Raw genomic sequence first — 55,264 nt, 5'->3', positions numbered from 1 at the left:
GCGCCGCACGCCCGAGGACATGCTGCGCATCCGCGACGCCATCGATGCGCTGCAGGCGGCGGTGTCGATGGGCGGCAACGGGGCCGACGAGGACGTGCGCTTTCACCGCGCCATCGCCGAGGCCGCGCGCAACCCGTTCCTCATCGGCACGCTGCAGTACCTGCGGCAGTTCCTGCATGGCGCCACCCGCGTCACGCGCGCCAACGAGGCGCGCCGTGCCGACTTCGTGCGCGAAGTGGCGCAGGAGCACGCGCGCATCGTCGAGGCGATCGACGCCGGCGACCCGCTGGCCGCGCGCGAAGCCGCCAAGGCGCACATGGACAACGCCATCCGCCGCATCGAGCAGGCCGACCCTGCCTTCTGGCAGCAGGAAGGCGCCCAGCTCGCCCGACCCCTGGTCGAAGGCTGGCCAGCGGGCAAGTAAGCCCACGCTCACAACTTTCTGAAGGGGTCGCGGTGTGCGGGTTATCCCGTATCCGAGAGCTTGTCTTAAATTTGTATGATGACCTGACAAGTAAGGGGCGACCGCGCCGCAGGGTGACGGGACGACCCCGTTTTTTCATCCAGCGGACTCCCTCCCAATGACTTCCACCCTCCAGGCCGGCGCGCCTTCGGCCATGGCCGACCTGCCCGTCGACGCCGCGCTCGAGAAACGCGCCTACGCCAAGGTGTTCTGGCGCCTCGTGCCCTTCCTGATGCTCTGCTACGTGGTCGCGTACCTCGACCGGGTGAACGTCGGCTTTGCCAAGCTGCAGATGGGCGCGGACCTCGGCTTCAGCGAAACCGTGTTCGGCCTGGGCGCCGGCATCTTCTTCCTGGGCTACTTCCTGTTCGAAGTGCCGAGCAACCTGCTGCTCAACCGCGTGGGCGCCCGCGTGTGGATCGCGCGGATCATGATCACCTGGGGCCTGCTGTCGGCCTGCTTCGTGTTCGTGGAAACGCCGACCAGCTTCTACATCCTGCGCTTCCTGCTCGGCGTGGCCGAGGCGGGTTTCTATCCCGGCGTGATCCTGTACCTGACGCACTGGTACCCGTCGCACCGGCGCGCGCGGATCATCGCGGTGTTCATGTCGGCGATTCCCGTGGCGGGCATCTTCGGCAACCCGCTGTCGGGCTGGATCATGGACGCCTTCCACGGCGTGTCGTCGATGCACGGCTGGCAGTGGATGTTCATCATCGAAGCCATTCCCGCCGTGCTGGTGGGTGTGATGGTGCTGCTCTACCTGGACAACGGCATCCAGCACGCCCGCTGGCTCTCGCCCGAAGAAAAGCAGCTGCTGCAACGTGAAGTCGCGCGCGACCAGGCGCACGGCGCCAAGGGCCCGCACTCGGTGGGCGCGATGTTCCGCGACGCGCGCGTGTGGTGGATGGCGCTCATCTATTTCGCCTTCGTGATGGGCCAGTACGCGCTGACCTTCTGGCTGCCGACGCTGGTCAAGGCCACGGGCGTGCAGGGCAACTTCAACATCGGCCTGCTGAGCGCCATTCCGTTCCTGTGCGCGATCGTCGCGATGAACCTGTTCGGCCGCAGCGCCGACGCGCGCCGCGAGCGCCGCTGGCACCTGATCATTCCCGCGATGATGGGCGCCGTGGGCTTCACGGTCGCGGCTTCGTACACGCAGAACACCGTCGTGTCGCTGACCTTCCTGTCGCTCGCGGCCGCCGGCGTGCTCACCTGCGCACCGCTGTTCTGGTCGCTGCCCACCGCCTTCCTCTCGGGCACGGCGGCGGCGGCGGGCATCGCGGTCATCAACTCGGTGGGCAACCTCGCGGGCTTCGTGAGCCCCTACCTCATCGGCTACCTGAAGGACCTCACGGGCAGCACGCAGATCGGCATGTACGTGCTGGCCGGCGCGCTGGTGCTCGGCGCCATCGGCGTGTGGCTCACGCCCAAGCAACTCGTCAACCGTTGATCCAAGGACGCACGACATGACTTCTTCTTCCACCACCCCCGTCGTCGGCCTCGTGGGCCTGGGCGCCATGGGCAGCGGCATGGCGCAATCGCTGCGCCGCGCGGGCCATGCGCCGCATGTGTTCGACGTGCGCCCCGGCGTCGCCGAAGCCTTCGCGCGCGAAGGCGGCACGGCCTGCGACACGCTGGCTGCGCTCGGTGCGCAGTGCGACATCGTGGTCAGCGTGGTCGTCAACGCGGCGCAGACCGAATCGGTGCTGTTCGGCGACGGCACCACGCCCGGTTGCGCGGCGTCGATGAAGCCCGGCAGCCTGTTCGTGATGTGCTCCACCGTCGACCCGAACTGGTCGGTGGCGCTCGAAGCGCGCCTCGCGCAGCAGGGCATCCTGTACCTCGACGCGCCGATTTCCGGCGGCGCCGCCAAGGCCGCGAGCGGCCAGATGACGATGATGACCGCCGGCACGCCCGCGGCGTATGAAAAGGCCGGCGCGATGCTCGACGCGATGGCCGCCAAGGTCTACCGCCTGGGCGATTCGGCCGGCGCGGGCAGCAAGGTGAAGGTCATCAACCAGCTGCTGGCCGGCGTGCACATCGCCGCCGCGGCCGAAGCCATGGCGCTGGGCCTGCGCGAGGGCGTGAACCCCGACGCGCTGTACGAGGTCATCACCCACAGCGCCGGCAACAGCTGGATGTTCGAGAACCGCATGGCCCACGTGCTCGCGGGCGACTACACGCCGCTGTCGGCCGTCGACATCTTCGTGAAGGACCTGGGCCTGGTGCTCGACGTGGCGCGCGCCAGCAAGTTTCCGCTGCCGCTGTCGTCCACCGCGCACCAGATGTTCATGCAGGCCTCCACCGCCGGCTTCGCGCGCGAAGACGACAGCGCGGTCATCAAGATCTTCCCGGGCATCGAATTGCCCGCCGCGAAAAAATAACATGGGGCCTCTGCGCTCCACCGACCCAGGAAAGACACACACCATGAACGTTCTCATCACCGGCGGCTGCGGCTTCCTCGGCGCCCGCCTCGCCCGCACCCTGCTCGCAGGCGGCCCGCTCGCACTGGCCGGCGGCCAGCCCCAGGACATCGCACGCATCACGCTCGCCGACCGCGTGCCGCCGCCCGCCGACCTCGCCGCCGACGCGCGCATCCAGTTCGTGCAGGGCGACCTCTACGAACAGGCCGCCAACGGCGCGCTGCCGCTGGCCGACACCGACGCCGTGTTCCACCTCGCCGCCGCCGTGAGCGGCGAGTGCGAGGCCGACTTCGACCTCGGCATGCGCAGCAACCTCGACACCACGCGCGCCCTGCTCGACGCCTGCCGCAGCGCGGGCCATGCGCCCGTGTTCGTGTTCTCCAGCTCCGTCGCCGTGTTCGGCGATTCGCCCGAGCAGCGCCTGCCCGCGGTGATCGAAGACACCACGCTGCCCACGCCGCAGAACAGCTACGGCATCCAGAAGTTCATCGGCGAACAGCTCGTGGCCGACTACACGCGCAAGGGCTTCGTGCAGGGCCGCAACGTGCGGCTCATGACGGTGTCGGTGCGCCCGGGCCGCCCGAACGGCGCGGCGTCCAGCTTCCTCAGCGGCATGCTGCGCGAGCCGCTGGCCGGCGTGCGCGCACGCTGCCCCGTGGCGCCCGAAACGCCGGTCGCGCTGGCCTCGCCCGGCAACACCGTCGCCGGCATCGTGCGCGCGGCCACCGCTGGCGCCACCGAATGGGGCGCGCGCACCGCCATCAACCTGCCCGCGCTGACCACCACCGTGCGCGAGATGGCGCAGGCGCTCGAGCGCATCGCCGGCACCGAGGCCACCGCCCTCATCGACTGGGAGCCCGACGCCGCCATCGCGAAGATCGTCACCAGCTGGCCCAGCCGCATCCACGCCGCGCGCGCCGAGGCGCTGGGCCTGAAGGCCGACGCCAGCTTCGACGCCATCCTGCGCGACTACGTGCGCGAGAACGCACAGGCGGTCACGCTGCCGCTGAAGGGCTGAGCGATGGCGAAGCTTGTGCTCGGCTGCATCGCCGACGACTTCACCGGCGCCACCGATCTGGCCAACAACCTCGTGCGCGCCGGCATGCGCGTGGTGCAGACCATCGGCGTGCCCGCCGGCCCGCTCGATGCCGACGTGGATGCGGTCGTGGTCGCGCTCAAGTCGCGCACCATCGCACCGGCCGAGGCCATCGCGCAGTCGCTCGACGCGCTGCGCTGGCTGCAGGCGCAGGGCGCGCAGCAGATCTACTTCAAGTACTGCTCCACCTTCGACAGCACGGCCCAAGGCAACATCGGCCCCGTGACCGAGGCCTTGATGGACGCGCTGCAATGCGACTTCACCATCGCCACGCCGGCCTTCCCCGACAACAAGCGCACCGTGTTCAAGGGCTACCTGTTCGCGGGCGACGTGCTGCTCAACGAGAGCGGCATGCAGAACCATCCGCTCACGCCGATGACCGACCCGAACCTCGTGCGCGTGCTGCAGGCGCAGTGCACGCGCAAGGTCGGGCTCATCGACCACGCGGTGGTCGCACGCGGTGCAGCGGCCATCGACGAACGCATCGCGCAATTGAAGGCCGAGGGCGTCAGCATCGCCATCGTCGATGCGGTCTCGAACGACGACCTGCTGCGCATGGGCCCGGCGCTCGCGAAGCTGCCGCTGCTCACGGCGGGCTCGGGCGTGGCCATCGGCCTGCCGGCCAACTTCGGCCTCGCGCCGTCGTCGCAGGCCAGCGCCTTGCCGAAGGCCGGCGGCAAAACCGCGGTGGTGTCGGGCAGTTGCTCGCTGGCCACCAACCGGCAGGTGCTCGACTTCATCCAGCGCGGTGGCGCGGCCATGGCCATCGACCCGCTGCGCATCGCGGCGGGCGTGGACGTGGCCGCCGAGGTGCTGGCCTGGGCCGCACCGCTGATCGACAAGGGCTCGGTGCTCGTCTACTCGACCGCCGAAGCCGGCGCCGTGAAGTCGGTGCAGGGGCGGCTCGGCGTGGAAGAAGCCGGCGCGATGGTCGAACACACCATCGCCGCCATTGCACGCGGCTTGGTCGAGCGCGGCGTGCTCCAGTTGGTGGTCGCTGGCGGCGAAACCTCGGGCGCCTGCGTGCAGGCGCTGGGCATCGCGCAGATGCAGATCGGTCCGCAGATCGACCCCGGCGTGCCGTGGTGCCATGCGCGCTCCGATGCGGCGCCCGAAGCGGGGCTGCACATCACGCTGAAGTCGGGCAACTTCGGCAGCGACGATTTCTTCACCAAAGCTTTTACAGTGCTCGCATGACCGAGAACGAAGCCCGCGACGAAATCTGCCGCGTCGGCCGCAGCCTGTTCGAGCGCGGCTACGTGCATGCCACGGCCGGCAACATCAGCGTGCGGCTGGACGACGGCTTTCTCATCACGCCGACCGACGCCTGCCTGGGTTTTCTCGACCCCGCGCGGCTCGCCCGGCTCGATGCACAAGGCCAGCAGACCGGCGGCGACCGCGCCAGCAAGACCATCGCGTTGCACACGCGCATCTACGCCGCCGCGCGCGCGTTCGATGCGGGCACGGCCTGCGTGATCCACACACACAGCACGCACTGCGTCGCCCTGACCTTGGGCAACCCGCAAGCCGAACTGCTGCCCGCGCTCACGCCCTACTTCGTGATGAAGGTCGGCCATGTGCCGGTCATTCCGTACCACCGCCCCGGCGCGCCCGAGGCGGCCGAGCAGGTGGCAGAAACCATCGCGCGCTACGGCGCGGCCGGCACGCCGATCCGCGCGGCGATGCTCGCGCGCCTGGGCCCCAACGTCTGGCACGAGACGCCGGCCGCCGCGATGGCCGTGCTCGAAGAGCTGGAAGAAACCGCACGCCTGCAGATGCTCACGCAGGCCACCCGGCCCGCACCGCTCGCCCCCGATCAGGTCGATGAACTGCGCCGCACTTTCGGTGCGCGCTGGTAGTACAAACACCCCATGCCTCAATTCGCCGCCAACCTCTCGATGCTCTACCCGGAGCTCGCATTTCTCGACCGCTTCGACGCCGCCGCGAAAGACGGCTTCCAGGCCGTCGAGTACCTCTTCCCCTACGACTTCAGCAAAGAAGAGATCGTCGCGCGCCTGAAGCACAACGGCCTGCAGCAGGTGCTGTTCAACGGCCCGCCCGGCGACTGGGCCGGCGGTGAACGCGGCCTGGCCTGCCTGCCGGGGCGCGAGGGCGAGTTCCGCGAGGGCATTGCCAAGGCCATCGACTACGCCGTGGCGCTCGACTGCCCGCGCATCCACGTCATGGCCGGCCTGGTGCCCGAAGGCCTCGCACGCGAGGCGGCGGAAGCCGTCTATGTCGAGAACCTGCGCTGGGCCGCGGCCGAGGCTGCGAAGGCCGGGCGCGACGTGCTGATCGAGCCGATCAACACGCGCGACATTCCGCGTTTCTTTCTCAACCGGCAGGACCACGCGCACCAGATCGTCGAGACCATCGGTGCCGCCAACCTCAAGGTGCAGATGGACCTGTACCACTGCCAGATCGTCGAGGGCGACGTGGCGATGAAGCTGCGCCAGTACCTGCCGACCGGCCGCGTCGGCCACCTGCAGATCGCGGGCGTGCCCGAGCGCCACGAGCCCGATGTCGGCGAGCAGAACTACGACTACCTCTTCGGCGTGATCGACGAGGTTTCGGCGCAATGCGGCTGGCAAGGCTGGGTCGGTTGCGAATACCGCCCGCGCCGCGGCATGGAACCCGGCGGCACCTCGGCCGGCCTGGGCTGGCTGCGCGACTGGCGCCAGCGCGCATGACGATGCTCGAAGCGCTGCGCATCCCGATGCCGCTGCGAGGTTTTGCAGCGGGCGATGCGCAGGTCTTCGACGTCACAATCGATGGCGACACGGTCGTGGCCATCGTGCCCAGCGCGTCGCAGACACAAGCACGCGGCACGCTGCTGAGCGCCCTCGTCGAAGCGCACGCGCACATCGACAAGAACTTCACCGTGCAGGACGTCGGCGCCGCGCAGGGCGACCTGTTCACCGCCATCGAGCGCATGGGCCGCCACCGCGCGAGCTGGACCGGCGCATCGCTGCGCCTGCGCATGGAGCGCGCGCTGCACGAGGCCTGGCGTGCCGGCACGCGCGCGCTGCGCACGCACCTCGACTGGGTCGAGCCCGAGCCGCCGGCTGCGCTGGCCGTGTTCGAGGCGCTGCGCGAAGAGTGGGCTGGGCGCATCGAATTGCAGTTCGTCGCGCTCGTGCCGCTCGACGTGTTCGCCGACCTCGCGGCCGGCGAACGCATCGCGCGCGACGTGAAGCGCGCGGGCGGGGCGCTGGGCGCTTTCATCTACCGCAACGACGGCCTCGTCCACAAGCTGGGCCTCGTGTTCGACCTCGCGCAGCAGCACGGGCTGGGGCTCGACTTCCACGTCGACGAAGGCCTGGACACCGACGCCAGCGGCCTGCGCAGCATTGCGCAACTGGTGCGCGCGCGCGACTTCAAGGGCCGCGTGGTCTGCGGTCACGCCTGCTCGCTCTCGGTGCAGGACGATGCCGTGGCCGCCGAAACGCTCACCTTGTGCGCTGGCGCCGGACTGCACCTCGTCGCGCTGCCGACCACCAACCTCTACCTGCAGGGCGCGTGGGACCGCACGCCCGTGGCGCGCGGCATCACGCGCATCCGCGAGGCCGCCGCGCACGGCCTGCGCGCCAGCCTGGCCACCGACAACGTGCAGGACGCCTTCTATCCCTACGGCAGCTACGACCTGCTCGAGACCTTCGGCCTCGGCGTGCAGATGGCGCACCTCGCGCCCGCCGCCGACTGGCTCGACACCATCACCGTGAACCCCGCGAATGCGCTGGGGCTCGCGTGGGACGGCCGCATCGCGCCGGGCTGCCCGGCCGACCTGGTGGTGCTGGCCGCCACCGACGAACACGAACTCATCGGCCCGCGCGGCCGCCTGCGCAGCGTCTACCGCGCGGGTCAACTTCTGGAGCCGACAACACCATGAGCATGGGCAAGCCGATGGCCAACTATGCCGCCGCCAAGCGCGTCGGCGATTTCGTCTTCATGAGCGGCGTGGTCGCCGTCGACCCGGCCACGCGCCGCGCGGTGGCTGGCTACGACGCCATTCCCGAAGAAGCTCGCACCGCGCTGCAGGGCGTGGGCTACGCCACGGGCCAGATGTCGGTCGACATCTTCGAGGCGCCCATCGTGGCGCAGAGCTGGTTCGTGCTGGAGCGCATCCGCCAGATCGCGGCCGAGCACGGCGGCACCATGGAAGACGTGGTGAAGCTGGTGCAGTACTTCCGCCACCTGCCGCACTACGCCTTCTACAACCGCGTGCGCGGCCTGTTCTATCCGGGCGAGCCGCCGGTGAGCACGGTGGTCGAGGTGTCGCGTTTCCTGCCGGGCGACGAGGTGCTCGTCGAAGTGGAAGCGACGATGTTCCTGCCTCTGCGCAGCGCTACTTGACGCCCGCGCCCTTGAGCAGGAACTCCGTCACCTGCTCGATCAGGTAGCGGCGGTCCTTGTCGTCGCCCTGTTGCGCGGCGCTGCGGTAGTAGGCCGCCTGCGTGGCGTGGTCGGCGTAGAACTGCGTCACGGCCCAGATGTGGAACAGCACCAGCATCGGGTCGGATTTGTCCATGAGGCCCTGGTTCATCCAGTTCTGGATCACCGCGGCGGCCTGGTCGGTGCGCTGCTTGCTCGTGTCCATCATGCTGTCGATGACGGGTGCGCCGCGCATCATCTCGGCGGTGAAGATGCGCGAGCGCAGCGGGTGCTCGAACGAGAACATCATCTTGCGCTGGATCAGGTCGCCCAGCACCTTGCGCGGGCCGAAGGCTTCGTCGCTGAAGCCGAACACCACGATCCAGTCGGTGAGGATGTCTTGCAGCACCTGCCGGTACAACGCTTCCTTGCTCTCGATGTAGTAGTGCAGTTGCGCCTTCGACAGCCCCGCCTTGTCGGCGATGGCCTGCGTCGACGCGCCGGCCAGGCCTTCGCTGGCGAACACCTCGATGGCGGCCTGGTTGATGAGGCCCAGCACCTGCGTGTACTTGCGCGAACGCCCGCGCGTGGCGGGTGCTTCGCTGTCGGTGTCGCTCACGCTCACAGCTGCAACACCAGGTCGGGGCCCTTGGCGCGCGAGCAGCACAGTGCCACCTTGGTGCGCCGCTCGGTGCCCGTGAGGCAGAAGTCGCGGTGCTCGGCGCCTTCGCCGTCGCCCTCGACCACGCAGGTGCCGCACAGGCCCTGCTGGCACGACACGGGAATGTCGATGCCCACTTCGTGCAATGCGTCGACCGCGGTCTGGTCGGCCGCCACCGGCACCTCGATGCCGCGCCGCGCCAGCTTCAGCGTGAAGGGCAGGCCCGTGGTGGCGGCGGCCGTGCCGGTGGGCGCGGCGAAGTACTCGGTGTGCAGCGCGTCTTCGGGCCAGTGCGCGGCGGCCTCGCGCACCGCCTGCATGAAGCCGCCGGGGCCGCAGACGTACAGGTGCGTGTCGGGCGCGCGCTCGGCCAGCAGCGCGTGCAGGTCGATGCGCTGTGACGCGTCGCCCTGGTCCAGGTGCAGCTTCAGGTGCGGCGCCAGCGCGGGCGCGTGCAGCGCCTCGGCGAAAGCCAGGTGCTCCTCGCTGCGTGCGAACACGCACAGCGTGAAGTCGGCGCCGCGCGCGGCCAGCGCCTGCGCCATGGCCAGCAGCGGCGTCATGCCGATGCCACCGGCCAGCAGCAGGTGGCGGCGGGCTTCGGCGCGCAGCGGGAAGGTGTTGCGCGGCGCGCTGATCGCAATGAGGTCGCCCTCGCGCACGCGCTCGTGCATCGAGGCCGAGCCGCCGCGGCTCGCGTGCTCGCGCTTCACGCCGATCATGTAAGAGCCGGCGCCCGACGGCGCGCGCGCCAGCGAGTACTGGCGCGAGAAGCCGCCGGGCATGTGCACGTCGATGTGCGCGCCGGCCTCGTAGCCGGGCAGCGCGCGGCCCCACGGATGCGTCAGCTCGAAGGCCAGGATTTCCGGCGTCTGGCGCGAGATGCGTTCGACGCGGACGGTCAGGGTGCGTTCGAGGCTCATGGTGTCTGTCTCCCTGCTTGCTTGTTTGTTGGCTAGATGTTGTGCAGCGTGCGCGCCACGCGCGCGATGAAATGGCTGCGGTCGCGGTCGGTGACGGCGTTCATGTCGTGCAGCTGCAGCCACGTCACCTTGCAGCGCCATGCGAACAGCGCCCGCAGCGCGCGCGTGAACAGCCGCCGCCCCGGATCACCGATCACCATCACGAACCAGCGCGGCGAGCCGCCCGTGGTCACAACCGTCAGCCGGCGGATGTGCCGCATGCCCGACTTGGCGAGTTGTCCCTTGCGCTCCGCGGGCAGGAAGGCCACGCCCGGCAGCCACACGCGCTCGAGCCAGCCCTTGAGCATGGACGGCGGTCCATGGAACCAGGTGGGGTAGACGAACACCAGGTGCTCGGCCCACAGCAGCGCTTCGACGTGGGGTTTCACGCGTTCGCGGATCAGATCGGGGTTGTCGAGGTAGGCGATGCGCTCTTCGCGTGTCAGCGTCGGGTCGAAGCCCTCGGCGTACAGGTCGATGGCCCGCACGGGGTGGCGAGGCTGCAGCGCTTCGAGGGCGGTGCGGTAGAGCGCGTGGTTGAAGCTGTCAGGATTCGGATGGCAATGGACGACGAGCGTTTTCATGGTTCGGGCCGGTTCGCCTGTTCGGCGAGACGGGGTCAGAGCCCAGGGATAAGAGGCCGCGCGTGCCTTATGGCAAACCCAGGCGCCGGCATCTGACCCCGGCGCAAGCCCCGCGCGACCCACGGGAAAAACAACGAAGCGAATTACTTGCCGGCGAGCTTCTTGCGGATGTCGACACCCACGCCCTTGTTGACGAACTGCGTGCTCACGACCTTCGACAGGTCGATCTCGCCCGGCTTGTACAGCCCGGCCTTGACCATCTTCTCGTAGAAGTCCTTCACGCGCGCTTCGTCCATGGCGCCGATGCCCTTGGTGAGCGAGTCGCCGCTGTCCACGATGCCCATCTTCTTGATGAGATCGATGGAGCCCTGCAGCGCGGCCGGCGTGGCGTCGGGGTTGGTCTTGGCCATGAGCTCGTTGGCGGCCTTGTTGTCGCCGTAGAGGTAGTTGTTCCAGCCGATGATCGAGGCCTCGATGAACTTGCGCACGGTCTCGGGCTTGGTCTTGATGAGGTCGGCGCGGGTCTCGATGGTGGTGGCGTAGGTCGAGAAGCCGTGGTCGGCCAGGAGGTGCACCACGGGGTCGAAGCCGGCCTGGGCCTTGATCGACAGCGGCTCGGAGATGGCGTAGCCCTGCTGGATCGACTTCTTGTCGGCGAGGAACGGGCCGACGTTGAAGGTGTAGGGCTTGAGCTGCGAATCCTTGAAGCCGTGCTCCGACTTCATCCACTGCCAGAAGCTGAACTGGCCGTCCTTGCCGATGAAGGCCACGGGCGCCTTGGTCAGGTCCTTGAAGGTGTCGTAGCCCTGGCCCGGATGGGCGAACATGGCCTGCGGGTCTTTCTGGAAGATGGCCGCAACCACCACGGTGGGCACGCCGTTCTTCACGTTGTCGAACGACTGCAGCAGGTTGCCGGTCATCAGGAAGTCGACCTTGCCGGCCGGCAGCATGGGCCGGTTGTTGACCATGGGGCCGCCCTGCATGATTTCCACGTCGAGGCCGTACTTCTTGTAGGTGCCGTCCACCAGCGCCTGGTAGAAGCCGCCGTGGCCGGCCTGCGCCTTCCAGTTGGTGGCGAACACCACTTTTTCCTGGGCGTGTGCGGCGAAGGCAGCACCTGCGAGGGCCAGGCCGAAGGCCAGCGGCCGGAGAGAGAGAGCGGGGATGCGCATGGGGACGGACTCCTGTGGAGGTTGGGGTGGGGACGGGATGCGAAGACTAATGTTTTTTCAGCGCTCGACGGCCATGTCGGGCGTCCATCCGCGCGTTTTTCCGGGGTTCATCAGCCCCATCGGGTCGCTGCGCTTCTTGAACTCGATCTGCTGCGTGTCGATGGTCTTCATGCCGCCGTCCTCGATGGTGAAGACGTGCGGGTTGAAGATCTGCGCGCCGCCCTGCGACTCGATCTCGCGCATCACCTCGTACTGGTGGGCCTCGCCCTTCCAGCGCACGAGCAGGATGCCGAAGGTGCCGCACTCGCCGTTGGCGCGCGCGAAGTCCTGGTGCTGGAGCACGTCGTCGCCGAAGATGGCGAGGTGACGCTCGACCACGGCCGGATCGAAGGGCTGGGCGTAGGCCACCTGCAGGTACGTCCAGCTGCGGTCGGCCTTCAGCGCCTGCAGCGTCGTGTGGTTGAAGGCGCACTCGTAGGCCGGCGGCAGGCCGGCGGCCTGCAGCTCATCTTCGGTGCCGGCCACCGAGATGGTGCCGCCGTGCGCCGCGGCCAACGCGCGAAAGCCCGCCAGCGTGTCGGGCGAGACCATGGTGAACACCGCGTGCCGGTCGGGCGGAAAGTGCTCGCCCATGGCCGTGTAGTAGGGCGAGAAGCGCGCCTCCACGGTCGAGAGCAGAAACAGATCGTACGCGGGCGCCTGCGCGGCAATGCCGAAGTCGAGCGCACCGCGGTACGTTTCGAACAGCACCGTGCAGTGCACCCAGTCGACCGCCGGGCTCAGCGCCACTTCGACGTCGAGGATCACGCCGTTGGTGCCGTAGGCGTGGTGCACCTGCTGGATCTCGTCGCCCACCAGCTCGATGACGCGCGGCTCGCGCTCCACCGTCATCACGCGCGCGCGCAGCAGGTTGCCGGGGTCGCGCAGGATGCCGTGGCGGAACGAGCCGATGCCGCCGAAGCCGCCCGCGATGAAACCGCCGATGCTGGCCACATGCCAGGTCGAGGGCCACATGCGCAGCGCCTGGCCGGTTTCGCGCGCGGCGAGGTCGATGTCGTGCATGCGCGCACCGGCTTCGACGCGGATGCGTCCGTCGGCCAGGTCGAGCACGCGGCACATCTGCGTCACGTCGAGCACGAGTCCGCCTTCGAGCGGCACGCACTGGCCGTAGTTGCCGGTGCCGCCGGCACGCACGGTGAGCGGCAGCTTCCACTTGGCGGCCACGGCCGCGACCTGGCGCACGTCGTCCTCGGTGCTGACCTTGACCACGAGGTCGGCCACGCAGCCCGCGAGCTGCGCCGTGAGGATGGGGCTGTACCAGTAGAAGTCCTTGGACAGCTGCTTGCGCTGGCTGGGCGTGGCGATCACGTTCAGGCCGCGCAGGTCCTCGCGCACGGCGTCCCAGTCGACCGCGGACAGCGGGGTTCTAGCGTTCACGGCGCATCTCGCTCTCGTGCCAGTGGCCGAGCACCAACCGCGACAGCGCGGCGAACACGATGAAGATCACGATGCCCAGCAGAGACACGAGCAGCAGCGCCGCGAACATCATCGGGATCTCGGTGCGGAAGCTCGACTCGAGGATGCGCGAGGCCAGCCCCGTTTCCTTGCCCGCCGTGCCGGCCGTGAACTCGGCCACCACCGCGCCGATGAGGCTCAGGCCGCCGGCGATCTTCAGGCCCGCCATGAAGTACGGCAGTGCGCTGGGCGCGAGCAGGTAGCGGAAGGTCTGCCAGGGCGAGGCCTTGTACAGCTGGAACAGGTCGCGCAGGTTGCTGTCGGCGCTCTTCAGGCCGATGACGGTGTTCGACAGGATGGGGAAGAAGGCCACGATCCACGCGCACAGCAAGAGCGCCGCGGTGGTGCTCGACACGTAGATCAAGATGAGCGGCGCGATCGCGATGATCGGCGTCACCTGCAGGATCACGGCGATCGGGAACAGGCCGATCTCCACCCACTTGAACAGCGCGAACGCAATCGCCAGCAGCACGCCGCCGACGATGGCGGCGCCCAGCGCGAGCAGCGTGAGCTTCACCGTGAACCACAGCGCGCCCGAGAGCGAACCCCAGTTGTCGAACAGCGTGCGCAGGATGAGCGAGGGCGCGGGCAGGATGTAGTGCGGGATGTCGTTGGCACGCACCATCCACTCCCACACCAGCAGCAGCGCCGCGACGATGACGACCGGCACGACGACGCGCAGCGTTGCCTCGCGCCGGCGCAGCTTGTCTTCGTGCGCGCGCAGCGTCTCGGCGGACGGCGTGGCTTCGTGGGCGGTGGTGGTGTCGAGGGGCATCACGGTTTCAATGGTCGATGTCGAGGCCATGGAGTGCTCCGTGCAGAGAGTGTGAAACGGCGGTGCAGTGCGCGTTGTAGCGGCTGGAGGTGCGGAAGGCTTCGCCGCGCGGGTAGGGCTCGTCGATGGCGATCTCGTCGATCACGCGGCCCGGGCGCGCCGCCATCACGACGATGCGGTTCGACAGATACACCGACTCGTACACGCTGTGCGTGACGAACACGATCGAGAAGCGGTGCTCGCGCCAGATGGCCAGCAGGTCGTTGTTGAGCTTGATGCGCGTCATTTCGTCGAGCGCGGCAAAGGGCTCGTCCATGAGCAGCAGGCGCGGGTGCGTGACCAGTGCGCGCGCAATCGACACGCGCATCTTCATGCCGCCCGAGAGCTCGCGCGGGTACACGTCGGCAAAGCGCGAAAGGCCGACCAGCTCCAGCACCTGCTGCACCACCGGCGCGGCCTCGTCGCGGCCCATGCCCGCGAGCTTGAGCGGCAGCCAGACGTTGTCGAACACCTTGGTCCAGGGCATGAGCGTGGGCTCCTGGAACACGAAGCCCAGGTCGCGGTCGCTCTTGCTGTCCTTCGCGGTGCCGGTGTTGGCGCCCGACCATTGCATGTCGCCCGAGCTGATGCGGGTGAGTCCGGCGATCAGCCGCAGCGCGGTGCTCTTGCCGCAGCCCGAGGGGCCGAGGAAGCTGACGAAGTCGTGCTCGCCGATGTCGAGCGTCATGCCTTGAAGGGCGAGCGTGCCGTTGGCGAATCGCTTGCCGACATTGCGAAGGCGGACCAGCGGCGGCGTGGATGGCGTGGTGCTTTCCATGGAACTCCTTGTGCAGCCGGGGCTCAGCGCCAGGCGGGAACGTTGGCCAGCCGCTCCAGCGGGAAGCGGTCGATCTCGTGCAGCAGCTCGACGAAGCGCTGGCCCACGTGGTCGAGCACCGCGGCGCCCTTCTCGGCGCTGGCGCGGGTGGCGTCGCCGGCGGCGCCGGCCGGGTTGATGTCGTGCATCTGCCAGCCGAGTTTGCCGCTGGGCGTGATCGACAGGAACTTGTTTTCGGCCGCCATCTGCTCGGTCAGGGAGCTGAAGTTCTGGAACTGGTCGCGGCGCACGTAGTCGGGCGTGAGGTGCAGCATCACCGAGCTTTCGAGGTCGCCCGCGTGGATGCCGTGCTTGCCTTCGTGCGCGGTGAACAGGCCTTCGGGCAGGCCCAGCGTGTACCAGTTGGCGGCGACGACCATCATGTCGTGCTCTTCGCGCAGGTCGCGCGCCACGATGTCCATCACGCTCATCTGCCCGCCGTGGCTGTTGTAGAGCACCAGCTTGCGCACGCCGGCCTTGGCGACGCAGGCGCCGACGTCCTTCCACAGCGAGATCAGCGTGTTCGCCGACACCGTGAGCGTGCCCGGGTAGCGCGAATGCTCGTTGCTCTTGCCGTAGGGCACGGTGGGCAGGAACAGCGCCGGCAGGTCGTCGGGCAGGTAGGGCAGGCAGGCCTGCACCATGCCGTCGATGGTGGCGGTGTCGGTCGACATCGGCAGGTGGGGGCCGTGCTGTTCGGTCGCGCCCACCGGCAGCACGGCGATGAGCCGTTCGCGGTCGAGGCGGGAGAACTCTTCACTGGTCAGGTCGGACCAGAAGCGGCTGCGCAAGGGGGGGTGATTCATCGGGATGTTCCTCGGGGCGGGCGGACGGGATGATGGTCTAAATTATCCATGTGGTCAAAAAAGACTGGCTATCCGTGGATACCCGTTGATCTTTATCAAGCAAACTGCATGCCATCAAATTTGCCCGGACGGTCAAAACTTGACCCGTCCGGTGTCCGGCGCCCCGGGGGTCACCACCGCATGCGCAGCCCCAGTTGCCCTTGCACGCCGGTCTGCTCGGTGATGCCGATGGCGCTGGTGTAGGCCAGGCCGCCGTAGACCGACAGCGTCTGGTTCAGCTGCCCGACGATGCCGCCGCCGACCTCGAGCGCGCTCGCGTTGCGGCGGTTGACGACTTGGTCGGTCGGCCCGAAGTAGATCGCGTTGCTGCCGCTGAAGGTGTGCCACAGGTTGACCTTCAGGTAGGGCTTCCAGACGCCGCCGGCCGCGTCGAAGCGGCCTTCGAGCCGCGCGCCGAGCCGGCCGGTGACGGCGTTGTCGCGCTGGAAGCGCACGGTCGAAAGGCCGTCGTCGAAGTCGTCGAGCGAACTGCGCTGCCAGATGAGTTGTACCTGCGGCTGCAGCGTCACGGTGTCGCTCAGCGCGAGCGGGTAGCCGGCCTCGAGCGATGCGGTCACGTGGGTGCCGTGCGGGCGGCCGCCGCGCCCCAAGGTGGAGCGCGCATCGGCCTTGTAGCGCGTGGCCAGGAGCACGGCGTCGCTGTACCAGCCGCTGCTGGCCACACGGGTCCAGTAGGCACCCAGGCTGTAGCCCTCGACGGTGAGCCGGCCGGCCGCCGCGTTGGTGGCGCCGCCGGCGACGCCGCTCGCGTTCCCGCTGGCCCGTGTGTAGCCGCCCAGCACGCCGACGCGGTGGCGCCCGCCCGCGCTGTCGGTGGCCGCCAGGAAGTCGTGGCCCAGCTGCAGGCCACTCACGCTGCCGTCGAATTGCGGGTTGGCATCGCCCCGCAGCCGCTGCCGCGTGCTTTCGCCGAACACGCGGCCCCACGAGGCCTGTCGACCTCCACCTTCACCGTCCGCGAGCAGTTGCGGGTCGCCCTGCCGGTCGTGGAAGGTGCCCAGCTGCGCGAGTCCGAGGCGGCGCACGGCGATCGGCAGGGCGCTGTACAGCGGCACCTCGGGCCGGTAGAGCTTCACCGGCTCCACCGTTGCCGGGGCGCCCGACTCGGCGATCACCTCGGCAGCTTCTTCCAGCGAGCCGACCACGGTGCCGCCGACCAGGTAGCCGTTGTTGCGCAGGTACCAGTTGTCGGGGTTGCTGCCCGTCGCGCCGCCGCGGAACAGCCGGTAGTTGTACGCGCCGGCCTCCACCGCCTGGGTCAGCGAGAACGCCTTGTCGGCCGTGGTGCCGCCGTTCACGGCCTGCACCACCAGGATGCCGTCGGCCAGCGTGGGCGCGCCCAGGCCGCCGCGGTTGACCACGCGCAGGCCGGTGGAACCCGTGGCCGCGCCGCCGTCGATCACGAGCTTGTCCGACGGCGCGTTGTCGCCCGCCAGCACGGTGTTGACCTGCACCAGCGCGCCCGTGCCGCCAACGTAGTTGCCGCGCACCGTGAAGGAGCCGAAGCCGACGCCGTCGTTCGGGCCGGGCAGCAGCGTGCCCTGGTTCGTCACGTTGCCCGCGAAGGTGCCGGTGCCGGCCACGGTGGTGCCGGGGAGCACGGTGATGACCGGGCTCGTCAGCGTGGCGGGCAGGTTGAAGCGGCCGGACTCGATGCGGATCGAATCCGAAAAACTCGCGTCGGTCTGCCACGACCACGCGGTGCCGCGCATCGTCAGGTGCTGGAAGTTGCGGAAGGCGTTGTCGACCGTGCCGCTGCCTTCGAGAAAGGTGCTGGCCGTCTTGCCGACGCCGCCGTCGGCGCCGCCTTTGATGACCGAGCCGGTCTGCAGGATCAGCGTGCCGTTGCCGAGCGCGCCCATGTAAATCGCGTCGGTGTTGGCGGCGCCGCCGTGGCCTTCGATGGTGCCGGCGTTGACCAGCACGTCGTTGCCGTTCTGGCCGCGATAGCCGTAGCCGTTGGCGCTCGAGAACGAGGCGCCGGCGCGGTTTTCCACGCGCGAGAAGAAGGTGCCGCCGAGCGTGTTCGCATGCACCGCGTCGGCGCCGCCCGCCGGCGAGTTGGCGCCGGTGGTGGCGATGCTGCCGGTGTTCACCAGCAGGTTGGTCACGAGGTTGCCGCCCTGCAGGTACACGCCCTTGGCCGAGGTGCCGCTGGCCGAGATGCTGCCGTTGTTGATCACCGTGTTGCCCGGGCCCAGCGAGGAGATGCCGTGCGAGCTGCCGCCCGTGGTGCCGATGCTGCCGTTGTTGGTGATGAGCGTGCGCGTGCTGCTGTTCGACGTGACGAGGATGCCCGAGGTGCCGCTGCTCGTGGTGCGCAGGGTGCCGTTGTTGGTCAGCGTGTTGTCGTTGCCCGTGGCGACCATCGCCGCGCGCGCCGAGCCCGAACCGCCCGAGACGGTGATCGTGCCGTTGTTGGTGATGGTGCTGGCATCGCGCACCAGCAGCACCTGCGTGGCGTTGGTGGTCAGCGTGGCGCCGCTGTTCACGGTGATGGTGACGCCGGTGCTGCCCGGCGTGGCGATCACGCTGGGTGAGCCGGTCGTGGCGCCGTCGCAGACCACCGTGTCGCCGGTGCCCGGCGTGGCGGTGGGACCGCAGGCCGCGTGCGCGGCGCCGCCCGCGAGCCCTGCGAGGGCGGTCACGAGCCAGGGGAGGCGGGAAGAACGGGAAAACCGGGGGCCTTGCTTCATGCGCATGTTGTCTGCTCCTTCTTGTTTTTCATAAGGCCGTGGGGGCCTGGCGCGACGGATTATTCAGTGCAAATTCCCATCTGGAAACCGACGAGCTTCCGTATTCACCGGGTCGATCCCGATTGAGCGGCGACTTGAATGCAGCCCCTCTTGAGCCTATAAATCACCCATGGACTCTTGCTCGTCGCAAGACGGAAAGGAGGCGCCATGAAAAGACGCATCTATTGGCTGTTGCCCGACCTGGCGAGTGCCAGGCAGGCCATGAACGATCTGCTGCTGGCGCGTGTCGACATCGCGCACCTGCATTTCGCCGCACGCGAAGGCCAGGACATGGCCGGGCTCCATGCGGCCAACATCTGGCAGACCTCCGACCTCGTTCACGCCGCCAAGACCGGCTGGGTGCTCGGCACCGCCTGCGGTGTCGTCGTCGGCCTGCTGGCCGCGCTGCTGTTCCCGGTGTTCGGTGACGAGTCCGAATGGGCCGTGGCCGTGGGCCTGGCGCTGCTGGGCGGCGTGGTGGGCGCGTGGTCGGCCAGCATGGTCGGCGTGTCGATCCCGAGCCCGCGGCTGGAACGCTTCGAGAGCGCCATCGCGCAGGGCCAGGTCTTGCTGATGGTCGACCTGCCGCCGTCGCGCGTGCGCGAGGTCGAGGCGATGCTGGAAGCCACGCACCCCGAAGCCCGTTTCGAGGGCGATGAGCCGCACATTCCGGCGATCCGCTGACGCCCCCGCGCATGCGATCCCCGGAACCCACGATGGCCACCCCAGGGAGCGCAGCACATGACCATCGCCGTCGTCCTGTTGCTCATCGTGGTGGCCTCGGTGGCGTTCCACGTCGTCAACCCGTGGTGGACGACGCCGCTGGCCTCCAACTGGCAGCCCATGGACGACACGCTGACCATCACGCTGGTCATCACGGGCCTGTTCTTCGTCGTCATCAACGTGTTCCTCGCCTACACCGTGGTGCGCTTTCGCCACCGCGAGGGGCGCCGCGTGGCGCCGCATGCGCCTGAGGGCCGCGCGCTCGAGCGCTGGTTGATCGGCGGCACCACCGTCGGCATCATGGCGCTGCTGGCGCCCGGCCTCGTGGTGTACGCGAACTACGTGCGCACGCCGCATGACGCGCTCGTGCTCGAGGTGCTGGGCCAGCAGTGGCAGTGGCGCTTTCGCCTGCCGGGCGCGGACGGCAAGCTGGGCGCGACCGATGCGCGCTTCGTCAGTGCCGCCAATCCGTTCGGGCTCGACCCGGCCGACCCGGCGGGGCAGGACGACCTGCTGGCGCCCGGCGACGAGGTGCACCTGCCGATCGGCCAGCCGGTGCTGGTGCTGATGCGCTCCCACGACGTGCTGCACGATTTCTTCGTGCCCCCCATCCGCGCGCGCATGAACATCGTGCCGGGGCAGGTCAGCCGCTTCTGGTTCACGCCGACCGTTGCGGGCCGCTACGAGGCGCTGTGCGCGCAGCTGTGCGGCGTGGGCCATCCGAACATGCGCGGCTTCGTGGTGGTGGAAGACGCGGCGGCCTACGGCGCGTGGCGCACTGCGTTGCCGACCTTCGCCGTGATGCAGCAGGCGCGGGCGGCCCAGGCGGCGCAAGCGGCCCAGACGCCGGCCGCTGGCGGCGGTGGCGCACGCGTCGACCAGGGCCGCGCGCTGGCCGATGCCAAGGGCTGCGTGGCCTGCCACACCATCGACGGCAGCGCGCGCGTCGGACCGACCTGGAAGGGCCTGTACGGCAAGAACGAGTCGATGGCCGACGGCAGCACGGCGCTGGTCGACGAGGCGTATCTGCGCAGCTTCATCCGCGACCCGCAGGCGCGCCATGTGAAGGGCTTCCCGCCGGTGATGCCGAAGATCGACCTGAGCGACGAGGAACTGGCCGCGCTGGTGGCCTACATCCAGAGTCTGGGCAGCCCGCCGGCGCAGGCTGCCACCGAACAGAAGGCCGCGCGATGACTGACGCTGCTGTGCTCACCCCCGACGACGAACACGACGCACACGATGACGACGCCGGCCACCCGGCGCCGCAGAGCTTCCTGCGCCGCTACGTCTGGAGCCAGGACCACAAGGTGATCGCCGTGCAGTACGCCTGCACCGCCATCGCGGTGGGCGTGGTCGGCCTGGTTCTGTCCAACCTCATGCGGCTGCAGCTCGGCTTTCCGGGCCAGTTCGAGTTCATCAACGCCGAGCGCTACTACCAGTTCGTGACCATGCACGGGATGATCATGGTGATCTACCTGCTCACGGCGCTGTTCCTCGGCGGCTTCGGCAACTACCTGATCCCGCTCATGGTGGGCGCGCGCGACATGGTGTTCCCCTACCTCAACATGCTGAGCTTCTGGGTCTACCTGCTGTCGGTGGTGGTGCTGATGGCCAGCTTCTTCGTCGCGGGCGGCCCCACGGGCGCGGGCTGGACGCTGTACCCGCCGCAGTCGATCCTGCCCGGCACGCCGGGCCACGGCGGCGGCATCGTGCTGATGCTGGTGTCGCTGCTGATCTTCATCGTGGCCACCACGATGGGTGGCCTGAACTACGCGACCACCGTGCTGCAGGCGCGCTGCAAGGGCATGACGCTGCTGCGCATGCCGCTCACGGTGTGGGGCATCTTCGTGGCCACGGTGCTGGCGCTGCTGGGTTTTCCGGCGCTGTTCGTCAGCGGCGTGATGCTGCTGCTCGACCGCACGATGGGCACCAGCTTCTTCATGCCGGCGCTGGTGTCGATGGGCCAGGTCACGGGCTACAAGGGCGGCAGCCCGCTGCTGTTCCAGCACCTGTTCTGGTTCTTCGGCCATCCCGAGGTCTACATCGTGGCGCTGCCGGCCTTCGGCATCGTGTCGGACCTGATCAGCGTGCACGCGCGCAAGCGCATCTTCGGCTACCGCACGATGGTGTGGGCCATCGTGGCCATCGGCGGGCTCAGCGTGGTGGTCTGGGCGCACCACATGTTCGTGAGCGGCATGAACCCGTACTTCGGCTTCTTCTTCGCGACCACCACGCTGGTCATCGCGGTGCCCACCGCGATCAAGGTCTACAACTGGCTGCTGACGCTGTGGCGCGGCGACATCCACCTGTCGGTGCCGATGCTGTTCGCGCTGGCCTTCATGTGCACCTTCGTGATAGGCGGGCTCACCGGGCTGTTCCTGGGCAACGTGAGCGTGGACATCCCGCTGTCGGGCACCTACTTCGTGGTGGCGCACTTCCACATGGTGATGGGCGTGGCGCCGCTGCTGGTGGTGTTCGGCGGCATCTACCACTGGTTTCCCAAGATCACCGGGCGCATGCTCGACGACCGGCTCGGCCGGCTGCACTTCTGGATCACCTTCCTCGGCACCTACGCGATCTATTTCCCGATGCACTACCTCGGTGTGCTGGGCATGCCGCGGCGCTACTACAACTTCGACGGCTACAAGTTCATTCCGCCCTCGGCCTTCAGCCTGAATGAATTCATCACCGTGGTCGCGCTGATCGTCGGCGTGGGGCAGGTGCTGTTCATCGTCAACCTGGCCTGGAGTGCCTGGCGCGGCCGACCGGCCGGCGCGAACCCGTGGCGCGCCGCTTCGCTCGAATGGCAGACACCCGAAACGCCGCCCGGCCACGGCAACTGGGGGCCGCGGCTGCCCGTGGCCTACCGCTGGGCCTACGCCTATGGCGTGCCGGGCGCGGCGGAAGACTTCATTGCGCAGAACGCGCCGCCGCAGGCGAGCGACGACAAGGACGACGTGCCGGTGAGCGGCGCACGGGGGGCACCGGCATGAACGCGGACACTGCCCTGCGCATGCGCGGCCTGCCGCGTGACGTGCGGCTGCGCGACGCGCACGCGAACGCCGCCGGCATCGGCCTGTGGGTCTTCATGGGCGTGGTCACCGCGCTGTTCTCCCTCTTCACCGTGGCCTACGTGATGCGCATGAGCAGCGGCGACGCGATCGCGCTCGCGCTGCCGTGGCAGCTGTGGCTCAGCTCGGCGCTGCTGGTGGCGGGCAGCGTGGCGTTGGAAGGTGCCGCGCGCAGCGCGGACCTGGCGCGCATGCGCCGTCTGCTGCTGGCCGGCGGCCTGTGCGCCGTGGGTTTCCTCGGCGTGCAGCTGTGGGCCTGGGGCGCGATGGCGCACGCGCAGGTCATGCCGGCCGGCAACCCGTCGGGCAGCTTCTTCTACCTGCTGACCGCCATGCACGGGCTGCACCTGGCGGGCGGGCTGGTCGGGTGGGCGATGGCGGCGCGCGTCGCGTGGGCCGATCCCGCCCGCGCCGGATGGCGCATCGCGCTGTGCGCGCGCTACTGGCACTTCATGTTGGCCGTGTGGCTGGCGCTGTTCGCACTGCTGGGATGGGTGACGCCGGAGGTGGCGCGCGTCATCTGCGGCACTTCGTGAGGAGGCTTCGCATGAACCACTCCGCTGCAACCCTCACCGGCTCTGCCGTCGCCGCGAGCGGCTGGCGCGGGCTGGTGGCCGACTGGTCGTCCGATCGCCAGGCGTTCCACGTCTCGTGGGGCAAGGCGATGATCTGGATCTTCCTGCTGAGCGACATCTTCATCTTCAGCTGCTTCCTCACGGGGTACATGACGGTGCGCGTGTCGACCACCGCGGCGTGGCCGAATCCGAGCGAGGTGTTCGCGCTGCACGTGGGCGGGGCGGACGTGCCGTTGTTGCTGATCGCGATCATGACCTTCGTGCTCATCAGCAGCAGCGGCACGATGGCGATGGCGGTCAACTTCGCCTACCGCGGCGACCGCGTGAACGCCGCCACGCTGATGCTCGTGACCGCCACCTTCGGCGAGCTCTTCGTCGGCATGCAGGCCTTCGAGTGGTCCAAGCTGATCCTCGAGGAGGGCGTGCGGCCCTGGGGCAATCCGATGGGCGCGGCGCAGTTCGGCGCGGCCTTCTTCATGATCACGGGCTTCCACGGGCTGCACGTGTCGGCCGGCGTGGTGCTGCTGTTTGCGGTGGCCTTCAAGCTCATTCGCGGCGACTACGACAAGGCCGGCAACTACCAGGTGGTCGAGATCGTGGGCCTGTACTGGCACTTCGTGGACCTGGTGTGGGTCTTCATCTTCGCGCTGTTCTATCTCTGGTGAGGAGGAGGACCACCATGAACACCCATATCACCACCACCGGCCAGCAGCACCCCATCGGCCTGTACCTGAAGATCTGGGGGCTTTTGTTCGTGCTCAGCGCGATGTCGTACATGGTCGACTACTTCCACGTGCAGAGCTATTTGCGCTGGGGCCTGATCCTCGTCTTCATGCTGCTCAAGGCCGGGCTCATCGTCGCGGTCTTCATGCACATGGCGTGGGAGCGGCTGGCGCTGGTCTACGCCATCCTGCTGCCGCCGCTGTGCCTGCTGGTGCTGGTCGGGCTGATGGCCGCGGAGGCCGATCACACCTTCCTCACGCGGCTGCTGTTCTTCCGCTGACGGACTCGCTCAGCGGCGCACCACGAAGCGCGTGATCACCGGCGCCGTTTCGCCGAGGTGAAACGCCAGCCGGCGTTCGCGCAGCGCCATGTCGGCGGCGGTGGCGCGGTTGAAGCGGCGCAGGTGGTCTGTCCACGACTCGTCGACGATCTGCTCCACGTAGCGCTCGGGCTGCGCGATGTCGTGCAGCAGCTCCCAGCCGATGGCGCCCTGGCCCAGGCGCGCGCGCCGGGTCTGCTGCATCACGAGGTGGAAGGCCGCGGCGCGCGACGGATCGATCAGGTACTCGACCGTGATCACCACGCGGCCGTCTTCCTGCGGCGCCTCGGCGGGCGGCCCGGTGGCCCAGCCGGCCTGGGCGGGGCGCACGTCGTCCTCGCCGCTCACGTCGGTCACCCAGCGCATGGCCGCCAGCATCAGCAGCGTGCCGCTCACGGCGGCGATGGCCAGGCTCAGCTTGAGCGACGTGACGGTGGCCACCTGGCCCCACAGCGCCGCGCCGATCGCGCTCGCGCCCATGATCGCCATCTGGTAGGTCGACATGCCGCGCGCGCGCACCCAATCGGGCAGCGCGAGCTGGGCCGACACCGACAGCGAGTTGGCCACCGTGATCCACGCCATGCCGCCGAAGAACATCGCCGGCACCGCGACCCAGGCGTTGGGCGCGACGGCCATCACGGCGGTGGCGGCCGACTGCAGCATGGCGCCGCGCAGCACCAGCTGGTCGCGCCCGAGCGCCTGGCGCAGCCGCGGCAGAAAGAGCACCGCGATGATCGCGCCCGTGCCCATGGCGGCCAGCAGCAGCGTGAAGGTGCCGGCACCGCCGCCCTCGAGGTTGCGTGCCAGCAGCGGCAGCAGCGCCAGCAGCGCGGTCGAGTGGAAGAAGAAGAGCGAGACGCGCGTGAGCACCGCCCGCATGCGCTGCGACTGGCGCACGAACTGCACGCCCACGCGCATCGCGCTGATGAGTTTTTCGCGGCCCAGCGGGTTGGGCGTGTGCTCGCGGCGCCAGCGCAGCACCACGAAGCCCGAGGCCACCGACAGCACCGCGTTGAGCGCAAACACCCACACGCTGCCCGCGCTCGCGATCAGCATGCCGGCTGTGAGCGGGCCGACGATGCGCGAGGCGTTCATGGCGATGCCGTTCAGGCCCAGCGCCGCCGGCAGTTGTTGGCGCGGCACCAGCTCGGGCACGATGGCCGAGAACACCGGCCAGCGCAGCGCCAGCCCGATGCCGTTGGCGAAGGTGAGTGCCAGCAGGAGCGGCGCGGTCATCACGTCGAGCGCGATGGCGGCGCACAGCACCACGGCCGTGCCGGCCAGCCAGAACTGCGTGGCCACCAGCCAGCGCCGGCGATCGAGGATGTCGGCCAGCGCGCCGCTCGGAAGCCCGAGCAGGAACACCGGCAAGGTGGAGGCCGACTGCACCAGCGCCACCCAGATCGGCGAGGAGGTGAGCGAGGTCATCATCCACGCCGCCGCCACATCGTTCATCCACATGCAGATGTTGGCGATGAGCCAGGTGCTCCACAGCATGCGGAACACGGGGAGCTTCAGCGGCTCGAGCGCCGCGAGGTTCGAGGGCTGCGGCTTGGCCGGCGGGAGGGGTGTCTCTTCGGGGGATATGGGCGGCATGTCGCGCTATTGTGGCGCGACGTGGCGCGCCTAGCCCCGGTCGCTGCGGGCGAGACGGTGTTCCAGTCGGCGCAGCAGCGTCGTGAGCACCAGCGTCATCACCCAGTACACCACCGAGATCGCCAGGTACGGCTCCCAGTAGCGCGCATAGGCGCCTGCCACGGTGCGCGCGGCGTAGGCCAGCTCGGCCAGGCCGATGGCCGACACCAGCGAGGTGTCCTTGAGCAGCGCGATCGCGTTGTTGCCCAGCGGCGGCAGCATGCGGCGAAACGCCTGCGGCAGCACCACGTAGCGCATCACCTGCGCGGGGCTCAGGCCCAGCGAGCGGCCGGCGTCGAACTGCCCGCGCGAGATCGACTGGATGCCGGCGCGGAACACTTCCGAGATGTAGGCCGCCGAGTTCAGCGTGAGCGCGACCACGCCGGAGATCAGTGCGCCGTGCTCCTGCTTGAGTGTGCGCGCGAGTTCGCCGTCGATGAGCAGGCCGGTGCTCGGGTGGATGAACACCGGCATCACCGCGAAGTGGATCAACAGGATCTGCACGAACAGCGGCGTGCCCCGGAAGAAGCTCACGTACACCGTGGCCGGCCAGCGCAGCAGCACGCGCGTGACCCAGGTCCACGGCGCATGGCGCGCCTGCGCCAGCCGCGCGAGCGCCAGGCACAGGCCCCAGCTCGACCCGAGCAGCACGCAGACCACGGTCATGCGCAGCGTCATCCAGGCGCCCTGCCAGAACAGGTCCTTGTATTCCACGAGGATGTCCCAGCGGAACCATCCGAAAAGCAGGATCGGTTGTTCCATCCTTAGCTCCTCCAACTTTCTCAATCAACAAACGAAAAACGAAACGGCCGCTGGAAGGCGGCCGTGTTCAATGCAATGCCGTGCGGCTCAGCGCACGTTCGGGTCCTTGTTGAACCACTTCTTGTAGATCGTCACGTAGCTGCCGTCGGCGCGGATGGCCGCCAGGCCGGCGCTGAGCTTGTCGAGCAGCGCCTTGTCGCCCTTCTTCACGACGATGCCGAAGCCTTCTTCGGGGAAGGACTTGTCGTCCAGCGTCTTCAGCTCGGCGTGCTGCGCCACGCGGTAGGCGATCACGCCGTTGTCGCCCATGGCGGCATCGACGCCGCCGCCGGCCAGCTCGGAAATGATGAGCGGCGTGCTCTCGAAGCGGCGGATGTTGGGGCTGGTCTTGCCGAACTCGCGCGAGGCGATGTCGTCGGCGGTCGAGGCGCTGACCACGGCGATCTTCTTGCCGGTGAGGTCCTTCAGCGAGGCCACGGTGCTGTTCTTCGGCAGCGCGATGAGTTGGCGGGCCGCGAAGTACGGCGGCGTGAAGTCGTAGCTCTGCTTGCGCTTCTCGTTGATGGTGACACCCGAGATCACGAGGTCGACGTCGCCGTTGTTCAGCGCACCGAAGATGCCGGTGAAGGGCGTGTTGACGACCTTGATCTTCAGGCCCTGCTGCTTGGCGATGGCGTTGATGATGTCGATGTCGAAGCCGACGATCTGCTTGTCCTTGTTCTCGAAGGCAAACGGCGCATAGGTGGCGCTGGAGGCCACGGTGAGTTCGCGGTTCTGGGCCTGGGCACCGAAGGCGAGCGTGGCGGCTGCGAGGCCGAGGGCCAAGGCGCGGCGGAGGGAGTTCATTCGGGGTCCTTGTGTCTTGCCGCCCGGCGGGAAGCGGTGGGCGAGCATTTTAGGCGGTCGCTATCGGGACCCCTTGCCGCCTATCGGGCGAACAGGAAGTAGAGCGCGACCGCCACCAGCGCCACGATGGCGATCACCTTGCCCGCACGGGGCGACGCGGAGGCGCCCGTGGAATGCCACGTCACGCTGCGGGTGTGCACGGTTTTCGTGTGGCCGCCGCTGCTGCGCTCCGTGCGGGCGAGCGCGTCGGCCGCGACCTGCCGGCCTTCCGGCGAGCCCGCGGACGTCGGCGATGCGAGGGTCTGCAGTTGCGCGGGCGTCAGCACGCCGGTGCGCACGGCCCAGGCCAGCGTGGCGGCTGGCGACGCGGGCGCCGCCCACTCGGGTTCCGGTGCGGGCAGCAGGCTCAGGGCCTGTGCGTGCTGCGCGGGGTCGACCAGCTGCAGCGCCTGCAACTGGTCGAGCGCGCTGTCGGTCACGCCGTCTTCCAGGCGGTTCGCCATGAGGCTGATCTCGAGCAGCACCCAGGCCGGCGCCTGCCCGCTGACCATGGCCACCGCGTTCGCCACGGTGCGGTGCGCCTCGTCTTCCGCGCCGGGGGCGGCGCGGGCGTGCAGGCCGGGCAGTGCCTCCGGCGCGACGATGTCCTTGGCGGCCGCCCAGCCCAGCGCTTCGCTCGGGGTGCGCAGCGCGGCGGTCGGCAGGTCGGGGTGCGCGAGCGCCTGTGCGTGTTCCGCGTCGGTCAGCAGGCCCAGGGTGTGCAGGTGCGACAGGGCCCGCAGGCCGGTTGCTTCGGGGTTCATGGGGCCAAGTGTCCCAGAGGTCTTGCGAAGGGCGGCCACGCCCGTTCGGCGCTCCCATCGTGTGCGTTACTTCTCGGTGCGCACCCATATTTGGGCATCGATTCGATACACGGCGCATCAATTAGTTAACACATATAACAATAAGGAACTATTAAAAACAATTGGTCAGGGAAGAAGGTTATGCCATTGGTTTTGGGCGTCATGGGGCTCCCTCAGGTCGAGGTCGAGCTCTTGAGGATCATCGTTCGCCTCAGCTCCAATCTCCGGTCCCTCTGGACCGTCAGCGAATCGCAGCCGTGCGACCTGTTGCTGGTGGACGGCGACACGCCGGCCGCCGAGCGGCAGACGCCGGCGGCACGCTTCGTGGTGCCGATGGTGGCGCGCGGCGATGCAGCGCCAGTAGCCCCCGCGCGCCGCACGCTGGCGCGTCCCATCTACGCGGAAGAGCTGGTCGCGCTGCTCAACCAGATCACGCCGAGCGGGGCTTCGGGCGACGCGGCGCGCGCCATGGTGCGCTCGATCCGCGCACGCGCCTCGCTGATCCGCTGGCCCTCGCAGGTGACCCTGCAGCGCCATCCGATCTACGTGCGGCTCGCGGCCGCGCTGTCGAAAAGCGCTCAATCGGCCGAAAGCCTGAGCGTGCTGGGCCGCATCGACGTGCAGGAGTGCAGCACCTTCCTCGGCTTGCTGGAGGAAGAAGGCGCGCTGACCTGGTCGGAGGAAACCCGCGGGCCGCGCCCCTCGGGTGCGAGCGCTGGCGGCGAGGCCGCGCAGCACAAGCGCGGCCTGCTCTCGCGCATCCGCCGACGCCTCGGGCTGGCCTGAAGAGGGCACCGACATGAGGGACTTCAAGCTCGTCTTCACGGGCCCCATGGGCGTGGGCAAGACCACGGCCATCGCGGCCATCAGCGACACCGCGCCGATCGCCACCGAGGTCGCCAACGCCGACACCTCGGTCGCCAAGGCCACCACCACGGTGGGGCTCGACTTCGGCCAGGTGACGCTCGACAACGGCGACCGGCTGCGCCTGTACGGCACGCCGGGCCAGAGCCGCTTTGACTTCATGTGGAAGATCCTGGTGCGCGATGCGCTGGGCCTGGCGATCCTGCTGGACAACAGCCGGCCCGACCCGATGGCCGACCTGGCCCAGTACCTGGACGGCTTTGCCGGCGCGCTCGAGCGCATGCCCTGCGCCGTGGGCGTGAGCCGCCTGCCGTCGCACCCCACACCCACGCTCGACGACTACGCGCAGGCGCTGGCCGCGCGCGGGCTGGTGCTGCCGCTGCTGGCGGTCGATCCGCGCCGCAAGGACGACGTCGTCGCGCTGATTGAAACGCTGCTGATGCAGATCGAAGTGCTCGACGAGGAGGCCGCGTCATGAAGATTCCCCACGCCCTGAAGTTGCGCGCCGCGGTCGAAGCCCGCCGCGTGCTCGACGAAGTGAGCGGCGTCGCCTCGGTGGTGGTGGCCACGCCCGACGGCTTCGAGATCGCCAGCGTCGCCCGGCGCGACGTCGAGCCCGCGCGCATCGCCGCCATGGCCAGCTCGATCGCCGCCATCGGCGCCGTGGTGTCGCAGGAGGCCGGCCTGGGCCGCTGCACCTGCATCACGGTCGCGACCGACAACGGCTTTGCGCTGGTCAGCCCGGTGCACAACGGCGAGACCGCGCTGATCGTGAACGTCATCGCCGACGCCGACGCAGTGCTCGCGCAGGCGATGTACCGCACGGCGGCCTGCGTGCGGGCGCTCGAGGCGCCGCAGCCTTAGGCCTTCCCTACGAATTCACGGGCGGGGACGAATTGGCATGCGACGTCTCCACCCTCTTCTTTCATTCGCATGAATTTCAATACCAGGACTCACTGACATGGCCTCGATCCAGACCAGCCTCGACAACCTTCTGACCGCCGACGGCGCCCTGTGCGCCGCCGTGGTCGATTCCGCCAGCGGCATGATGCTGGGCGCCGCCGGCTCCGGCGTGGACCTCGAAGTGGCTGCCGCCGGCAACACCGAAGTGATGCGTGCCAAGCTCAAGACGATGCGCGCGCTGGGCCTGAGCGACACCATCGAAGACATCCTGATCACGCTGGGCAAGCAGTACCACCTGCTGCGCCCGATGGCGCAGAAGGAAGGCGTGTTCATCTACTTCGTGCTCGACAAGGCGAAGTCGAACCTGGCGCTGGCCCGTCGCAAGCTGCAGGACGTCGAGAAGGAAATCACCTTCTAACTAGATAGAGAGAAGGTGCGCCGCCCTCGGGCGGATGAATGGGCCGGCTCCCTCGCGGGAGGCGGCCTTTTTCTTTTTTTTTGTGGGGCCGGCTATTTCGCCAGGTGCCCCAGCGGCAGCGCGCTGTTCGCCTTCACCTCGCCCAGCGAGAAGCTGGTGTGCAGGTCTTTCACGTTCGGCAGGTTCATGAGGTTCTGCCGCGCGAAGGCCGAGAAACCGTTCAGGTCTTGGGCCACCACCTGCAGCTCGAAGGTGCCGGTGCCGCTGATGTAGTGGCAGGCCACGACCTCGGGCATCTTGCGGATCGCGTCTTCGAGCTTGCGCGTGGCTTCGTGGGTGACGCGCTCGGTGTCCACGCGCACGAAAGCGAGCACGCCCAGCCCGATCTTGTGGCGGTCGATCTCGGCGCGGTAGCCCTTGATGAAGCCGGCGTCTTCCAGCGCGCGCACGCGGCGCCAGCAGGGCGCCGCCGACAGGCCCACGCGCTGCGCAAGCTCGGCGTTCGTGAGGCGGCCATCGGTCTGCAGTTCTTGCAGGATAGCGAGGTCGAACTTGTCAATGCTTTCCATAGGCGTGGATGTTAAGCAAGATTCTTTCTAAAAGCCGCTTTTTGGGGACGAAAAACGCAAACACCTGTCGCGGACCCCGGCATACACTTTGCGTGACCATGGGCTCGCGCCCTACCGGGCACAGACCCACACCCCATCAGCCAGGCCCACAAAGCCCTGCCAATACGGAGACAGAACACATGAACGCCCCGCTGCCCGAGCACATTCGCCGCGCGCTAGAAACCGTCACGCTCGACGACAAATACTCCCTCGACTACGGCCGCGCCTTCATGAGCGGTGTGCAGGCCCTGGTCAAGCTGCCGATGCTGCAGCGCCTGCGCGACAAGCAGGTCGGCAAGAACACCGCCGGCTTCATCAGCGGCTACCGCGGCTCCCCGCTCGGCGGCTACGACCAGGCGCTGTGGAAGGCCAGCAAGTTCCTCAAGGAACAGAACATCGTCTTCCAGCCCGGCGTGAACGAAGAGCTCGCGGCCACGGCGCTGTGGGGCACGCAGCAGCTGGGCTTCTCGCCGCAAGGCACCAACAAGTTCGACGGCGTCTTCGGCATCTGGTACGGCAAGGGCCCGGGCGTGGACCGCTGCTCCGACGTCTTCAAGCACGCCAACATGGCGGGCACCACCGAATTCGGCGGCGTGATCGCGGTGGCCGGCGACGACCACATCTCCAAGAGCAGCACGGCCGCACACCAGAGCGACCACATCTTCAAGGCCTGCGGCACGCCGGTGTTCTTTCCGGCCAACGTGCAGGAAATTCTCGACCTGGGCATTCACGCCTTTGCGCTGAGCCGCTTTTCGGGCGTGTGGTCGGGCATGAAGACGATCCAGGAGATCGTCGAGTCGAGCGCCACGGCCATGATCGACCCCGAGCGCGTCGACATCGTCATTCCCACCGACTTCGAGATGCCGCCCGGCGGCCTGCACATCCGCTGGCCCGACCATGCGCTGGAGCAGGAAGCCCGGCTCATGCACTACAAGTGGTACGCCGCGCTGGCCTACATCCGCGCGAACCGCCTGAACCACAACGTGATCGAAGGCCCGAACGACCGCTTCGGCATCATGGCCAGCGGCAAGGCCTTCAACGACACGCGCCAGGCGCTCATCGACCTGGGCCTGGACGACGCGGCCTGCCGCCAGCTGGGCATCCGCCTGCACAAGGTGGGCGTGGTGTGGCCGCTCGAGGCACAGCTCACGCGTGACTTCGCCACCGGCCTGCAAGAGATTCTGGTGGTCGAGGAGAAGCGCCAGGTCATCGAATACCAGCTCAAGGAAGAGCTCTACAACTGGCGCTCCGACGTGCGCCCCAACGTGGTCGGCAAGTTCGACGAAGGCGCCAGCTCCACGGACGACGGCTACTCCGGTGGCGAATGGTCGATGCCCAACCCGACCTCGCACACGCTGCTGCGCGCCAACGCCGACCTGAACCCGGCGCTCATCGCCAAGGCCATCGCCGCGCGTCTGAAGAAGACCGGCCTGCTGGCCGCCGCCGGCGCCGACATGGCCGCCCGCATCGACGCACAGCTCGCCATCCTCGAGGCCAAGGAGCGCGCGATGGTGGTGCAGCAGGCGTCCACCAGCGTGGCCGACGCCACGCGCCAGCCCTGGTTCTGCTCGGGCTGCCCGCACAACACCAGCACCGTCGTGCCCGAAGGCTCGCGTGCGATGGGCGGCATCGGCTGCCACTTCATGGCGACCTGGATGGACCGCTCCACCATCGGCTTCACGCAGATGGGCGGCGAGGGCGTGCCATGGGTGGGCCAGCAGCCCTTCACGACCGATCAGCACATCTTTGCCAACCTGGGCGACGGCACGTACTTCCACAGCGGCCTGCTGGCGATTCGCCAGAGCATCGCGGCGGGCGTGAACATCACCTACAAGATCCTCTACAACGACGCGGTCGCCATGACCGGCGGCCAGCAGGTCGGCGAGCGCCCCGAGGGCCACTCGGTGCTGCAGATTGCCGAGAGCCTGCACGCCGAAGGCGCCAAGAAGGTCGTCATCGTCACCGACGAGCCCGAGAAGTACGAGGGCGTGACCATTCCGGGCGACCACGTGCAGGTGAAGCACCGCGACCTGCTGGACGACATCCAGCGCGAGTTCCGCGCCATGGCCGGCACCACGGCCATCATCTATGACCAGACCTGCGCCACCGAGAAGCGCCGCCGCCGCAAGCGGGGCACGGCCGTCGATCCGGCCAAGCGCGTGGTCATCAACGAACTGGTCTGCGAAGGCTGCGGCGACTGCAGCGTGCAGAGCAATTGCTTGAGCGTGGAGCCGCTGGAAACCGAATTCGGCCGCAAGCGCACCATCAACCAGAGCAGCTGCAACAAGGACATGAGCTGCCTGAAGGGCTTCTGCCCGAGCTTCGTGACCGTCGAGGGCGGCCAGCTCAAGAAGAAGGGCAAGAACAAGGCGGCCACGCCGGCCGAGTTCGGCCTGCTGACCGAGCCCGCCATTCCGTCGCTCGTGGGCGGCAAGGTCTGGGGCGTGGTGGTGGCCGGCGTCGGCGGCACCGGCGTGATCACCATTGGCCAGCTGCTGGGCATGGCCGCGCACATCGAGGCCAAGGGCATCGTCACGCAGGACGCGGCGGGCCTGGCGCAAAAGGGCGGCGCCACCTGGAGCCACGTGCTCATCGGCGACACGCAGGACGACATCCGCACCACCCGCGTGGGCACCGCGGCGGCCGACCTGATCCTGGCCTGCGACCCGCTCGTCACGATCAATGCCGAGACCATGGCGCGCATGCGCGAAGGGCGCACGCACGTGGCGCTCAACAGCCACAGCGCGCCCACGGCCGCCTTCGTGCGCAACGCGAACTGGCAGAACCCCGAAGACGCCTGTGCCGCTGAAATTGCACGCGCCGTGGGCATCGACGGCCTGGGCGCCTTCGACGCCGATGCCGCCGCCACCGCGCTGATGGGCGACACCATCTACGTCAACCCGATGATCCTGGGCTACGCCTGGCAAAAGGGCTGGGTGCCGCTGGCGCACGAGTCGCTGATGCGCGCCATCGAGCTGAACGCCGTGGCCATCGAGAACAACAAGACCGCCTTCGAATGGGGCCGCCAGGCCGCCGTGCGTCCCGACGAGCTGCAAAAGCGCGTGCGCCCGGGGCAGATCATCGAGTTCAAGAAGCGCGAAACGGTCGAAGCCCTCGTCGCTCGCCGCGTCGAGTTCCTGACCGGCTACCAGAACGCCGCCTATGCCGAGGAATACAAGGCCTTCGTCGGCCGCGTGCAGCAGGCCGAGGCCGCCGTCGGCAAGAGCACGGCCCTGAGCGAAACGGTGGCGCGCTACCTGTTCAAGCTCATGGCCTACAAGGACGAGTACGAAGTCGCCCGCCTGCACACCGACCGCACCTTCCTGGACCGCGTCGAGGGCATGTTCGAGGGTGACTACAAGCTCAACTACCACCTGGCGCCGCCGCTCATGGCCAAGAAGAACACCAAGGGCCAGCTGCAAAAGCAGAAGTTCGGCCCCTGGATGCTCACGGGCTTCCGCTTCCTGGCAAAGCTCAAGGGCCTGCGCGGCACGGCGCTCGACGTCTTCGGCCGCACCGAAGAGCGCAAGACCGAGCGCGCCCTCATCGGCGAGTACCGCGCCAGCATCGAGGAAGTGCTCAAGGGCCTGCGCGCCGACAACCACGCGCTGGCGCTGGAGATCGCGGCGCTGCCCGAGCAGATCCGCGGCTACGGCCACGTGAAGGAGCGCAACCTGGCGGCGGCCCGCACCCGCTGGAACGAACTGCTGGGCAAGTGGCGCCACCCCGAGGCGCAGCGCGCAGCGGCCTGATCCACGGGCCCCGTTTCCCCTGACAAAGAGCGCCCTTGCGGCGCTCTTTGCTATTTAAACAATAGCGAAAAGCCCTCCCCACCGCGCCGGATAAGGGCGCGAAACGGCCATCTGCGACGAATACAATGCCCGACTGCGCGCGGCCTCCCCCGCCGAGCCTCTGACTTGCGGCCCGCATCCTTCGTGGGCGCGGAACCGCGGGCCCGGCCTGCGCATCTGAAGTCTTTTTCTTCTCTCTTCCCTCTGCTGGAGACTCTCTTGTTCATTTCCTCTGCTTTCGCACAAACCGCGCCCGCAGCCGCCGGTGGTGGCGACATGTTGTCTTCGCTGGGCAGCATGCTGCCGCTGGTGCTGATGTTCGTGGTGCTGTATTTCGTCATGATCCGCCCGCAAATGAAGCGCCAGAAAGAAGCCCGCGCCATGATCGAAGCCCTGGCCAAGGGTGACGAAGTCGCCACGGCCGGCGGCGTGCTCGGCAAGATCACGTCCATCAGCGACCAGTACCTCGGCCTCGAGATCGCCAACGGCATCGAGATCAAGATCCAGCGCAGCGCGGTGGTCCAGGTGCTGCCCAAGGGCGCCGTCAAGCAATAAAAGCGTGAGCTGAACCTTGCGCTTCGCGGCGCAGGGCCCCAAGTCACGCCGTGTTCCCTTTCTGAAACGCTTGTGAAAAGCGCCTTCTCATGAACCGTTACCCGGTCTGGAAGTACGCGATCATCGTGATCGTGCTACTCGTGGGGCTCATCTACGCCCTGCCCAATTTCTTCGGCGAAGCACCCGCGGTGCAGGTGTCCGCGGCCAAGACGAGCGTCAAGGTCGATGCCGCCACCCAGACCCGGGTCGAGGAGGCGCTGAAGGCGGCCGGCCTGACGCCCGACCTGGTGACGCTCGACGCCGGCTCGCTGCGCGCCCGCTTCACCACCACCGACGACCAGCTCAAGGCGCGGGACGTCGTGCAGCGCGCCCTGGTGCCCGACGCCAGCGACCCGCCCTACACGGTGGCGCTGAACCTGCTGTCGCGTTCGCCGAAGTGGCTCACGTCGCTGCATGCGTTCCCGATGTACCTGGGCCTGGACCTGCGCGGCGGGGTCGACTTCCTGCTGCAGGTCGACATGAAGGGCGCCATCGACAAGAAGGCCGAGTCGTTCGCGAGCGACCTGCGCACCACCTTCCGCGACAAGAACATCCGCGGCACCCAGGTCAGCCGCAACGGCCAGACCGTCGAGGTGACCTTCCGCGATGCAGCCTCGCTCGAGACCGCCAAGCGCCTGATCGTGGACCAGTTCCCCGACCTCAGCACCACCGACACGCAAGACGGCACCAACTGGCGCCTGACCGCCACCATCAAGCCCGAGGCGGCCCGCCGCCTGCAGGACGCCGCGCTCAAGCAGAACATCACGACCCTGCACAACCGGATCAACGAACTCGGCGTGGCCGAGCCGGTGATCCAGCAGCAGGGCCTGGACCGCATCGTCGTGCAGCTCCCGGGCGTGCAGGACACGGCCAAGGCCAAGGAAATCCTGGGCCGCACCGCCACGCTCGAAATGCGCATGGTCGACGAAAGCTCCGAGGGCCGCGCGGCCGAACTGAGCGGCGCGCCCGTGCCCTTCGGCTCCGAGAAATTCCTCGACCGCAGCGGCCGTCCGGTGATCGTGAAGAAGCAGGTGCTCGTCACCGGCGAGAACCTCACCGACGCCCAGCCCGGCTTCGACCAGCAGAGCAACCAGCCCAAGGTCGACCTGACCATGGACGCCAAGGGCGGCCGCATCATGCGCGACGTCAGCCGCGAGAACTACAAGAAGCGCATGGCCATGCTGATCTTCGAGAAGGGCAAGGGCGAAGTGCTCACGGCCCCGTCGATCAACGGCGAGCTGGGCAACCGCTTCCAGGTCTCGGGCTCGATGACGGTGGCCGAGGCCAGCGACCTCGCCCTGCTGCTGCGCGCCGGCTCGCTGGCCGCGCCCATGGAGATCATCCAGGAGCGCACCATCGGCCCGACGCTTGGCGCCGACAACATCGAAAAAGGCTTCAAGAGCGTGATGTACGGCTTCCTGGCCATCATGGTCTTCATGTGCCTGTACTACGCACTGTTCGGCCTGTTCTCGTCGATCGCGCTGGCCGTCAACCTGATGCTGCTGGTCGCCATCCTGTCGATGCTGCAGGCCACGCTCACGCTGCCCGGCATCGCGGCCATGGCGCTCGCCATCGGCGTGGCCATCGACTCCAACGTGCTGATCAACGAGCGCGTGCGCGAAGAGCTGCGCAACGGCGCCTCACCGCAGGCCGCCATCCACGCGGGCTACGAACGCGCCTGGGGCACGATTCTCGATTCGAACGTGACCACGCTCATCGCGGGTATCGCGCTGCTGGCTTTCGGCTCGGGCCCGGTGCGCGGCTTTGCGGTGGTGCACTGCATCGGCATCGTCACCTCGATGTTCTCGGCCGTGTTCTTCTCGCGCGGCCTCGTGAACTTCTGGTACGGCCAGAAGAAGAAGCTCAAGTCTGTGTCGATCGGCACCGTCTGGCGGCCAAAGACCGACGGCAGCGCCGTGGTCGAAACCAAGTAACGGCCGAGGACCATCGCCATGGAATTCTTCCGCATCCACAAGACCATCCCGTTCATGCGCCATGCCCTGGTGCTGAACATCATTTCCTTCGCAACCTTTGCGCTGGCGCTGTTCTTCCTGTTCCATCGCGGGCTGCACCTGTCGGTGGAGTTCACCGGCGGCACGGTGATGGAAGTGGCCTACGAGCAATCGGCCGACATCGGCAAGGTGCGCGAGGCCGTCACCAAGCTCGGCTATCCCGAAGTGCAGGTGCAGAACTACGGCACCTCGCGCGACGTGCAGATCCGCCTGCCCACCCAGAAGGGCATGAGCTCCGACCAGCAGAGCGCGCAGGTCATGCAGGCGCTGAAGTCGGTCGACCCGTCGGCCACGCAGCGCGGCATCGAGGTCGTCGGGCCGCAGGTCGGCGACGAGCTGACCTCCAACGGCATCAAGGCGCTGGCCATGGTGGTGATCGGCATCATGATCTACCTGGCGTTCCGCTTCGAATGGAAGTTCGCGCTGTCCACCGTGCTGGCCAACCTGCACGACGTGGTGATCATCCTGGGCTTCTTCGCCTTCTTCCAGTGGGAGTTCTCGCTGGCGGTGCTGGCGGCGGTGCTGGCGGTGCTGGGCTACTCGGTGAACGAGTCGGTCGTGATCTTCGACCGCGTGCGCGAGAACTTCCGCCGCTACCGCAAGATGACGACCACCGAAGTCATCGACAACGCGATCACCTCGACCATCAGCCGCACGATCATCACCCACGGCTCGACGCAGCTCGTGGTGCTGTCGATGTTCTTCTTCGGCGGCCCGACGCTGCATTACTTTGCGCTGGCACTGACCATCGGCATCTGCTTCGGCATCTACTCGTCGTGCTTCGTGGCGGCCGCGATCGCGATGTGGCTGGGCGTGAAGCGTGAAGACCTGATCAAGGGCCCGCCGGTCAAGCGCGACGGCGATCCGGGCGGCGACGACCCGAACGCCGGCGCGGTGGTCTGAGGGATACTTCGGCGCCAGCTTCGCGTCACCCGCACTTGTGCGGTGACGCATCCCGATGCAAGCTCGGGGCTGTCGTCCACGAACCGTATCCTCCGGCCTTTCCGATTCTTCAATGAGCACTGCGCGGTCCGCCTCCTCCCTGCAGCTCGCACGCGAGGCGCGTGAGCGTTTCGTGGCGGCCACGGAAGGTGCGATTGCTCCGATGGCCCAGGCCATCCGCGACCGCCTGAGCGCGGTGGCTTCCGATGTCGGCAGCGCGCGCACCATGCAGGAAAGCCGCGACGACCTCGTGGCGTTCCAGGGCCATGCCTCGCAGTGGGTGTCGCTCACGCAAGTCGGCTGGCGCAAGGCGCTGGGCACGGGCCCGGCGGGCGCCACCTCCTCGGCCCCCGCGGCGCTGCGGCTGGAACTCATCGGCGACGAGGTGGTCGAGAGCAACATCCTCGCCTCGCGCCTCGCGCAGACCATCCACGACAAGGCCAGCTTCGAACTCAGCGACCTGCGCCTGCGCATCCAGCACCTCGAAGGCACGCACGAGCTCGATGCCCGCGATGTGCTGAAACCCGAGACGCTGGCCAAGCTGCTGGTGGAACAGTGGCTGGCCGCCGGCCTGAGCCGCGAGGCCTGGGGCCGCGTGCAGGGCACGGTGCAGCAGGCGCTGACCGACGTGGTCGTGAAAGCCTATGAAAGCGCCAACGCCTTCCTGATCGCGCAGGGCGTGATGCAGGAAATCGACCTCAAGAGCTTCGTGCGTCGCACGGGCGATGCGGGCGGTTCTTCGTCCATGGGCATGCCGACGTCGTCGAGCATGCCGATGGGGCAGGCTTCGTCGGCAGGTGCGGCGGTGTCGCACGGCCCGCAGTCATCGCAGCCGCAGCCGCAACAGCGTCCGGGCTTCGCTTTCCAGGCGTCGGATGCGGCGTCGGTGCCGGCGTCAGGGCCGGCCTCCAGCTCGATGATGGCCAGTTCGCCGCTGGCCTTCGCACGGCAGCGCGCGCAGACCGCACTGCTGAGCCTCAAGCGTTTTGTCGCCGCGCGCATCGGTGGCGAGGCCGGTGCCTCGCAACCGGGCGGGGTGACTGGTACCGGCGGCGGCGTGGCCGCGCCCCGCGTGTTTTCACGCACCTTTGCCGGCGCCATCGCCGATGCCGAGGTCGCGTACCGCATGGCGGCCACGCAGTACATGGACGGCGGCGGCGAGCAGGCCACGCTGATCCAGCAGACCGCGGTCGATCTGCGTCGCCGCACTGCCGAACTCAAGAAGCGCGCGCCCACCACGGCCGACAAGGCCACGGTCGAGATCGTGGCGCTGATGTTCCAGGCCATCCTCGCGGAAGAGCGCATTCCGTTCTCCGCCCGCGTGTGGTTCGCGCGGCTGCAGATGCCCGTGCTGCGCGTGGCCATCGCCGAGCCCGAATTCTTCGGCACCCTGCAGCACCCTGCCCGCATGCTGATCGACCGCATGGGCTCCTGTGTGATGGGCTTCGACGCCGCCGCCATCACCGGCAGCGCGCTCGAGAACGAGATCAAGCGCGTGGTGCAGGTGATCGAGCAGTACCCCGAAACCGGCCAGCGCGTGTTCAAGCTGGTGTTCGACGAGTTCGTCGCTTTTCTCGGCCGCTACCTCACGCAGAGCGACGCCACGCAGCGCGTCATGAGCGTGGCGCAGCAGGTCGAGCAGAAGGAGACGATGGCGATCCAGTACACCATCGAGTTGCGCAAGATGCTCAACGACATGCCGGTGCGCGACGAGATCCGCGAGTTCCTGTTCAAGGTCTGGGCCGAGGTGCTGGCCATCGCCGCGCTGCGCTACGGCGCGCAGGGCGAGCACACGGTGATGCTCAAGCGCGTGGCCTCCGAGCTGGTCTGGGCCGCGAGCGCCAAGCCCAACCGTGCCGACCGCGCCCGCGTAATTCAAGACCTGCCGCAGCTGCTGCAGCGCCTGCGCCAGGGCATGGACCTGCTGGGCATCGTCGGCGAGCCGCAGGAAAGCCACATCAAGACCATCGGCGCCACGCTCACCGACGCCTTCATGTCGAAGACCGAGGCCATTCCCCAGGCCAAGATCGAAGCCATGGCCGAGCGGCTGGCGCACCTCGAAGACTTCGTGACCGACGACGGCACCGCCTCCAGCCTGCCGCTCGACGCGCAGAGCATCGAGCTGCTGCTCGGCGTGGACGCCACGGCCATCGAGGTCATTCCCGACACCGCCGGCGTCAAGGTCGCGGAAGACATGCTCGCGTGGACCCACGAACTGCAGGTGGGCAACTGGTTCATGCTGGACCACAACGACCGCGTGACCCAGGTCCAGTTCGTGTGGCGCAGCGACCGCAAGCAGCTGCACCTGTTCGCCTCGGCCGACGGCCGCAGCTTCCTCATTCAGGCGGGGCGCTTGGCGATGTACCTGCAGGCCGGCCTGCTGGTGCCGGCTGAAGAAGAAACGCTCACCGTGCGCGCGACGCGCGAGGCGTTGGCGAAGCTCGATGCGAATCCCGAGCGACTTCTGAATTAGTCAGCCACCTCGGCTGTTTTTCTCTGTTCGCGGAACACCACGGAACTGGCTTTGCCAGGCCGTTGGTGTTGCCCCGGTAGGGGCTTAGCGCGCGCTCAGTGTGCCGTTCGGCCTTCGCGGCTCTCGCAGAGTTCGTCGAGCACCAGTGCATCGGGCTCGATGCCGGTGCTCCAGTGCACCATCAGCACGATGATCTTGAGTTCGTCCAATGCCACCGGGTCGCCCGGTGCGGCCATCGCGCGCTCGACGACGATCTCGCGCAGGCCGCAGGGCAGCACGTTCGACAGTTCGAGAAAACGGATGAAGCCGAGGCACTCGGCGCCGAGGTGTTCCTGTTCCGACGGCGAGTACACGCGCATCGACTGGCTCGATTGGGGCAGTGCCGCTTCGGGCGCGCCGCGCAGCGTGACGCGGGCGGCGGTGATGGCGTTGTCGCCGTCGCCTTCAGGGGCCTGGTGGGGTTCGAACTGCAGGCCTTGCGTGGCAAGGCTCAGGCCGTCGAGCCACTGCAGGGCGTCGCGAATTTCTTCCGCCTCGAAACCGTGCGCACTGAGCTTGCGGCCCAGCTGTTCGGGTTCGGGGCAGGCATCGCCGCGCCAGTAGTTTTCATACACAAACACGAGCACTTCGAACATGGACCCAATATAGCCCAGGAATCTGTCGTGCGTCCCCAGGCTTTCGTGCACTTCGCGCGTCAGCCGACGGCGGCTCTTTGGAACAGGCCGCCGGGCAAACGCGCGACATGCCCGTCAAGTTCAAGCTCGAGCATCTTCGCCTGCAGCATGGCCGCGCTCCAGCCGGTGCGCGCGCTCAGCGCATCGAGGCTCACGGGGTCGAAGCCGAGGGCGTCGAGCAGCGGATGTTCTGGGGCCGAAGAAGGCATGTCGCTCGCAACCGTGCGAGCGACCGGCGCGAGCGGCGGCAACTCTTCGAGGATGTCGTTCACCGACTCGACCAGCTTCGCGCCTTGGCGGATCAGCGCGTGGCAGCCGCGCGATTGCGGCGAGTGGATCGAGCCTGGAATCGCGAACACTTCCTTGCCCTGTTCCGACGTGAGGCGCGCGGTGATCAATGAGCCCGACGCCAGCGCCGCCTCGACCACCAGCGTGCCGCGCGCCAGGCCCGCGATGAGGCGGTTGCGCTTGGGAAAGTTCTGCGTGAGCGGCGGCGTGCCGAGCGGCAGCTCGCTCACGATCAGCCCTTGCAGCGTGATGCGGTGCGCGAGGTCGCGGTGCCGCGCGGGGTAGACGCGGTCCAGGCCGGTGCCGACCACGGCCACGGTGGCGAGCACCGGTGCATCGCCGGCCGCGTCGAGCGCGCCCAGGTGCGCCGCGCCGTCGATGCCGAGCGCCAGGCCCGAGATCACGGGCAGGCCGGCTTCGCCCAGCGCCCGCGCGAAGGCGCGCGCGTGGCTCGCGCCCTGCGGCGTCGGGTTGCGGCTGCCGACCACGGCGAGGCTGCGGCCGAGCTGCGTGAGGTCGAAGGCGGGGGCACCGAGCACGTAGAGCATCAGCGGCGGGTCGACCATCTCGAGCAGCGAACTCGGATAGGCGGCATCGCCGAGCGTCACGACGCGGCGCGTGACGGCGCCGCCGGTGGTGCCGTCCGCGGGGTGCAGCCATTGCCAGGTCATGTCGACCTGCGCCTGCAGGCCGGAGGGCAGCTGCTTCAGCGCGGCGGCCTGGGCGTTGCTGACGACTTCGCCCAGCGCCGCTTCGGGCTGCGCGAAGATCGCTTCAGGCAGCCCGAAGGCCGCGAGCAGACGGCGTGCGGCGCCGTCGCCGACGCCAGGTGTCAGTGAAAGTCGCAGCCAGCCTGCGAGTTCTGCGCGTTCCAAACGAGTGTGCGAGAAAAAAGCCTCAGGCGCGTGTCAGGGATTGACGAGGAAGTCGCCGGCGCGGGGAGTGTCGTTGATTTCGAGCACCAATGCGTAAGAGACTTTCTCGAAGGTGCGAAACACCATCAGCAGGCCGATGCGTTCATTGGGCAGCTTGATCGTTTCCTTGCGCGCACCGGTGCGGTCGAGGATGGTCTCGCCGTTCTTCAGAATGGCCAGCACGTGGCCGTTGTCGACGCCGTCGCGCGTGCCCTTGTTGATGGCCACGACCTGGTTCTGCGCCGCGTACTGCACCGCATTGCCATAGACCGAGATGATGCGTCCGTCGACCTGCGTCGACGGTGCGCGCGGTGCATAGCTCAGCAGCTGACGCGGCGGCTCGGGCAGCAGGCGGTCGCCGGCGCGCATTTCTTCGCGCGACGCAATGATGTCGATGCTGGCCGGCACGACCGTGATGACGTCCTTGTCGCCGGTCGTCTCGATGGTGGTCGATTCGCCGCGCTGTAGCTGCGCCTTGCCCAGGTACTGCGCCTCGTAGCCGAGGATTTCGCCGGTGCCGGGGTCTTTCAGCGGCGTGGCGCTGCGGAAGATGCGGTAGTGCTGCACCGGGCCGGGCTTCTCGACCAGCGGCGATTCGGCGTTGCCGCGCGCATAGGCGCGGTCGCCGCGCGACAGCAGCACGCGGCTGTCGTTGCCGGCCACGATGCGCGGTGCGGCGTCGAGCGTGTTGGCATCGACCACGATGGGTTCGCTGAGGAAGGGCTCGATGAGACTCGGGTTGAGCGTGGGCAGGGCCATGCCCGCGAGCGAGTCGAAGCGCGTGCGCGGCGACAGCTTGATGGTGCCGCCGTCGCCGCCGCCCGCGCCGCGGCGGGTCGTCAGGCGGGCGCGGCCGCCGCTCTTGTCCAGGTACAGCACCTGGCCCGGGTAGATGCGGTGCGGGTCCTGGATCTCGTTGATGTTCATGCCCCAGAGTTCCGGCCAGCGCCAGGGGCGCAGCAGGTACAGGCGCGAGATGGCCCAGAGCGTGTCACCGGGCTTGACGGTGTATTCGTCGGGCGCCTTCGGCGACAGTTCGCTCAGCGGCACGCCGGCCTGGGCGGTCTGCTGGGCGGTGGCGCGCTGCTGGGGCGTGACCGGGTAGGTCGTCTGCGCCCAGGCCGCCGTGGCGCCGCAACTGCTGGCCACCGCCAAGGCGGCCGTCCAGAAGGCAAAGAAGGTCGGGCGCTGGTGTTCGGTGGAGCTGGGCTGTGTCATGTCTGGATGGGTGAGCGCACGAAGTATCGTGGCGCATACGAATCTCACAATTTGCTACGAATTCTGCGCCCGAAGCCCTTGCAAGGGCAACGTTTTCGCGTCATTGCGCCGCGACGCGTCGCGGAATTGGCGAAAATAGCCACAACTTCCTCCCGATTTCATGGCCAAACGAATCATTCTGAGTTACCCCGACAAGCGCCTGCACACGGTGGCCAAGCCGGTGCAGGGCGTGGACGCGCGCATCAAGACGCTGGTGGCCGACATGCTGGAAACGATGTACGACGCGAGCGGCATCGGCCTGGCCGCGACCCAGATCGACGTGCACGAGCGCGTGGTGGTGATCGACGTCTCCGAAGAGCGCAACGAGCCGATCGTGCTCATCAACCCCGAAATCACCTGGGCCAGCGACGACAAGGTGCTCAACGAAGAGGGTTGCCTCTCGGTGCCCGGCATCTACGACGGCGTGATGCGCTCCACCTCGGTGAAGGTCCAGGCGCTCGACGCCGACGGCAACAGCCACACCATTGAGGCCGATGGCCTGCTGGCCGTGTGCATCCAGCACGAGCTCGACCACCTGCTGGGCAAGGTGTTCGTCGAATACCTGTCGCCGCTGAAGCGCAACCGCATCAAGAGCAAGCTCCTCAAGCAGCAGCGCGAGGACATGAAAGACGCACGGGTATGAGCCCGCGGGCTGCGAGCGCGTTGGCTGCCGCCGGACTGTTGTTCCTGGCGGGTTGCGTCAGCGAACCCACGCGCATCCAGCCCGGCACCTCCGCCGCTGAAACCCTGCAGCGCCTCGGTGCGCCCACGGGCCGCTACCCGCTCAACGGCGGTGGCGAGCGGCTGCAGTACTCGCGCATGCCGGCGGGCTTCGAGGTGGTCGACATCGACCTCGACGCGTCCGGCAAGGTCGTCTCGGTGACCCAGGTGCTGACCGAAGCGCGCTTCGGCCACGACATCCAGGTCGACCGCTGGCGCCAGAACGACGTGCTGGCCTTCTACGGCAAGCCCTACGAAATCAGCCGCGTCAGCTCCTTCGACGGCACCGTCTGGACCTGGCGCTACAAGGCCATCAACGAGCGCCGCATGCTCTATATCTACATCGACCCCACCGGCGTGGTGCGCCGGTACCACACGGGGGATGACCTCGAATTCGAACGGATCCGGGATTGAGCGCGTTGAAAGTCGTTTTTGCGGGCACGCCCGAGTTCGCGCGCGTCGCCCTGGAGGCCATTGCCGCCGCCGGCCATGACATCGTCGGCGTGATGAGCCAGCCCGACCGGCCCGCCGGTCGCGGCATGAAGCTGCAGGCCTCGCCGGTCAAGCAGTGCGCCGTTGCCAACAACTGGCCCGTGGCGCAGCCGCGCAGCCTGCGACTCGATGGCAAGTACCCCGACGAGGCCACCGCCGCGCGCGACACGCTGCTCGCGTGGCAGCCCGACGTGATGGTGGTCGCGGCCTACGGGCTGATCCTGCCGCAGTGGGTGCTCGACTTGCCGCTGCACGGCTGCCTCAACATCCACGCCAGCCTGCTGCCGCGCTGGCGCGGCGCCGCGCCGATCCACCGCGCCATCGAGGCCGGCGACACGCAGACCGGCATCACCATCATGCAGATGGACGCGGGCCTGGACACCGGCGACATGTTGCTGCGCGAAGCGGTCGACATTGCGGCCAACGACAACACCGCCCGCCTGCACGACCGGCTGGCCGCGCTCGGCGGCCGCATGGTGGTCGAGGCGCTGGCGCAGATCGGCCAGCTGGTTCGCACGCCGCAGCCCACCGAAGGCATCACCTACGCCCACAAGGTCGAGAAGCACGAAGCTCTGATCGACTGGACGCAGCCGGCCGGTGCCATCGTGCGCCGCGTCCTGGCCTTCGATCCGTTCCCCGGCGCCAACAGCCCGCTCGGCGGCGAGACCGTCAAGCTCTGGGCCGCACACGTGACGCCCGGCACCGCAGGCGCCGCGCCCGGCACCATCGTTTCGGCCGACGCCACTGGCGTCGCCGTGGCGGCATCGGATGCGACCGTCGTGCTCACCGAACTGCAACGCCCGGGCGGCAAGCGCCTGCCCGCGGCCGATTTCCTGCGCGGCTTCGACCTGAAGACCGGCCAGGTCTTCGGCTGATGTTCCTCTCGCCCACGCTGCGCCGCCAGCCCGAGTTCCGCGCCGGCATGCGCGACATGGCTTCGGCCGCGCTCGGCATCGGCGCCTGGGGCCTCATGACCGGCGTGGCCATGGTCAAGTCGGACATGAGCGTGCTCGAGGCCGTGGCGATGACCCTGTTCGTCTACGCCGGCAGCTCGCAGCTGGCCGCCATTCCGCTGCTGGCTGCGGGTGCGCCGGCCTGGGTGATCCTGGCGACGGGCTTCTGCGTCAACCTGCGCTTCGTCGTGTTCAGCCTGCACCTGCGGCCCTACCTCATGCACATGCCGCGCTGGCGCCGCCTGCTGCACGGCTACCTGACGGCCGACCTGAGCTACGCGCTCTTCACGAAGCAGTACACGGCCCCACCAACGACGCCCGCCGAGCAGCTCTCGCAAGAGGCCTACCTCACGGGCAACTACTTCGTGACCTGGTGCGCGTGGATGGGCATGAGCCTGCTGGGCATCGCGCTGGCCAACTTCATTCCGCAGACCTGGGGTCTGGGTTTTGCCGGCGTGCTGAGCCTGGTGGCCATCGTCTGCTCGATGGCGACGACGCGGCTGCGCGTGCTGGCCGCGCTCATCGCGGGCGCCACGGCCGTCGCGGCCTATGCGTTGCCGCTCAAGCTCAACATCGTGGTCGCGATCGGCGTGGCGGTGCTGCTGTGCTTCTGGCTCGAAAAGCAGTTCGGGCTCGACCCCGACGCGGAGGACGACAAGTGAGCGGCGGCACCGACTGGTGGTCCATTGCCGTGATCGCCGGCCTCGCGGCCGTCACCGTGCTCACGCGCTGCTTCTTCTTCATCCTCGACCGGCCCTGGGGCCTGCCCGAGTGGGCGCACCGCGCGCTGCACTACGCACCGGCCGCCGCGCTGGCCGGGGTGATCGCGCCCGAGATCGTCATGACGCAGGGCCACCTGATCACCACGCTGCATGACGCCCGCCTCTATGCGGCGGTCGTCGGCGGCGCCTATTACTTCTGGCGGCGCGGCGTGCTCGGCACGATGCTGGCCGGCATGGCGGTCTACCTGCCCCTGCACCTCGGCCTGGGCTGGTAGGCCGGGCGGCCGCCGCCGGGCCGCCCCAAGGCGGGCCGCGCCTCCCCCTCGGGGGGGAGTTACACGCAGCGAAGCGGAGTGAAAAGCCGGGGGGCCTTTCAATCGAGCTTCACGCCCGCGGTCTTGATGATGTTGCCCCAGCGCTCGCTCTCCGCGCGCGAGAGCTTGTAGAAGTCCTGCGGCGTGCCGGGCAGCGCCTCGAAGCCGAACTCCGAGAACAGCTTCACCACCTTCGGTGCCTTCATCGCCTTGTGCAGCTCGGTGTTGATGCGCGCCACGGCCTCGGGCGGCATGCCGGCCGGGCCGATCAGGCCGTGGAAGGCGTAGGCGTTGACGTCGCTGAAGCCGGCTTCGACGAAGGTCGGCACCTCGGGCAGGGCGCTGGCGCGCTGCGGCAGCGCAATGGCCAGCACGCGCACCTTGCCCGACTTGATGATCGGCAGCCCCGAGGCCAAGTCGAGCATCATCGTCGGCACCTGGCCGCCCATCACATCGGTCATGGCGGGCGCGGCGCCCTTGTACGGCACGTGCGTGATCGTGAGGCCGGCCTTCTGCTTGAACAGTTCCATCGCCATGTGGTGCGGCGAGCCGTTGCCGGGCGAGGCGTAGCTCACCTTCTCGGGGTTGGCCTTCACGTAGCGCACGAACTCGGCCACGTTCTTCGCGGGAAAGTCGGGGTGCACGACCAGCGCCACGGGGAAGCGGCCGATGGTGCCGATGTAGGTGAAGTCGGTCGCCGGCTTGTAGGGCAGCTTGGCGAACATGTGCTCGTTGAACAGCAGCGCCGCGTTCTCGGCCTGCATGATCGTGTAGCCGTCGGGCTTGGCCTGCATCATCACGGACACGCCGATGTTGGTCGACGCGCCGGGGCGGTTGTCGATGATCAGCGGCTGGCCGAGCGACGGCTGCATGGCTTCGGCGAGCGCACGCGCGAGGTTGTCGGTGCCGCCGCCGGCCACGTAGGGCACGATCCATTTCACGGGCTGGCTGGGGTAGGCCGCCGGCTGTGCCGACGCGAAGGGGCTGGTGGCGAGTGCGAGGGCCGCGGCCAGCAGGGGAAGGAAGCGTTTCATCGTTTTTGTCTCCGTTGCTTTGTTGAAAAAATCAGTGATCGGTGGGCTCAGGTTCCGCGCAAGACCTGCCAGAGTTCCTGGTCGCGCTCGGCGGTCCACACGACCGGGTGCTCGATGCCGCGCAGCTCGTCGTAGGCGCGCGACACGTCGAACGGCAGCACGTGCTGGAACACCGGCCAGCCGCCGAAGCGCGGCGTCATGGCCGCCTCGGCGCGCGCGAAGCAGCCCTTGAGCGTGTCGCCCGCCGCAATGCCTGCACGCACGCTGTCGAGCAGCGTCGAGAGAAAGTCCTTCGTGAGCCCGATCGCTTCGGCGCAGGCCGCTTCGCCCTGCAGCACCGCGCCGCGCCCGGGTACCAGCACGCGCGGTTGCAGCGCGCGCACCGCGTCGAGCGTGCCGGCCCAGTCGCCGATGTAGGCGTCGCCCGCGTACACGCCGCAGTGGTTCTCGACCACGTCGCCCGAGAACAGCACGCCGCAGTCGGGCAGCCAGGCGACGGTGTCGCCGCCCGAGTGGCCGCGACCCAGTGCCATCAACTGCAGTTCGCGGCCGCCGCCGAGCGGCAGCGTCATCTCGCGTTCGAAGACCGTGGTCGGGAAGGTCAGGCCCGGAATCTCTTCCACGCCCGCGAACAGGCGCGGGAAGCGGCCCACCTCCGATTCGAAGTCGGCCTGGCCGCGCGTGCGGATCCAGTCGAGCGTGCCGTTGCTGGCGATGATCTCCTGCACCTCGTCGAAGGCGCTCGCGCCCATCACGCGCACCGCGTGGTAGTGCGTGAGCACGATGGTGCGGATCGGCTTGTCGGTGACGCTGCGGATCGCCGCCAGAAAGTCGCGCGCCATGCGCGGCGTGGGGCGGGTGTCGATCAGCACCACCTGCTCCTCGCCGACGACGAAGCCGCAGTTGGGATCGAAGTCGCTGATGTAGCCGTAGGCGCCCGGGGCGAGTTCCTGCAGCCGGGGCTTCTGCTCCCGGGTGTCGGAGGCGGAAGCGAAAGAGACGGGGGCGGTCATGGAGATGTTGTCGTGGTCGTGGGGATGTCTTCGTCGGCCTCGGCCGCCGCGCGGATGCACGCGAGCAGCACGGCCTGGTCGGCGCACTGGTTGGCCAGCAGCAGCACGAGGCGGGCGTTGAGGTCGGCGCTCTGCGCCTCGGTGCGGCCTTCGTGCGCGGCCAGCAGCGCGGCGTAGAAACCGTCGGGGTCGGGGATGCGGGGCTCGGTGATCATGAGGACGAGGCAGTGAGTGCGAGCGCCGTGCGGACGGCGGCGGCGATCGTGTCGGGGGTGGCTTGCAGCGGCGTCGCAGCGCGGTAGGCATCGGGGCGCACGAGCACGAAGCCGCCCACGTTGGGATCGATGCCGAGGTGGCGCGCGAGCGTCTCGTCGGCTTGCAAGGTCGGCAGGCCGCTGTCGCCGCCCACGGCCAGCAGGCGCAGTGGCAATCCAGCCGTGGCATCGCACGCGGCCTCGCCCTGCGCGCGCGTCGGTGCGAACCACAGGCCCAGGCATTGCGTGCCCTCGGCCAGCAGCTGCATCAGCGTCGTCTCGCGCCCGTCGGCCCAGCGCAGCGGCAGGTTCTGCACTGTGCGCGCGCCTTCGGGCAGCAGCGGCGCGGCGGGGTAGTCGTTGGCGACCGACATGCGGCCCGTGTTGACCAGCGCACGCGCGAAGGTGTGGCGCTTGGCCAGCGCCACCACGGCGCGGCGCAGCGTGTGCTCGGCCGGCGAGCGCGGTGCAAGGAAGCGCGCCGAGCGGCTCGTGACCGTCAGGTTCTCCTGCGCGGCCGGGCGGCGCTCGGCGTCGTAGCTGTCGAGCAGCGCATCGCCGGCTTTCCCCTGCACGACCAGCGCGAGCTTCCAGCCGAGGTTGGCCGCGTCCTGGATGCCGGTGTTGCCGCCGCGCGCGCCGAAGGGGCTCACCACATGCGCGGCGTCGCCGATGAAGCATACGCGGCCGTGGCGGAAGCGCTCCAGCAGGTGGTCGCGGTAGCCGTAGGGGCCGATCCACACGAACTCGAAAGCCACGTCGGGCCCGAGCTGTTCGCGCAATCGCGCGCCGGCCACCTCGGGGCGGCTGATTTCGGCCGGGTCGCAGTCTTCGGGCATCTGGTAGTCGATGCGCCACACGCCGTCGGCCATCAGGTGCTGCCACACGCCGCGGCCTTCGTTGAAGGGCGCGTCGACCCAGGTCCAGCGCTCGGTGGGCAGCGGCTTCTCGAAGCGCACGTCGGAGATGCACCAGCGGTCGGTGCTGCGCGAGGCATGCGATTCGACGCCGAGCTGCGTGCGGATCGGGCTGTTTGCGCCGGTCGCGTCGATCAGGTGGTCGGCCTCGATCGTGTAGCTGCCGGCGGGCGTCTCGATGTCGATGCGCACGCCGTCGGCCAGCGGCTCGACGCGTGTCACGCGGCTCTTCCAGCGCAGGTCGGTCACGCCGAGTTCGAGAATGCGATCGACCAGGAACCACTCGATGTAGAACTGCTGCAGGTTCACGAAAGGCGGCTGCTTCGAGACGCTCGTCGCCTGCAGGTTGAAGTTGTAGACCTCTTCATCGCCCGAGAAGGTGCGACCGAACGACCAGGTGATGCCTTTGGCCGCGATGCGCTCGTAGATGCCCAGGCGCTCGAAGATCTCCAGGCTCTTCTGCGCGTAGCAGATGCCGCGCGACGAGGCGCCGCGCACACCGACGGTGTCGTCTTCGTCGAGCAGCACGGCGCGCACGCCGCGTTGCGCGAGGTCGCAGGCCAGCGTGAGGCCGGAGGGGCCGGCGCCGACGATCACGACCGGGTGGCGCACGACCTGCGCGCTGCCGAGTTCGGGCGGCGGCGTGAAGGGCCAGACCGGCAGTTCGTAGGCCGGCGCGAATGCAAAGCTTTCCATGGTGTCGGGGCTCACAGCGCGTGGGCGAATTCGGCGATGGCGTCCGCCGCTTGCGGGATCAGCTCGGGCTGGCCCGCCAGGTAGTGGTTGCCGCCGACGATGTCGACGTTGCGGATGCGCGTGCCGCCCGCGGCCATCCACGCGTCGCGCGTGCTCGGGAAGGTCGACTGGTCGCCGGTGTAGGTCAGCAGCAGCTTCGGCACGGTGGTGCGCGCGAGGTTGGTGGGCCCGTCGGCCTGCGAGCGCGACGACCACTGCGAGAGGAACGCGGTCAGCGAGGTGGTGCGGCCCATCGCGTTGGCCGAGTAGTTCACCTGCCGCGCGTCGCCCCACACGCTGCCGGGCAGGCGCGCATTCGCATCGAGCGACAGATCGACGCAGCGCGGATCGGCGTGCGTGCGGTAGACGACGAAGGTCTGGTCGCGCGGCGCGCCCGGCGTGCTGCGCAGCAGCGCGAGGCGGTCGAGGCACCACTGTTCGATGCGGTCCATCCGCGCCTTCTGCGCCGCGCTGAAGCGCGCAAGAAAGTCGGCCTCGTAGGGCACGCGGTGGCGCGGGTCGTACATGTCGAGCGCGGGGTCGACCGAGAGCGGGTCGTGCTCGTCGGTGACCGAGGGGTCGATCCAGTCGCGCATCAGCCGCGTGCGGCCCAGGTGCGCGGCGCACAGCGCGAGGCCGTCGATCGGGGGCAGGTCGCTCTGGTGCAAGTGGGTCGGGTCGCCGTCGGGCAGGTGCGTGGCGGTGAGCTGTTCGGCCTGCGCCTGGTAGAAGGCCGAGAGCGCCGCGCCGCCCGAGTTGCCGACCAGGAACACCTTCTCGTAGCCGGCCGCGCGCAGGTACTGCACGCCGGCGCCCAGGTCTTGAATCGCGCGCTCCATCAGCAGCACCGTGTCGTTGCCGACGAAGCGCGAGTTCAGGCCCATGCAGCAGATGCCGCGCTCGGCCAGCGGGCCGATGAGGTAGTGGCCCATGAAGTTGCTGGTCGGGTGCATCACGATGGCCGCGATCTTTTTGGGTCCCGGCGGCGCGCGGAAGGCGCCGTAGATGCGCGGGCGCAGCAGCTGCAGGCCCGACTGGCTGTCCATGGCCGCGCCGGGCTTCACGTCGATGACGGCGAGTTGCAGCTCAGACATGCGAGGCGCCTCCGGCGGCGGCACGCAGCGCGGCCTTGCGTGCGGTCCACGCGTCGAGGTCGGCGTGGGCATGGCGCGCATGCGCGTCCATCTCGGCCTGCGGCACGGTCGGCGTGGTGAGTTCCACGCGGATGCCGTTGGGGTCGAAGAAGTAGATCGACTCGATGATGTGGTGGTCGGTCACGCCCAGCACCTCGATGCCGGCGCCTTCGAGCCGCGCCTTGGCGGCCAGCAGGTCGTCCCCCGAGTCGACGCGCAGCGCGATGTGGTTCACCCACGACGGCGTGTTGGGCGAGGGCAGTGCGGCGGTGTCGTCGCCCAGGTCGAAGAAGGCGATGTACGCGCCGTCGCGCATCTGGAAAAAGATGTGCACGTAGGGGCAGTACTCGCCCGTGCTCGGCACGTGGTCGTTCTTGATGACGTGGGCCAGCGGCAGGCCCAGCAGGTCTTCGTAGAAGTGGCGGGTTTCCTCGCTGTCGCGGCAGCGCCAGGCGAAATGGTGCAGCCCGCGAATGGGGGGCGCGGACGTGGGGGCGGTCGTCGTCGGCATGCGTGTCTCCGTTGAGGCCGCGATTGGGCAATGCCGCGTCTTATGATGCAATCGAAATTAATTCATCGATTGATGAAATAAACATATATATGAACCTCACCCTGCGCCAGCTGCGCGCCTTCGCCGCCGTGGCCGAAACCGGCAGCTTCACCACCGCGGCCGGGCAGCTGCACCTCACGCAGTCGGCGCTCAGCGTGCTGGTGCGCGAGCTCGAGCGCGAGATGGGCGTGCAGCTGCTCGACCGCAACACGCGGCGCGTGCAGCTGTCGGAGGCGGGGCGCGAGTTCCTGCCGTCGGTGCACCGCCTGCTCGGCGACCTGACCAGCGCGGTAGCCGGCGTGACCGATCTGCGTGACAAGAAGAAAGGGCTGTTGCGGCTTGCAGCGCCGCAGCTCATGGCCTGCACCTTGATGCCGCGCGTGATCGCCGCCTACCGCGAGGCGTACCCCGACGTGGACGTGCGCCTGGCCGACACGCTGCCCGAGCACCTGCTGCTGGGCGTGGCGGCGGGCGACGTCGAACTGGCCGTGGGCCAGGACGTGGCAGTGGACGCCGCCGCCATCGAACGCCGCACACTGTTCCGCGACCGCCACTGGCTGATCTGCCCGCCCGGCCACGCCTTTGCCAAGCGCCGCAAGGTGCGCTGGCACGAGCTGGCGCCCTACACCTTCATTGCGCCCACGCGCGACTTTCGCCAGCGCGTGCTGCCCGAGCTGGGGCCCGAGGAGCGCGCCTACATGCTGCGGCCCGGCACGCAGGAGGTGTCGTACATGACCACCGCGCTCGGCATGGTGGCCTCGGGGCTGGGGCTGACCGTGTGCCCGACCTATTCGGCGTCGCTGGTGCGGGCGCACGGGCTGCAGATGGTGCGGCTCGAATCGCCCGACTTCCACCGCGAGGTCTGCGTGTACAGCGCGGCGCGGCGGTCACTGTCGCCCGCGGCGGCGAGCTTCGTCGGCATCCTCGCGCAGTTTGCGACCGCGCAGCCGAAAGCCTGAAAACCATCAGTGCGCCGCAACAGGCGCGCAGGTCGCCGGAGGGTGAAAACTACAATGCACGCAGTCCTGCCTTTCCGTCTTTCACCATCCTCAGACCCATGAACGTCATTCGATTCACCGACCTCTGTGCGCAAGGCAAAGCCGCCGGCCAGCGCGTCTTCATCCGTGCCGACCTCAACGTGCCGCAAGACGACGCCGGTCGCATCACCGAAGACACGCGCATCCGCGCCTCGGTGCCCTGCATCCAGCTGGCGCTCGACGCCGGCGCGGCCGTGATGGTCACCTCGCACCTGGGCCGCCCGACCGAAGGCGAGTTCAAGCCCGAAGACTCGCTGGCCCCCGTCGCCAAGCGCCTGGGCGAGCTGCTCGGCCGCGAGGTGCCGCTGGTCGCCAACTGGGTCGACGGCGTCGACGTGAAGCCCGGCCAGGTCGTGCTGCTCGAGAACTGCCGCGTCAACAAGGGCGAGAAGAAGAACGACGAAGCGCTGGCCCGCAAGCTGGCCGCGCTGACCGACATCTACGTGAACGATGCCTTCGGCACCGCCCACCGCGCCGAAGCCACCACCTACGGCATCGCCCAGTTCGCCAAGATTGCCGCGGCCGGCCCGCTGCTGGCGGCCGAAATGGACGCCATCTCCAAGGCGCTGGCCCAGCCCAAGCGCCCGCTGGTCGCCATCGTGGCGGGCTCGAAGGTCAGCACCAAGCTGACCATTCTCAAGAGCCTGTCGGCCAATGTCGACCAGCTGATCGTCGGCGGCGGCATCGCCAACACCTTCATGCTGGCCGCGGGCCTGAAGATCGGCAAGTCGCTGGCCGAGCCCGACCTGCTCGACCAGGCCAAGGCCGTGATCGACGCCATGCGCGCGCGTGGCGCCGATGTGCCGATTCCGGTCGATGTGGTCACGGCCAAGACCTTCGCGGCCGACGCGCCCGCCACCGTCAAGGCCGCCACCGACGTGGCCGACGACGACCTGATCCTGGACATCGGCCCCAAGACATCGGCCATCTTGGCCGCGCAACTGCGCGAAGCCGGCACCATCGTGTGGAACGGCCCGGTCGGCGTGTTCGAGTTCGACGCCTTCGCGGGCGGCACCAAGGCCATCGCGCAAGCCATTGCCGAGAGCAGCGCCTTCTCGATCGCCGGCGGTGGCGACACCCTGGCGGCCATCGCCAAGTACGGCATCGAAAAGCAGGTCGGCTACATCTCGACCGGCGGCGGCGCCTTTCTCGAGGTGCTGGAGGGCAAGACCCTGCCGGCCTTCGAGATCCTGGCCAAGCGCGCGGCCGGCTGATGTCGGCGGCGGTCCGGCGACGGAGGGGAAATCCCTCGGGGCGACTGACTTCCGTTCGACACACAAAGTGTATACAGTAGCGAATACAAAACGGAGACACCCTTCATGAGCACGGACCGCATTCCCCGCCACGCCACCAAGATCGTCGCCACCCTCGGCCCGGCGTCCAACACGCCCGAACTGCTGGAGCAGATGATCCTGGCCAAGGTCAGCGTGGTGCGGCTGAACTTCAGCCACGGCACCGCGCAGGACCACATCAACCGCGCTGCCATGGTGCGCGAAGCGGCCCGCAAGGTGGGCCGCGAGGTGGCCATCATGGCCGACCTGCAGGGCCCGAAGATCCGCGTCGGCAAGTTCGCCCAAGGCAAGATCTGGCTCGAACCCGGCGCCAAGTTCGTGCTCGACGCCTCGCGCACCGAGCCCGGCGACATCGATGCCGTCGGCCTCGACTACAAGGACCTGC

Annotated in this window: 55 protein-coding genes (2 of these 55 cut by a window edge); 32 read left to right on the top strand and 23 right to left on the bottom strand. The window is 68.5% G+C overall.

Annotated elements, in window-relative coordinates; genetic code table 11:
* The 9 genes from IG196_RS29925 to IG196_RS29885 all read left to right on the top strand — a co-directional run.
* Positions 1–424, top strand: partial view of a FadR/GntR family transcriptional regulator gene (locus IG196_RS29925; protein ID WP_192194138.1) — the 3' portion only. 353 nt of this gene lie to the left of the window's left edge; only the last 424 of its 777 coding nucleotides appear in the window; the start codon falls outside the window, past its left edge; the stop codon is at positions 422–424.
* Between the two features lie 157 nt (positions 425–581).
* On the top strand, positions 582–1,913 hold the full coding sequence (locus IG196_RS29920) for an MFS transporter (RefSeq protein ID WP_099794058.1): 1,332 nt from the start codon (positions 582–584) through the stop codon (positions 1,911–1,913).
* Between the two features lie 16 nt (positions 1,914–1,929).
* Complete coding sequence (gene ltnD, locus IG196_RS29915) at positions 1,930–2,847, top strand: L-threonate dehydrogenase (RefSeq protein WP_192194137.1); 918 nt, start codon at positions 1,930–1,932, stop codon at positions 2,845–2,847.
* A 43-nt stretch (positions 2,848–2,890) separates the two neighbouring features.
* The gene (denD, locus tag IG196_RS29910) at positions 2,891–3,904 is read left to right on the top strand and encodes a D-erythronate dehydrogenase (protein WP_192194136.1); all 1,014 of its coding nucleotides are present in this window, start codon (positions 2,891–2,893) and stop codon (positions 3,902–3,904) included.
* 3 nt (positions 3,905–3,907) lie between these two features.
* Positions 3,908–5,179 carry a 3-oxo-tetronate kinase gene (gene otnK, locus IG196_RS29905; protein WP_192194135.1) on the top strand — a complete coding sequence of 424 codons (1,272 nt, stop codon included), beginning with the start codon at positions 3,908–3,910 and terminating at the stop codon, positions 5,177–5,179.
* Positions 5,176–5,841 carry an aldolase gene (locus IG196_RS29900; RefSeq protein WP_192194134.1) on the top strand — a complete coding sequence of 222 codons (666 nt, stop codon included), beginning with the start codon at positions 5,176–5,178 and terminating at the stop codon, positions 5,839–5,841. Before otnK ends, IG196_RS29900 begins: the two co-directional genes overlap by 4 nt.
* Positions 5,842–5,853: 12 nt before the next feature.
* Positions 5,854–6,672 (top strand): 2-oxo-tetronate isomerase, encoded by an 819-nt coding sequence (otnI, locus tag IG196_RS29895; RefSeq protein ID WP_192194133.1) that lies wholly within the window; start codon positions 5,854–5,856, stop codon positions 6,670–6,672.
* Positions 6,669–7,871: an amidohydrolase family protein gene (locus tag IG196_RS29890; protein ID WP_225616850.1), complete on the top strand. Its 1,203-nt coding sequence runs from the start codon at positions 6,669–6,671 to the stop codon at positions 7,869–7,871. The genes otnI and IG196_RS29890 overlap by 4 nt, the downstream gene beginning before the upstream one ends.
* Positions 7,868–8,335 (top strand): RidA family protein, encoded by a 468-nt coding sequence (locus IG196_RS29885; RefSeq protein WP_099794045.1) that lies wholly within the window; start codon positions 7,868–7,870, stop codon positions 8,333–8,335. Before IG196_RS29890 ends, IG196_RS29885 begins: the two co-directional genes overlap by 4 nt.
* Here the strand turns inward: IG196_RS29885 and IG196_RS29880 are convergent.
* The 9 genes from IG196_RS29880 to IG196_RS29840 form a co-directional block, all read right to left on the bottom strand.
* Positions 8,328–8,978 carry a TetR family transcriptional regulator C-terminal domain-containing protein gene (locus IG196_RS29880; RefSeq protein WP_192194132.1) on the bottom strand — a complete coding sequence of 217 codons (651 nt, stop codon included), beginning with the start codon at positions 8,976–8,978 and terminating at the stop codon, positions 8,328–8,330. The genes IG196_RS29885 and IG196_RS29880 overlap by 8 nt on opposite strands.
* A complete protein-coding gene (locus tag IG196_RS29875) occupies positions 8,975–9,937 on the bottom strand; it encodes a PDR/VanB family oxidoreductase (protein ID WP_192194131.1) in 963 nt (320 codons plus the stop codon). Before IG196_RS29875 ends, IG196_RS29880 begins: the two co-directional genes overlap by 4 nt.
* A gap of 32 nt (positions 9,938–9,969) precedes the next feature.
* Positions 9,970–10,560, bottom strand: coding sequence for an NAD(P)H-dependent oxidoreductase (locus tag IG196_RS29870; protein WP_192194130.1), 591 nt, complete (start codon positions 10,558–10,560; stop codon positions 9,970–9,972).
* Positions 10,561–10,703: 143 nt separating this feature from the next.
* Entirely contained in the window at positions 10,704–11,732 is a 1,029-nt protein-coding gene (locus IG196_RS29865; RefSeq protein WP_192194129.1) for an ABC transporter substrate-binding protein, read from the bottom strand.
* Positions 11,733–11,789: 57 nt separating this feature from the next.
* Positions 11,790–13,169 (bottom strand): FAD-binding oxidoreductase, encoded by a 1,380-nt coding sequence (locus tag IG196_RS29860; protein ID WP_192194128.1) that lies wholly within the window; start codon positions 13,167–13,169, stop codon positions 11,790–11,792.
* Positions 13,159–14,052 (bottom strand): ABC transporter permease, encoded by an 894-nt coding sequence (locus IG196_RS29855; RefSeq protein ID WP_192194127.1) that lies wholly within the window; start codon positions 14,050–14,052, stop codon positions 13,159–13,161. Before IG196_RS29855 ends, IG196_RS29860 begins: the two co-directional genes overlap by 11 nt.
* On the bottom strand, positions 14,030–14,839 hold the full coding sequence (locus IG196_RS29850) for an ABC transporter ATP-binding protein (RefSeq protein ID WP_153281525.1): 810 nt from the start codon (positions 14,837–14,839) through the stop codon (positions 14,030–14,032). Before IG196_RS29850 ends, IG196_RS29855 begins: the two co-directional genes overlap by 23 nt.
* Before the next feature lie 23 nt (positions 14,840–14,862).
* Positions 14,863–15,684: a creatininase family protein gene (locus IG196_RS29845; protein ID WP_192194126.1), complete on the bottom strand. Its 822-nt coding sequence runs from the start codon at positions 15,682–15,684 to the stop codon at positions 14,863–14,865.
* Between the two features lie 170 nt (positions 15,685–15,854).
* A complete protein-coding gene (locus IG196_RS29840) occupies positions 15,855–18,446 on the bottom strand; it encodes an autotransporter outer membrane beta-barrel domain-containing protein (protein WP_192194125.1) in 2,592 nt (863 codons plus the stop codon).
* 201 nt (positions 18,447–18,647) lie between these two features.
* Here IG196_RS29840 and IG196_RS29835 point away from each other — a divergent pair, with 201 nt between their 5' ends.
* The 6 genes from IG196_RS29835 to IG196_RS29810 are packed head-to-tail and all read left to right on the top strand — an operon-like array spanning position 18,648 to position 23,851.
* Positions 18,648–19,163, top strand: coding sequence for a DUF1269 domain-containing protein (locus IG196_RS29835; protein WP_101490853.1), 516 nt, complete (start codon positions 18,648–18,650; stop codon positions 19,161–19,163).
* A 57-nt stretch (positions 19,164–19,220) separates the two neighbouring features.
* A complete protein-coding gene (locus tag IG196_RS29830; RefSeq protein ID WP_192194124.1) occupies positions 19,221–20,396 on the top strand; it encodes a c-type cytochrome in 1,176 nt (391 codons plus the stop codon).
* The gene (gene ctaD / locus IG196_RS29825) at positions 20,393–22,195 is read left to right on the top strand and encodes a cytochrome c oxidase subunit I (RefSeq protein WP_192194123.1); all 1,803 of its coding nucleotides are present in this window, start codon (positions 20,393–20,395) and stop codon (positions 22,193–22,195) included. Before IG196_RS29830 ends, ctaD begins: the two co-directional genes overlap by 4 nt.
* Entirely contained in the window at positions 22,192–22,809 is a 618-nt protein-coding gene (locus IG196_RS29820; protein WP_192194122.1) for a bb3-type cytochrome oxidase subunit III, read from the top strand. The genes ctaD and IG196_RS29820 overlap by 4 nt, the downstream gene beginning before the upstream one ends.
* A gap of 11 nt (positions 22,810–22,820) precedes the next feature.
* Complete coding sequence (locus IG196_RS29815) at positions 22,821–23,513, top strand: heme-copper oxidase subunit III family protein (protein ID WP_192194121.1); 693 nt, start codon at positions 22,821–22,823, stop codon at positions 23,511–23,513.
* Positions 23,514–23,527: 14 nt separating this feature from the next.
* Positions 23,528–23,851, top strand: coding sequence for a cytochrome C oxidase subunit IV family protein (locus tag IG196_RS29810; protein ID WP_101490858.1), 324 nt, complete (start codon positions 23,528–23,530; stop codon positions 23,849–23,851).
* Positions 23,852–23,860: 9 nt separating this feature from the next.
* Here IG196_RS29810 and IG196_RS29805 read toward each other — a convergent pair whose 3' ends face one another.
* From IG196_RS29805 to IG196_RS29790, 4 genes are all read right to left on the bottom strand, one after another.
* Positions 23,861–25,486: an MFS transporter gene (locus IG196_RS29805; RefSeq protein WP_192194120.1), complete on the bottom strand. Its 1,626-nt coding sequence runs from the start codon at positions 25,484–25,486 to the stop codon at positions 23,861–23,863.
* 30 nt (positions 25,487–25,516) lie between these two features.
* Positions 25,517–26,287 (bottom strand): amino acid ABC transporter permease, encoded by a 771-nt coding sequence (locus tag IG196_RS29800; protein ID WP_192194119.1) that lies wholly within the window; start codon positions 26,285–26,287, stop codon positions 25,517–25,519.
* An 87-nt stretch (positions 26,288–26,374) separates the two neighbouring features.
* Positions 26,375–27,133 (bottom strand): basic amino acid ABC transporter substrate-binding protein, encoded by a 759-nt coding sequence (locus IG196_RS29795; protein WP_192194118.1) that lies wholly within the window; start codon positions 27,131–27,133, stop codon positions 26,375–26,377.
* A gap of 80 nt (positions 27,134–27,213) precedes the next feature.
* The gene (locus tag IG196_RS29790) at positions 27,214–27,936 is read right to left on the bottom strand and encodes a hypothetical protein (protein ID WP_192194117.1); all 723 of its coding nucleotides are present in this window, start codon (positions 27,934–27,936) and stop codon (positions 27,214–27,216) included.
* A 180-nt stretch (positions 27,937–28,116) separates the two neighbouring features.
* Here IG196_RS29790 and IG196_RS29785 point away from each other — a divergent pair, with 180 nt between their 5' ends.
* From IG196_RS29785 to IG196_RS29770, 4 genes are all read left to right on the top strand, one after another.
* Positions 28,117–28,761 carry a hypothetical protein gene (locus IG196_RS29785; RefSeq protein WP_192194116.1) on the top strand — a complete coding sequence of 215 codons (645 nt, stop codon included), beginning with the start codon at positions 28,117–28,119 and terminating at the stop codon, positions 28,759–28,761.
* Between the two features lie 13 nt (positions 28,762–28,774).
* A complete protein-coding gene (locus IG196_RS29780; protein ID WP_192194115.1) occupies positions 28,775–29,317 on the top strand; it encodes a GTP-binding protein in 543 nt (180 codons plus the stop codon).
* On the top strand, positions 29,314–29,703 hold the full coding sequence (locus tag IG196_RS29775) for a roadblock/LC7 domain-containing protein (RefSeq protein ID WP_192194114.1): 390 nt from the start codon (positions 29,314–29,316) through the stop codon (positions 29,701–29,703). Before IG196_RS29780 ends, IG196_RS29775 begins: the two co-directional genes overlap by 4 nt.
* Before the next feature lie 97 nt (positions 29,704–29,800).
* On the top strand, positions 29,801–30,160 hold the full coding sequence (locus IG196_RS29770; protein ID WP_099794000.1) for a hypothetical protein: 360 nt from the start codon (positions 29,801–29,803) through the stop codon (positions 30,158–30,160).
* Positions 30,161–30,252: 92 nt separating this feature from the next.
* Here IG196_RS29770 and IG196_RS29765 read toward each other — a convergent pair whose 3' ends face one another.
* Positions 30,253–30,729, bottom strand: a complete 477-nt coding sequence (locus IG196_RS29765; protein ID WP_062478228.1) for an Lrp/AsnC family transcriptional regulator — start codon at positions 30,727–30,729, stop codon at positions 30,253–30,255.
* Between the two features lie 179 nt (positions 30,730–30,908).
* Between IG196_RS29765 and IG196_RS29760 the strand changes: the two genes are divergently transcribed.
* The 5 genes from IG196_RS29760 (at position 30,909) to IG196_RS29740 (ending at position 40,580) form a co-directional block, all read left to right on the top strand.
* Positions 30,909–34,520 carry an indolepyruvate ferredoxin oxidoreductase family protein gene (locus IG196_RS29760; protein WP_192194113.1) on the top strand — a complete coding sequence of 1,204 codons (3,612 nt, stop codon included), beginning with the start codon at positions 30,909–30,911 and terminating at the stop codon, positions 34,518–34,520.
* Positions 34,521–34,778: 258 nt separating this feature from the next.
* Positions 34,779–35,114 (top strand): preprotein translocase subunit YajC, encoded by a 336-nt coding sequence (yajC, locus tag IG196_RS29755; protein ID WP_099793994.1) that lies wholly within the window; start codon positions 34,779–34,781, stop codon positions 35,112–35,114.
* 89 nt (positions 35,115–35,203) lie between these two features.
* A complete protein-coding gene (gene secD, locus IG196_RS29750) occupies positions 35,204–37,087 on the top strand; it encodes a protein translocase subunit SecD (protein WP_192194112.1) in 1,884 nt (627 codons plus the stop codon).
* 18 nt (positions 37,088–37,105) lie between these two features.
* Complete coding sequence (gene secF / locus IG196_RS29745) at positions 37,106–38,068, top strand: protein translocase subunit SecF (RefSeq protein WP_101490867.1); 963 nt, start codon at positions 37,106–37,108, stop codon at positions 38,066–38,068.
* Between the two features lie 112 nt (positions 38,069–38,180).
* Positions 38,181–40,580, top strand: a complete 2,400-nt coding sequence (locus tag IG196_RS29740) for a DUF1631 family protein (protein WP_192194111.1) — start codon at positions 38,181–38,183, stop codon at positions 40,578–40,580.
* A 95-nt stretch (positions 40,581–40,675) separates the two neighbouring features.
* Here the strand turns inward: IG196_RS29740 and IG196_RS29735 are convergent, their stop codons facing one another.
* From IG196_RS29735 to IG196_RS29725, 3 genes are read right to left on the bottom strand one after another with little or no spacing between them, the layout of a single operon-like run.
* On the bottom strand, positions 40,676–41,215 hold the full coding sequence (locus IG196_RS29735) for a DUF494 family protein (protein WP_192194110.1): 540 nt from the start codon (positions 41,213–41,215) through the stop codon (positions 40,676–40,678).
* Between the two features lie 59 nt (positions 41,216–41,274).
* Positions 41,275–42,417, bottom strand: coding sequence for a DNA-processing protein DprA (gene dprA / locus IG196_RS29730; RefSeq protein WP_192194109.1), 1,143 nt, complete (start codon positions 42,415–42,417; stop codon positions 41,275–41,277).
* A gap of 33 nt (positions 42,418–42,450) precedes the next feature.
* Positions 42,451–43,674, bottom strand: coding sequence for a LysM peptidoglycan-binding domain-containing protein (locus tag IG196_RS29725; protein WP_192194108.1), 1,224 nt, complete (start codon positions 43,672–43,674; stop codon positions 42,451–42,453).
* A gap of 160 nt (positions 43,675–43,834) precedes the next feature.
* Here IG196_RS29725 and def point away from each other — a divergent pair, with 160 nt between their 5' ends.
* Genes def through IG196_RS29700 form a run of 5 tightly spaced genes read left to right on the top strand, consistent with a single transcriptional unit; the run spans position 43,835 to position 46,875 of the window.
* Positions 43,835–44,356 (top strand): peptide deformylase, encoded by a 522-nt coding sequence (def, locus tag IG196_RS29720; protein ID WP_192194107.1) that lies wholly within the window; start codon positions 43,835–43,837, stop codon positions 44,354–44,356.
* Positions 44,353–44,847 carry a hypothetical protein gene (locus IG196_RS29715; RefSeq protein WP_192194106.1) on the top strand — a complete coding sequence of 165 codons (495 nt, stop codon included), beginning with the start codon at positions 44,353–44,355 and terminating at the stop codon, positions 44,845–44,847. Before def ends, IG196_RS29715 begins: the two co-directional genes overlap by 4 nt.
* Positions 44,844–45,800 (top strand): methionyl-tRNA formyltransferase, encoded by a 957-nt coding sequence (gene fmt, locus IG196_RS29710; protein ID WP_192194105.1) that lies wholly within the window; start codon positions 44,844–44,846, stop codon positions 45,798–45,800. The genes IG196_RS29715 and fmt overlap by 4 nt, the downstream gene beginning before the upstream one ends.
* Positions 45,800–46,540, top strand: coding sequence for an AzlC family ABC transporter permease (locus tag IG196_RS29705; protein WP_101490875.1), 741 nt, complete (start codon positions 45,800–45,802; stop codon positions 46,538–46,540). The genes fmt and IG196_RS29705 overlap by 1 nt, the downstream gene beginning before the upstream one ends.
* On the top strand, positions 46,537–46,875 hold the full coding sequence (locus IG196_RS29700; RefSeq protein WP_101490876.1) for an AzlD domain-containing protein: 339 nt from the start codon (positions 46,537–46,539) through the stop codon (positions 46,873–46,875). The genes IG196_RS29705 and IG196_RS29700 overlap by 4 nt, the downstream gene beginning before the upstream one ends.
* A gap of 98 nt (positions 46,876–46,973) precedes the next feature.
* Here IG196_RS29700 and IG196_RS29695 read toward each other — a convergent pair whose 3' ends face one another.
* The 6 genes from IG196_RS29695 to IG196_RS29670 are packed head-to-tail and all read right to left on the bottom strand — an operon-like array spanning position 46,974 to position 52,511.
* Complete coding sequence (locus tag IG196_RS29695; RefSeq protein WP_192194104.1) at positions 46,974–47,948, bottom strand: Bug family tripartite tricarboxylate transporter substrate binding protein; 975 nt, start codon at positions 47,946–47,948, stop codon at positions 46,974–46,976.
* 47 nt (positions 47,949–47,995) lie between these two features.
* The gene (locus IG196_RS29690) at positions 47,996–48,961 is read right to left on the bottom strand and encodes an MBL fold metallo-hydrolase (protein WP_101490878.1); all 966 of its coding nucleotides are present in this window, start codon (positions 48,959–48,961) and stop codon (positions 47,996–47,998) included.
* Complete coding sequence (locus tag IG196_RS29685) at positions 48,958–49,176, bottom strand: DUF2783 domain-containing protein (protein WP_192194103.1); 219 nt, start codon at positions 49,174–49,176, stop codon at positions 48,958–48,960. Before IG196_RS29685 ends, IG196_RS29690 begins: the two co-directional genes overlap by 4 nt.
* Positions 49,173–50,828, bottom strand: a complete 1,656-nt coding sequence (locus tag IG196_RS29680) for an FAD-dependent oxidoreductase (protein ID WP_192194102.1) — start codon at positions 50,826–50,828, stop codon at positions 49,173–49,175. Before IG196_RS29680 ends, IG196_RS29685 begins: the two co-directional genes overlap by 4 nt.
* An 11-nt stretch (positions 50,829–50,839) precedes the next feature.
* Positions 50,840–51,961, bottom strand: coding sequence for an alpha/beta hydrolase family protein (locus tag IG196_RS29675; protein WP_192194101.1), 1,122 nt, complete (start codon positions 51,959–51,961; stop codon positions 50,840–50,842).
* Positions 51,954–52,511, bottom strand: coding sequence for a VOC family protein (locus IG196_RS29670; RefSeq protein WP_192194100.1), 558 nt, complete (start codon positions 52,509–52,511; stop codon positions 51,954–51,956). Before IG196_RS29670 ends, IG196_RS29675 begins: the two co-directional genes overlap by 8 nt.
* A gap of 89 nt (positions 52,512–52,600) precedes the next feature.
* On the opposite strand from IG196_RS29670, the gene IG196_RS29665 reads away from it, so the two are divergent.
* The 3 genes from IG196_RS29665 to pyk all read left to right on the top strand — a co-directional run.
* Positions 52,601–53,509, top strand: a complete 909-nt coding sequence (locus IG196_RS29665) for a LysR family transcriptional regulator (protein WP_192194099.1) — start codon at positions 52,601–52,603, stop codon at positions 53,507–53,509.
* 98 nt (positions 53,510–53,607) lie between these two features.
* Positions 53,608–54,801 (top strand): phosphoglycerate kinase, encoded by a 1,194-nt coding sequence (locus IG196_RS29660; RefSeq protein WP_192194098.1) that lies wholly within the window; start codon positions 53,608–53,610, stop codon positions 54,799–54,801.
* 105 nt (positions 54,802–54,906) lie between these two features.
* Positions 54,907–55,264 carry the beginning of a pyruvate kinase gene (pyk, locus tag IG196_RS29655; protein ID WP_101490885.1) on the top strand. It continues 1,091 nt past the right edge of the window, so only the first 358 of its 1,449 coding nucleotides appear in the window; it begins with the start codon at positions 54,907–54,909; its stop codon lies off the right edge, out of view.

Origin of the sequence: Variovorax sp. 38R, assembly GCF_014843395.1 — a bacterium.
Lineage (GTDB): Bacteria > Pseudomonadota > Gammaproteobacteria > Burkholderiales > Burkholderiaceae_C > Variovorax > Variovorax paradoxus_H.
Note: the sequence above shows the minus strand (reverse complement) of the source record. Positions and strands in the feature narration are given on the sequence as shown.

What these genes read in the sequence shown, in the direction of transcription:
- IG196_RS29920 (WP_099794058.1), top strand. Translation starts at nt 582, where the DNA reads ATGACTTCCACCCTCCAGGCCGGCGCGCCTTCGGCCATGGCCGACCTG.
- ltnD (WP_192194137.1), top strand. Translation starts at nt 1,930, where the DNA reads ATGACTTCTTCTTCCACCACCCCCGTCGTCGGCCTCGTGGGCCTGGGC.
- denD (WP_192194136.1), top strand. Translation starts at nt 2,891, where the DNA reads ATGAACGTTCTCATCACCGGCGGCTGCGGCTTCCTCGGCGCCCGCCTC.
- otnK (WP_192194135.1), top strand. Translation starts at nt 3,908, where the DNA reads ATGGCGAAGCTTGTGCTCGGCTGCATCGCCGACGACTTCACCGGCGCC.
- IG196_RS29900 (WP_192194134.1), top strand. Translation starts at nt 5,176, where the DNA reads ATGACCGAGAACGAAGCCCGCGACGAAATCTGCCGCGTCGGCCGCAGC.
- otnI (WP_192194133.1), top strand. Translation starts at nt 5,854, where the DNA reads ATGCCTCAATTCGCCGCCAACCTCTCGATGCTCTACCCGGAGCTCGCA.
- IG196_RS29890 (WP_225616850.1), top strand. Translation starts at nt 6,669, where the DNA reads ATGACGATGCTCGAAGCGCTGCGCATCCCGATGCCGCTGCGAGGTTTT.
- IG196_RS29885 (WP_099794045.1), top strand. Translation starts at nt 7,868, where the DNA reads ATGAGCATGGGCAAGCCGATGGCCAACTATGCCGCCGCCAAGCGCGTC.
- IG196_RS29875 (WP_192194131.1), bottom strand. Translation starts at nt 9,937, where the DNA reads ATGAGCCTCGAACGCACCCTGACCGTCCGCGTCGAACGCATCTCGCGC.
- IG196_RS29870 (WP_192194130.1), bottom strand. Translation starts at nt 10,560, where the DNA reads ATGAAAACGCTCGTCGTCCATTGCCATCCGAATCCTGACAGCTTCAAC.
- IG196_RS29865 (WP_192194129.1), bottom strand. Translation starts at nt 11,732, where the DNA reads ATGCGCATCCCCGCTCTCTCTCTCCGGCCGCTGGCCTTCGGCCTGGCC.
- IG196_RS29855 (WP_192194127.1), bottom strand. Translation starts at nt 14,052, where the DNA reads ATGGCCTCGACATCGACCATTGAAACCGTGATGCCCCTCGACACCACC.
- IG196_RS29850 (WP_153281525.1), bottom strand. Translation starts at nt 14,839, where the DNA reads ATGGAAAGCACCACGCCATCCACGCCGCCGCTGGTCCGCCTTCGCAAT.
- IG196_RS29845 (WP_192194126.1), bottom strand. Translation starts at nt 15,684, where the DNA reads ATGAATCACCCCCCCTTGCGCAGCCGCTTCTGGTCCGACCTGACCAGT.
- IG196_RS29840 (WP_192194125.1), bottom strand. Translation starts at nt 18,446, where the DNA reads ATGCGCATGAAGCAAGGCCCCCGGTTTTCCCGTTCTTCCCGCCTCCCC.
- IG196_RS29835 (WP_101490853.1), top strand. Translation starts at nt 18,648, where the DNA reads ATGAAAAGACGCATCTATTGGCTGTTGCCCGACCTGGCGAGTGCCAGG.
- IG196_RS29830 (WP_192194124.1), top strand. Translation starts at nt 19,221, where the DNA reads ATGACCATCGCCGTCGTCCTGTTGCTCATCGTGGTGGCCTCGGTGGCG.
- ctaD (WP_192194123.1), top strand. Translation starts at nt 20,393, where the DNA reads ATGACTGACGCTGCTGTGCTCACCCCCGACGACGAACACGACGCACAC.
- IG196_RS29820 (WP_192194122.1), top strand. Translation starts at nt 22,192, where the DNA reads ATGAACGCGGACACTGCCCTGCGCATGCGCGGCCTGCCGCGTGACGTG.
- IG196_RS29815 (WP_192194121.1), top strand. Translation starts at nt 22,821, where the DNA reads ATGAACCACTCCGCTGCAACCCTCACCGGCTCTGCCGTCGCCGCGAGC.
- IG196_RS29810 (WP_101490858.1), top strand. Translation starts at nt 23,528, where the DNA reads ATGAACACCCATATCACCACCACCGGCCAGCAGCACCCCATCGGCCTG.
- IG196_RS29805 (WP_192194120.1), bottom strand. Translation starts at nt 25,486, where the DNA reads ATGCCGCCCATATCCCCCGAAGAGACACCCCTCCCGCCGGCCAAGCCG.
- IG196_RS29800 (WP_192194119.1), bottom strand. Translation starts at nt 26,287, where the DNA reads ATGGAACAACCGATCCTGCTTTTCGGATGGTTCCGCTGGGACATCCTC.
- IG196_RS29795 (WP_192194118.1), bottom strand. Translation starts at nt 27,133, where the DNA reads ATGAACTCCCTCCGCCGCGCCTTGGCCCTCGGCCTCGCAGCCGCCACG.
- IG196_RS29790 (WP_192194117.1), bottom strand. Translation starts at nt 27,936, where the DNA reads ATGAACCCCGAAGCAACCGGCCTGCGGGCCCTGTCGCACCTGCACACC.
- IG196_RS29785 (WP_192194116.1), top strand. Translation starts at nt 28,117, where the DNA reads ATGCCATTGGTTTTGGGCGTCATGGGGCTCCCTCAGGTCGAGGTCGAG.
- IG196_RS29780 (WP_192194115.1), top strand. Translation starts at nt 28,775, where the DNA reads ATGAGGGACTTCAAGCTCGTCTTCACGGGCCCCATGGGCGTGGGCAAG.
- IG196_RS29775 (WP_192194114.1), top strand. Translation starts at nt 29,314, where the DNA reads ATGAAGATTCCCCACGCCCTGAAGTTGCGCGCCGCGGTCGAAGCCCGC.
- IG196_RS29770 (WP_099794000.1), top strand. Translation starts at nt 29,801, where the DNA reads ATGGCCTCGATCCAGACCAGCCTCGACAACCTTCTGACCGCCGACGGC.
- IG196_RS29765 (WP_062478228.1), bottom strand. Translation starts at nt 30,729, where the DNA reads ATGGAAAGCATTGACAAGTTCGACCTCGCTATCCTGCAAGAACTGCAG.
- IG196_RS29760 (WP_192194113.1), top strand. Translation starts at nt 30,909, where the DNA reads ATGAACGCCCCGCTGCCCGAGCACATTCGCCGCGCGCTAGAAACCGTC.
- secD (WP_192194112.1), top strand. Translation starts at nt 35,204, where the DNA reads ATGAACCGTTACCCGGTCTGGAAGTACGCGATCATCGTGATCGTGCTA.
- secF (WP_101490867.1), top strand. Translation starts at nt 37,106, where the DNA reads ATGGAATTCTTCCGCATCCACAAGACCATCCCGTTCATGCGCCATGCC.
- IG196_RS29740 (WP_192194111.1), top strand. Translation starts at nt 38,181, where the DNA reads ATGAGCACTGCGCGGTCCGCCTCCTCCCTGCAGCTCGCACGCGAGGCG.
- IG196_RS29735 (WP_192194110.1), bottom strand. Translation starts at nt 41,215, where the DNA reads ATGTTCGAAGTGCTCGTGTTTGTGTATGAAAACTACTGGCGCGGCGAT.
- IG196_RS29725 (WP_192194108.1), bottom strand. Translation starts at nt 43,674, where the DNA reads ATGACACAGCCCAGCTCCACCGAACACCAGCGCCCGACCTTCTTTGCC.
- def (WP_192194107.1), top strand. Translation starts at nt 43,835, where the DNA reads ATGGCCAAACGAATCATTCTGAGTTACCCCGACAAGCGCCTGCACACG.
- IG196_RS29715 (WP_192194106.1), top strand. Translation starts at nt 44,353, where the DNA reads ATGAGCCCGCGGGCTGCGAGCGCGTTGGCTGCCGCCGGACTGTTGTTC.
- IG196_RS29705 (WP_101490875.1), top strand. Translation starts at nt 45,800, where the DNA reads ATGTTCCTCTCGCCCACGCTGCGCCGCCAGCCCGAGTTCCGCGCCGGC.
- IG196_RS29695 (WP_192194104.1), bottom strand. Translation starts at nt 47,948, where the DNA reads ATGAAACGCTTCCTTCCCCTGCTGGCCGCGGCCCTCGCACTCGCCACC.
- IG196_RS29690 (WP_101490878.1), bottom strand. Translation starts at nt 48,961, where the DNA reads ATGACCGCCCCCGTCTCTTTCGCTTCCGCCTCCGACACCCGGGAGCAG.
- IG196_RS29685 (WP_192194103.1), bottom strand. Translation starts at nt 49,176, where the DNA reads ATGATCACCGAGCCCCGCATCCCCGACCCCGACGGTTTCTACGCCGCG.
- IG196_RS29680 (WP_192194102.1), bottom strand. Translation starts at nt 50,828, where the DNA reads ATGGAAAGCTTTGCATTCGCGCCGGCCTACGAACTGCCGGTCTGGCCC.
- IG196_RS29675 (WP_192194101.1), bottom strand. Translation starts at nt 51,961, where the DNA reads ATGTCTGAGCTGCAACTCGCCGTCATCGACGTGAAGCCCGGCGCGGCC.
- IG196_RS29670 (WP_192194100.1), bottom strand. Translation starts at nt 52,511, where the DNA reads ATGCCGACGACGACCGCCCCCACGTCCGCGCCCCCCATTCGCGGGCTG.
- IG196_RS29665 (WP_192194099.1), top strand. Translation starts at nt 52,601, where the DNA reads ATGAACCTCACCCTGCGCCAGCTGCGCGCCTTCGCCGCCGTGGCCGAA.
- IG196_RS29660 (WP_192194098.1), top strand. Translation starts at nt 53,608, where the DNA reads ATGAACGTCATTCGATTCACCGACCTCTGTGCGCAAGGCAAAGCCGCC.